Here is a 57,671-nt window from a genome sequence, read left to right on the forward strand (position 1 = left end):
GGATCGCCCCCTGCAAGGGTAGGACGTTGCCACGCAAACCAAGTCGTTGATCGTTAAGATCAACGGCTTTTTTGATGCCGTTAAACAGTGTTGAGACAGTTAAACGACCTAGGCTTTGAATGACTTCTCATAATTAAGACATTACCACTATCAGTGTAGCTAATTTGCTAAAAAGCATCGTATACTAGTAAACTTTTGCCGAAATAGGGCACTGCTTTCCTAAGAATATGCTAAAATGATAAAGATGGTTTTAATAATGATGTAGATTGAGAGGCTTTATAATGAAACGTTATCGACCGTATCGGCTGACGCTAGGTTGGCAGATTTTAATTGGTCTGGCATTGGGGATCGTGCTAGGGGTGGTCTTCTACCAGAACAAGACAGCAATTACGGCTATGCAAAATATTGGGACGATGTTTATTAGTCTGATTCAAATGATCGTGTTACCAATCGTGGTGTCGTGTTTAACGGTTGGGATTGCGAACATGGGGGATATTAAGAAGCTTGGTCGAATTGGTGGTAAAACCCTAATTTACTTCGAATTGATGACAACCGTTGCAATTATTCTAGGGTTGATCGTTGCCAATGTTTTCCGACCTGGGGATTTCATTAATATCCATTCACTACATTCCCAAGATATTAGTCAGTACGTGCAAACGGCTAACCAAGCCAAGCACAATAGTGGTATCTGGGCAACGTTGATGGGCATTATTCCAACCAACATCTTTAGTGCCCTGAGTACTGGTGACATGATGCCAGTTATCTTCTTCAGCGTCTTCTTTGGCTTAGGGACGGCCGCTATTGGTAAGCAGGGTAAGATCATTATTGATTTCTTGCAGGCCGTTTCAGAAGTTATGTTTAAGGTGACGAACTGGGTCATGCATACCGCACCAATTGGGGTTTGTGCCCTGATTGGGGTCACCATTGCCCAAATGGGACTTTCGGCGTTACTGCCACTAGGGTATTTTATCCTGTTGGTTTATGCGACGATGGTGGTGTTTGTCTTAGTTGTGATGGGGCTGGTTGCTAAGCTGTTTAAGCTCAATATCTTTACGCTGCTTAAAGTGATTAAGGATGAAGCTGTGTTGGCTTTCTCAACGGCCAGTTCAGAAGCTGCCTTACCTCGGATCATTGATAAGATGGATAAATTCGGGGTGAGTCAAGGGATCGTTTCCTTTGTTATCCCAACCGGGTACACGTTTAACTTGGACGGGTCAGCCATTTATCAATCACTGGCTGCGTTGTTCCTTGCTCAGGCTTATCACATTCACTTGAGCATTGGTCAACAGATCACGCTGGTTGTTGTTTTGATGATTACCTCTAAAGGGATGGCCGGGGTGCCTGGCGCCTCCTTCGTGGTGTTACTGGCTACGATTTCAACCATTGGGGTGCCAATGGCTGGGTTGACCTTTATTGCCGGCATTGACCGGTTAGTGGATATGGCTCGGACGGCGGTTAACGTTGTCGGGAACTCACTGGCCTCAGTGATTATCGGTAAATCCGAAAAGGAATTCGATGAAGAAAAAGCGATGGCCTTTGCGGCGACGTTTGATCGAAAAAAAGCGTAATTTAAAAGCGTTACGGCATGTGCCGTAACGCTTTTTTGGTGCCATCGTCATCGGGTCGGTAGTCAAGTGCGGTTGATTCCCATCAAGCGATGCTTGCTTTGTGACCGTTACAGATGTTGAGGGCGTTATAGTAAAATTGATCTGGACAACGTTTGAGACTGAAGTGCCTGACGTAGTGATACTGAAGTTAGGCAGTGCTTAATTTCCCCGTGAAGTTCCCCCCGCGGTGAAGCACTTTGGCTGGCACGTCACTGCCAAATAGCCAATCTGGTACCGAAACTAAACCTGCTAACTGACTTTCCCAATACATTCGGCTGGGGACGGTGACGACTACTAACGAGGTCGTTCAGGAACTCTGCTTATCAAACGGATCGCAACACCCGTCACAGAGAAGAAACAGTAGGTCGTCTGTCACCATTCAGCTCAAATCGTCGGAATTGGGGCCGGGAAAGTCAACAGTTAGCAGGTTGCTAGAATGGTGACCTCTGGTGTGAGGCACCGACTGCTCGCTTTCCCTGGCGCGCGTGATAGGACGACGATCCGGGATCATAATTTTCAGTTGTCATATGCCTCACCTCCAGTTTTAGTTGCCGTGCGTTAGGCGCGAAAAACGCTCAGCCAACAACTGGCTGAGCGTCCTTAAGGTCGTCTCAAATAACCCACTAGGGGTTGTTACAGCCAATCGTTGAGCTTTAGCACTATACGGCGTAGTTATCAGATAACAGCTACATTAGACCGAGCCTTTTTTTAACTCGGACAGCTGACTCATTGGCGTTTTTCGACGTTTCTGAGCAGTAGCGTTTTCCGTATAGGAGCCTCACCTAACGGCTTATTCTATTTCTAATTATTAGTATACGCAGAAATTCAGTCGCTGGCAAGTGATATGCAACACTGAATGATGACGCACAGCGTAAATTTACCATTCACTTGAAAAAGCACTATAATGAAAGAGACGGTTGTTATAACAGCTAAAATTGAACAGGGAGTGGTAAACGTGTTACAGCCAGGTGTCGTTTTATTTGATCAGTTAAGTGAATCGGCCAAACAACGTGCAGTGGATGATTTTTGCCAGTTTTATTTGAAAGAATACCGACATGGTAGCTTGGAAATTCTAACGGAATTTCCAATTCAATATGAAATTGAACAGATCAACCATGATATTCAACAAAACCGGAGTTTTCATCCCGCACGGTTACAAGCCTTTCTAGTCGAGAACGATAGTCAGTTATTTGGCAACATCTTGAATGCGATTAATGAGTCGTTCTTGGAGAACGGAGCAATGGCTAACCACCACGATTACGAAGACTGGTATCAAGAACAGTACGACGCCATTAAACCAGGCCTTTAATTACCCTGGATCTGACCGAAATAACCAACCAAAACGGGAAAGCTGTCGGCTATGGAATGAACTTGCGCGACGTTTTTCATACAAAAAAACGACCACGTTGGTGGCCGCTTTTTTATTGGGGTTGAAAAGTAGATTAGATCCAATTGTAGGGGAAATTGGATTAGAGTCGGTTTTGCCTAGTAAGCCGATACTCTATATGATTAAAGGATGTAGTAGTTTGTTACTACGGTTATAAGAATAGCCGTGGTACCTTAAACGAAGCTTAAGTTTAGAAATGCAGCCAAAATTTTTGATTTTATAAGCCGATTGAATTGCTTCTATAATAGTAGTCGGTTATTATTACAGGTATTGCGATGCTTGGTTTGAGTGAACCGGGCACGTTAAAACGGACGAGCTGGAGTTGACGATCAACGTTGATTCCGCTTGAGGAGGCAAAAACATGAAAGTATTTGTAATCGGGGCTAATGGGAACGTCGGCCGATTAATTGCAACTAAGTTAGCTGATCGGGGCGATGAAGTCGTTGCTGGGATTCGCAAGCCGGAACAAGCGGCCTTTTTTGAAGATCGTGATATTAAGACGGCTCACTTTGATTTACTTGGGCGACCAGAAGAAATGGGGGTTACCCTCGATGAGTTTGATGCCGTAGTCTTCACTGCTGGTTCTGGTGGTAAGACCGGTGATGATATGACGTTGCTGATCGACCTTGATGGGGCCGTTAAGAGTATGCAGGCAGCTGAAATTGCCGGTATCAAACGGTACGTCCTCGTTAGCGCGCTGTTTGCTGAAGATCGGAACCGTTGGAGCGACAGCATTCGGCCATACTACGCCGCTAAATTCTACGCGGATGAATGGTTACGCTACCGGACCAACCTGGACTATACGATCATTGAACCGGGCGCGTTGACGTTTGAAGATGGCACCGGTAAGATTGATACAACTGGCGTTGAAGGCGGCTCAGTGGCCCGCGATGACGTTGCTAGCACGGTTGTGGCGTCGTTGAACGAACCCGCAACCATTAAAAAGACGGTGCCGCTCATTACCGGTGATACACCGATTGAAACAGCGTTAAAAAACGCTTAAGCTCGGCGATTTAACCTAGCGTTAAGGTGCGAATCGTATTATAGTAGCAACTAGTCGATACAGGTTTGAAGGCTCAATGAGAATGAGCCTTTTTTAAATTCAAAGGAGGGGCGATGCCATGGCACAGTGGTTACCGTATTTAGCATATGTTTTAGCCGTTTTGATTGGGATGGGTGTACTGACCAGTCGACGGCGCGGGGCCGGTGAGCTGGTGACCATCGTCACGTTGGGAATCTACCTGACCGTTGTGGGCTACCTGACGTTAACACCAACCTCATTCGCCTATGGGATCATTCCAACAATGGAGCCGGTTTGGGTCGGGGTAGTGCCAACGAACCCGATTCCGTTCCGGGGCATCGAACTCGATTTCTACATGAACATCGTGATGATGGTGCCAATGGGTGTTTATCTGGCGCTCTTTAAAAAATGGTCGGGTTGGCGCATCCTGCTGATCGGTGTTTTGATGGGGACCGCCATCGAAAGCACCCAGTTCGTTCTCGACACCGTGTTGCACATGTCACGCTGGGTCGATATCAACGATGTGATGACCAATGCCGCTGGCGTTGTAGTCGGCTACTACGCCGTCGCACTACTTAAACGGACGCCGTTCCGACGGGTGGTTCAGTTCTTTATGGTGAAGCGGCCAGCCGTTCAAACCATTAAGCACGCTTAAGCATAACAAATGGAAAAGCACCTTCGAGAGGGCCTAAAATTGGCCGGTCGAAGGTGCTTTTTAGTTAGTCTTTGAACTGCACCGCAATGTCATCAAGGGTGTTCATATTCGCTAAAACGGACTGCAGCGAATCGATGAGACCGAGCAGGAGTACGGCGCCACTGCCTTCGCCAACCGCCATTTGTAAATCGAGAAGTGGCGTTAAGCCAAGCCAGTCGAGGGCAAGCTTTGAACCCGTTTCACGGGAGAAGTGCGAGGCGATTAAATGCTGCGTTGTTCCTGGCACTAATTTTTCGGCCAGAACGGCCCCAGCGTAAGACAAAAAGCCATCTAAAATCAACGGTACGCCGTGTTCAGCGGCACAGAGCATTGCACCGGCCTTGGCCCCAATCTCAAACCCACCAACTTTACTAAGAACGTCAATTGGATCAGTCGGATCAGGTTGCCAGTTAATAATGGCATCTTCCACCACCCGGGTTTTGTGAATCAACCGTTGATCAGAAATCACGGAACCCCGACCCACGACGGTTGCGGCTGGAATTTGAAGGAGGACGCTGATCATGGCTGCGGCGGGCGTTGTGTTGCCGATACCGAGTTCACCAACCAGCAACAGCTGATTGCCCTCACGGATGCTGTCGAGCGCAACATCGTAACCCGCTTGGAGGGCTTGAAGCGCCTCGTCGCGGGTCATGGCGGGTGACGTGACCATGTTTTGAGTGCCCCAGTTGACCTTTTTATCGATGACGCCAGTGCCGCTTAAGTCATGATCTACGCCGACATCAACGACTTTAACCTGACAGCGATTCGCCTTGGCCAAGCTTGCAACGGTCGTATGACCCGCCAACGTATTGAGCGATTGTACCCAGGTCACTTTTCGAGGCGTTGAGGAGACACCAGCTTTTTCAACCCCGTGATCGCCGGCAAATACCAGACAGCACCGCTTAGCCGTTTGCAGGTCAGCGGTGCCTTCGATACCGGCTAATTTAATTGCCAGCGTTTCTAATTGCCCTAAACCGCCAACTGGTTTAGCTAGCTGGTCAAGTTTAGTTTTCATCTGAGCTTGTGCTTGCGTGTCGATTGGAGCACCTTGTGGTCGTGGATTGAACATGGTGACGCCTCCTAGATGGTAGTGATGTTGGCGTTAATTTAACATCAGGCGCGTTGCGATTCAAGGGGCAGGCTGGTGGTTCGACAAGATGGCGGGGTTGGTTTGTAAGATGGTTGTGCAGAATTGGTTTTATCTTTTGAATTTATACTTTTTGTGCTGGTTTACGTTTGTGTCCAGCGACAGTGTGTGGAGCGAGACGGGTTGAGAGCAGTGTGTAAGGTGAGTCCGGTGAAGGCGCCCGGGCCTGGCGGGTTTACCGGACTCGCCTTACATGCAGCTCTCAGTCTCGCGCAGCACCATTCGGCGTGGTGGCCAGAAAGCGCGTGGTTGACAAGTTCTTATAACTTCAGGAACCTTGAAAATAACAATTTAAGTGGCGCCGAATTTTGTTGACTGAGAGCGCTGGTTTTCATACGGCTTTGGCGAGCGAAGCGATGACAAACAGCCAACACCCAAATCGCACCCAACACTTACGCTGGACGCAAGCGTAAATAAAAAAGACACCCCAACAAATGAGATGTCTTCAATCAAATCAAGTTTATTGTTCTTCATACCATGGGTAGTGATACATCCCGTCGCGGTCAGTCCGTTCGTAGGTGTGAGCACCGAAGTAATCCCGTTGTGCTTGCAGCAAGTTAGCTGGCAAGACTTCGGAACGGTATGAGTCGTAGTAGGTGATGGCAGCACTGAAACCAGGAACTGGGACACCCATCTTAACGGCCAAGGCAACAACGTCACGAGTAGCTTCTTGGTATTTGGCAGTAATGTCCTTGAAGTAGTCGTCAAACAACAAGTTCGTCAAATCTGGGTTCTTGTCGTAGGCGTCCGTGATGTTTTGTAAGAAACGAGCCCGGATGATGCAACCTGCACGCCAGATTTGGGCAAGTTCACCATATTGTAAGTTCCAGTTGTTAGCGTCGGAAGCGAACCGAAGTTGTTCAAATCCTTGGGCGTAACTCATGATCTTACTGAAGAAGAGGGCTTGGCGAATCTTTTCAACCATTTCCTTTTGGTCGCCGATTTCTTCTTGAGCCTTAGGCGCAGCCAAGACTTTAGAAGCAGCAACCCGTTCGTCCTTCATCATTGAGATGTAACGGGCGTAAACGGCTTCAGTGATCACTGATTGTGGGACTTGGACGGCTAAAGCGTCTTCGGAACTCCACTTACCAGTCCCTTTGTTGTTCCCACGGTCTAAGATCATGTCAACGATTGGCTTGGTCTTGTCGTCGCCTAAATCATCCTTACGTGACAGGATGTCAGCGGTGATTTCGATCAAGTAGCTATCAAGTTCACCCTTGTTCCATTCAGTGAAGATGTCAGCCATGTCATCAACGGAGATGTTTAACACGTTGCGCATGATGTTGTAACTTTCATCAATTAATTCTTCATCACCGTATTCGATACCGTTGTGGACCATCTTAACGTAGTGGCCAGCACCGTTAGGGCCGATGTAGGTCACACAAGGCTTGCCATCTTGAGGGGCCTTAGCTGAGATTTGTTCCAAGATTGGGGCAACTAAATCGTAGGCTTCTTTTTGGCCACCTGGCATCAAAGAAGGACCTTGGAGGGCACCCAATTCACCACCAGAAACGCCCATGCCGATAAAGTTGATGCCAGAAGCATCCAACTTAGCGTTACGAGCCATGGTGTCGTGGAAGTTTGTGTTCCCACCGTCAATCAAGACGTCACCCTTATCAAGGAGTGGCAATAATTCGTCAATAACGGCGTCAGTTGGCTTACCAGCTTTGACCATCAAGAGGATCCGACGAGGTTTTTCCAAAGAGTTTACGAATTCTTCAATTGTGTGACTTGGAACCAGCTTCTTTTCGCTGTGATCCTTCATCACTTGATCAGTCTTTGAAGCAGAACGGTTATAAATTCCGACAGTGAAGCCGCGGCTTTCAATGTTCAGGGCTAAGTTCTTGCCCATGACAGCCATTCCGACAACACCGATGTTTGCTTTTTTATCAGCCATTACAAACCTTCCTTTAATGAGAAATTAATTCGAATACGGTTATAGTTTAACAGTTCACAATGTATTTGTGAAGCGAAACCACTTCTTCAGACTTGAAATTTAGTTCTAAAAACAGCCAGTATCACTGTTATGTCAAAGTTTTCAGAATTGAGATTTTTTTGAAAATTAACTGAATCTGAGGTCTAAATTGGACCTTGTGAAGGTTGGAAAGTTGATTCACAAAGTCGAATTGGCTGATAAGCGTTTTGTGGTGTAGAACGTAAAATGAGGCTGATAAAAAAGCTTATATTAATAAGTATCATTCAAAGCTGATTAAAAATTTTATTTAATTCGAGACTGTTATCTAATCTAAATGTTAACAGACTTCCAAATTTCGCGGGTTCGTATGCCAAAATTCAAGTCTCAGAATATAGGTAATAACCCGCAGATTTCAAGAATCGGAATCTACGGGTTATTACCTATATTTTAGGAACTAAACAAGGTTTATCATGCTTAGTTTACCTACTTTTTATCTAGAGTAATTTCAAATTCAGGATACCTATTAAACTTTAGTGGATAGAAATAATAAACGGACAATACTGTTACTTGGTTATGATTCTAAACAGCCATTAGTTTAACGCATCTGAGACCAATTTGTAACATTATCTTCCCAAACATAAGCTGAGTCCATAACAATATCACGTGCAGTTTTTGCTTGATGACCTGTTAGGAGTGCCACATCATCAGACTTAATATCAAGCAATCCGTCTCTGATAGATGCATCGTTTGAAACGATATCATTGCCAGAGAATGGTACTGGTGATTTAGAAAAATCGCCAGTAATAGCACGTGGTATGTGGAGTTTCTCTAAATATTGGTAATATTCTTCGTCAGGGACTGGGTCATAAACTAGGTGCATACCAGAGACTTCGTTGACAAGGTCACATAGTTCGCGAACAGAAATTGATTCTGATCCAAAAACGTTAAACGAGGTTTTATTACCGCCTTTTCCGAGTAAGACGGCCGTTGCTGCAGCGGCGGCATCATCTTTCGCAACAAGTGTTGCGCGGCCTTCCATTGCAGTGCTTGCCCACACATCATTACTCATTCTAGCTAACATAGGGTACATGGTCAGATAATTTTCCAAATATAAACTGTTTCGAACGGCCGTATATGGGTGTCCGGTAGATTTTAAATAATTTTCAGTTGCCGTGTGATCTGGCGTGACTTCCAAATGCGCATATGCGGGATCAGTTGCACCAACAAATGAACTATACGTAATGTGTGAAATTCCTTGTTCAATCGCGACATCAATCGCATTTTTATGTTGCTGGACACGTTTACCAACTTCTAGCCCAGAGACGATATAGACTCTATCGCCACCTTTAAATGCTTTTCTAAGTGAATCAACGTCATCATAATTTGCTTCGAAGACGCTAACACCTTCCTTCTCCCAACGTTGTAACTTTTCTGATGAAACGAATTTTTTATTCCAAACAGTAAAGGTTAACTTGTTACCACCAACCGCTTTAATCATATTTTCTGCAATACGGCCAGCCAGTTTACCATCGGCTCCACAAACGATATATCTCATTGGATCCACCTCTTTTATTTATTTAACAAGCTCATGTTATCACAGCCTAATGTTAGTAATAATTCTGGTTTTTAATGTATAATTAGAAACGCTTATTAAAGTGAATATTGAAATAGGGTGTTACTAGTGGAAAAATTTAACTATACAAAGAGAGTAGTTAACGCGTGTTATTTGTTCCGTTACTGAAAGTTAGGTTTGAAAAGGATGACTGTATTGTGAAAATGGAGTATCTAAAAGTGTTTATTGATTTAGCTGAAACGCTAAATTTTACACAAACAGCTAAAAACGTGAATTTGACGCAATCAGCAATTTCGCAAATTGTTAGGTCGCTTGAAGGTGAATTAGATGTGATCTTATTCAACAGAACTAATCGTAGAGTTGTTTTAACCGATAGCGGCATAATCTTTTACAATGATATTCAATCTGTCATTAGAAAGTATGATTTAGCGGTTGAACGTACTCAAAAAGCGAACGATCAGTCACAAAATGCATTGACAATTGGGTACACTGGTACCGACTTTGAATTGCGATATATTTCTGAGATGATAAAACGGTTTAATTTAAATCACATTAAGCCACGATTTAATTTACTAAGCTCAAACCACAACGTATTAAAAGAGAAACTCCAATCATTTGATTGCGATTTGATTTTTCAAACTGAAGATAGTATCGAAAAGTTACCCGATATTGCGTTTACACCGTTGATTTTTGGTCATTTTATTTGTGCACTACCGAATAATCATTATCTAGCTAGAAGAAAAGTTGTTACCATGCAAAACATGAAGAACGAAACTATTATTTTTTTAGATAATCAGTTTTGTCCGCCAAAGCAGGCGACATTGCAAAAGGAAATTAAACGCCTTTGTCCTGATGCAAAGTATTTGATAGCTGATTCTTTGCTAATTTGCCACACGATGCTTAAAAGTGGATTGGGAATTTCCGTGTTACCAGATATGATAATTAGTGCTGATAATGAAATTACTGTAAAGCCGTTTATGAACGATACAACGCTTTGCTATGGTTTAGCGTATTTAAAATCATCACAAAAAAAACTGATAAACCCTTTTTTAAAAACTGCCCAACATATTAGCGATTTGTATCAAGCTTAGGCTTATTTTTTGGCGAGTCGAAGTAAAAAAAACTAATGGACAAGCCGATTATTAATTTTCTAAATTAAAGTGTTGAAACTCAGATTTCGGCCATATAAGTTTATTTGGATAGTTAAATCTAAAGTACTCGGAACGAAAAAATAGCACCGTAACTCCCAGTTGGAAGTTGCGGTGCTATTATCAGTTTAATTCGTTAAATTAATGGTTTAAACGGTAAACCCATTGACGGTGGTCACGGGTGATCAATTCGTCAGCAGCTGCTGGACCCATTGAACCTGGGGTGTAGTTAGGGAATTGTGGTTGTTGTAAGTCCCAAACCTTGCGAATTTGATCCACGAAGCGCCATGCGTAGGAAACTTCTTGCCAACTTGAGAAGTTGGTACCGTCACCCTTCATTGCATCGTGCAAGAGACGTTCGTATGGTTCTGGCGTTGCTTTAGAATCTTCAGCGTCCACGAAGTAGTCCAAGTCGATTGGGGCAGTTTGGAAACCTTGACCGTTAGTCTTGGCGTTCAAACGAAGGGAGAAGCCGGCGTGTGGTTCGATGTACATTGTCAACACGTTAGCTTCCAATGGGGCGTTGTGGTTTTGTGGGAATGAGAAGAGGTCGATCAATGGCTTCTTGAAGACAACGTCCACACGGGTGAACTTGTCAGCAAGCATCTTCCCAGTCCGGATGTAGAATGGGGTACCTGACCAGCGGTAGTTGTCGAATAACAACTTCCCAGCAACGAAGGTATCGTTAGTTGAGTCGTGAGGGACATTGTCCTCGTCACGGTAAGCACGTTGGTCATCGCCGGCACCATATTGGCCACGAACGAAGTTAGTTGAAGCTTCGGCTACGTTGTAAACACGTAATGACCGTAAAGCCTTCACCTTTTCAGCCCGGATATCAACGTCGGTAAATGAAACGGGTTGTTCCATTGCCAAGAGGCTGACGATTTGCATAATGTGGTTTTGAACCATGTCACGCAAAGCACCGGAGTTATCGTAGTAGGAAGCCCGTTCTTCGACCCCAAGCTTTTCAGATAGGGTAACTTGGATGTTATCGATGTAACGGTTGTTCCAGAGTGATTCAACCAACGTGTTGCCGAAACGAACGGCTTCAATGTTTTGAATCATTTCTTTCCCTAAGTAGTGGTCGATCCGGAAGATTTGTTCTTCTTCAAATGACTTGCTGAGGGCGTCGTTTAATTTTTGAGCTGATTCGAAGTCACGACCAAATGGTTTTTCAATGACCAAACGGTTGAAGCCTTTGGTATCCGTTAAGCCTTCGCTCTTCAAGAAGCCGGCAACTGTTCCGAAGAAAGTTGGTGCTAATGAGAGGTAGAAAAGGCGGTTGCCGTCTAACTTGAACTTCTTATCAAGTTCGTTAGCGCGGTCACGTAAAACGGAGTAGTGTGCTTGATCAGTAACATCGTGGGCTTCGTAAGCGAAGTGGGAGATGAACGTTTCAGCTTCCTTGTCAGACTTGTCAGTCCCGATTGATTTACGGACTGCGTCTTGGAATTGTTGATCCGTTAATTTGTTACGAGAAGTTCCTAAAACAGCAAAGTGTTCGCGGAGCGTCCCTTTCTTGTATAAGTTAAATAATGACGGATATAACTTCCGGTATGCTAGGTCACCGGTACCGCCGAAGAAGAGAAATAGTGCAGTTCGTTCTGTAGCCAATACAGTCACTCCTTAAGGTTAAATAGATTCGTAGTCTTCAAGTGGTCTAGTAGACAACTAAAGTCATCTCGTCTAGACCACTTGCTTCGAAGTTATTATATAACAAAATCTAGGTAAAAAAGGGAATTACGAAAAGTTTTTATTACCTAGTTAACTAGTTGTACAAAATACACGTTATAACACTATATGAAATAAGCTTTCATAGAAAACAACAGTTTTGAAAGAAAATTTAAAGAAAATGATTTTCTAAATGAAAGGGTTGTCAAAGAATGCGTGATGCAATGAAAATCGGTCCAAACCATTACGGTAAAACCGCGAAAGACCGCGCACAATGATAGAATACCGTGCTTTAAGGTGTGATGCAAGGAATCGGCTTGGTGATCAGGCGTTAAGAGGGAGGCAGAATTTCAATTATTTGGCAATTTTAAGTTTATGATGAGGGTCTGTCGAAAAGGATTGCTTTTTATCTAAATGAGTGTAAACTATCTTTGATTTTGTGAAAGGATAGGATCTTACCATGACACTGGAACAATTAGCCAAACGGGCTGGCCTTGCGACAGAAACCGTCGCGGCATACACGCAGGCGGGACTTTTACCATGTAAGGATCCAACTCAACTATTTTCGGATCAGGACCTCTACTGGTTGGATATGGTGGACTGTTTCGTTGAGAACGGATCGTCAGCGGATGAGTTGAAGGATTTGATGGCGATTTGTGAGAAGTAGAGAGTGTGGAGCAAGGCGGTTAGAGAGCAGTGTGCAAGGCGACTACGGTGAAAGCGCCTGGGCTTGGGCGGTTTTACCGTAGTCGCCTTGCATGCAGCTCTCTGCCTTGTGGAACACGTTTCGGCTCGAGGACAGTAATGCACAGAGAGCGAAACGCATTTTAGTTCATACACTCAAATTACTTCAAACCAAGCTAAACCTACAAATATTAAGCAATATAAAAACAAGGGTACCGCAACTCCTCTGGTATGGGGAGATTGCGGTACCTTTGTTTTTTAGTATTGGATTGTTAGATTAACGCTAGATAGCGTAACTTGGCAGCAGATTTTCGGCGCTAGGTGGTCTGTGTTTTCTTGGGGTTCATCCCAGATAGTAGGGGATGAACCACGAACCTTCAGGCCACCGCGCCGAAACGTGTAAAACGAGGCAGAAGGTTATGTGTAAGATCGGGGACACAAACCTACCAAGACCGGGTAGCTTCGCGTCCCCGACCTTACACGCCACCTTCTAAACGCCTCGTTTCACACTCTACGCATACTTATGCGCAATCTTCGACCCCGCCGCAGCAGCCACGGCCGCGATAATATCGTCCAAGAACGTATTGATGCCCTTGCCCTTAACGGTGTCGAGACGTTTTAAAATACCGTGTTTTTCACGGTCTAAGTAACCAAAATTAGTAGTAGCAATCTTACCGTAGATCCCGGAGATACCCCCTTCGGCTAGGAGTTCGTCAACGCCGAAGACGCCACTGTCGTTTTCAACGATGCTTTGAAGTGGTTGAGGAAGTAACTCTTGAGAGGCCAATTGATCAAGGGCGATCCCGACCATGGCGTTGTTGAGCACCTCACGTTTGTGAAGCACGTCGATGACAGCATCAACGGCTTCGCTTTCCTGTAATTCAGGCACGTACTGGCGTTGCATGCCGTACGTGATTGAGGCGATGTCTTCTATGGTAATGTTTTTTTCGGTGAAATAATCAATGACGCTCTTATAAGCGGCAGTATCTGGATACTTAAAGTTTCGGTTGTTCAACTTCATCATCCTTTCAGTTTCAACCGGGACGTTGCCCGGATAGTAATCTCAATAATAATGGATAACGGGCTTATTGACCCCGATGGTATAAATTATGGGTGCCGGAGGGCGGGTTGTCAAATGGGACAGAGTGCGGAACGAAGCGGTTAGAGAGCGGCGTGTAAGGGAGACTTGGTGAAAGCGCCCAGGCTTGGCGGTTTTACCAAGTCTCCCTTACACATAGCTCTCTGCTTCGTGGCGCACGTTTAGTCTCGAGGACAGGAAACAACATCAAATACCCAATAATTGAAACTTAAGGGGCTACACCTCCCAGTTTTGCGGAACGCATCTAACCCCTGAGGACAAACCACCGCTTTTCACCCCCCCACAAAAACCAATTGACGCCCAAACGAAACCGTGGCATTATCAGAAGACATCTGACATAATTAAAAGGATTGCATTTCAACGAAGTGAGAGTGGGGTGGAAAACGTGAACGTGGTGTATCGGGTACTTGGCCTAGCGAGTTTAGGGTTACTTTTAAGTGGTTGTCAGCCCGCACAGCAGCATCAAGCACAGAGTCAAGACGACGATGCCAGTCAACCGATTGCAACGACTAACAGTGCGCGAAATCAAACCGAGAGCCAGTTAAAGGCCCAACGTCATGACTTGGACGGCGTGACGCTGCGGCGGTGGGTATTGCCGAATTTTCAGGCGACCATCCAGACAACGGATAAGTTAGTGCAACGGGCACGACGCCAACAAGCGCCAACTCGCCAACTTCAGCGACAGTCAGCGCAGTTAAGTGCGAAACGGGCCGTTATTTTAAACAAGTTTGAAGGTTATCGCGGCCACAACATCAGTGTTGGCACAGCGGCGGTTTACGACTGTGACGAAGTGGCGCAAGTTGGCCGGCAAGTCGTTCGAGCAGCGCAACAACACCGCTCACTGAAAGTGCCGTTACAGCACTATGCAACGGCGCGGCAGGACCTCTTAACGGATGTGAACCAGATTCAACGGCTGTTAAATTACGCTTAGATGCGGTATGTTGAGAATCAAGCGCCGCAAAGCACAACGCGCGTGCTAAAATAGGAACAAACTAACTGGACAACGAGGGGGTTGCCAACTAATGGGTGTTATACGGATTCACAATTTACGGTTCCACACCTTTAACGGCGTGTTACCGGAGGAACGTAGAAATGGGCAACAATTAGCCATTGACGTGGCGCTGACGTACCCAATTGAAACGAAGGTTCACCATGATGACCTGAACGAAACGATCAGTTATGCGGATGTGCGGACGACCATCGATGCATTTGTACATAGCCATTCCTATAAGCTGATCGAGTCATTGGCTAACGAACTACTGAGCACGTTGCTGGCGGAGTACCGGATGGCAACGCGGATCGAGTTGAAGATTCGCAAATACAGTGTGCCGATGCCCGGCATCTTTGACGATGTTGAAATTGAAGTGGCGGGTGACCAACGTGACTGAACGCGTCTATCTTAGTGTTGGCACGAACATGGGCGACCGACTGGTGCAGCTGCAACAAGCCGTGGTGCGATTAGGGCAAATCACCGGCATTACCGTTGATGCTGTGTCGTCAGTTTACGAAACCCAGCCCTGGGGAAAATTGGACCAGGCGAACTTCTACAATATCGCGGTGGCGTTAACGACAACGTTAGCGCCAGAAGCGTTATTAGCAGTATTGCACCAAGTTGAACAAGCTGGTCATCGAGAACGGCACGAACATTGGGGACCACGGACGATCGACCTCGACATTGCATTTTGGGGTGACCGTCAGATTCAAACAGCGGACCTTATCGTGCCGCATCCTCGCGCGGCCGAACGTAATTTTGTGCTGCTACCTATTCAAGAACTTACTGGTAACGATCCCATCGTGGGCGACCAAGTGGCGCAAGCCTTGCGGGCGAACCGGGATTCAAGCTGGATTAAAAAAGTAAAGGGAGTCACGATCGATCATGAATGAAGCGAATCAAGCAAAAATAGAGCAAGCGGTTAAGCTCATTTTAGAGGCGGTTGGGGAAGACCCTGAACGCCAAGGATTATTGGAGACGCCAGCCCGGGTCGCCCGGATGTATGGCGAAGTTTTCTCGTCGGTGACCGCACCGGCATTTGATAACTACAAACTCTTTCCGGTCGATGAAACGACTGAAATGGTGTTGATCAAGGACATTCCCTTCTACTCAATGTGTGAACACCACCTGTTACCGTTCTTTGGTACGGTACACGTGGCCTACATCCCCGACCACCAGCGGGTCATGGGGCTGAGTAAGATTCCCCGCTTAGTGGATTATTGCGCTAAGCGGCCCAATGTGCAGGAACGGTTGACGGTGAACATCGCTAAAGAACTTAACCGGATCTTGGACCCAAAGGGCGTTGCGATCTCAATCAGTGCCCGCCACATGTGCATGGAGATGCGCGGGGTTGAAAAGACCGGCAGTCAGACCGAAACCAGTTACTACACTGGCACGTTTAAAACGGATCACGAGTTGAAAGCAGAATTCCTACAACGCATTAACGGGTGATTAATTTGAATCAAGAACAGGTACATCAAGCTTATCAGCAGTTAATTGAACAGTTTAATCAAGCCCGGTTGGTCGGAGACACCAATCGGGTTCCGTTGTTAAAACGGCTAGTTGCGGCACTCGGCCACCCAGAACAGCACTACCACGTGATTCACATTGCGGGGACCAATGGCAAGGGCTCAACGGGGGCCATGCTGGGAGCCATTTTGGAACAGCAGGGGTACCGCGTTGGCCGCTTTAGCAGTCCAGCCATCATCAACGATCGTGAACAGCTTCAGGTGAACCACCAGTGGATCAGCAAAGCCGCCTTTTTGGACGGGTACGCCGAAATTCTGCCGGTGGCCCAGCGTTTAGGGTTAGCGGCAACGGATATCTCAATTTTTGAATGGCAGTTTTTGATTTGCCTGATTTGGTTTAAAAATGAAGGCGTGACCTACGCCATTTTGGAAGCAGGGTTGGGCGGTTTAACGGATGCCACCAATGCGATTAGTGCACCACAACTGACGGTGTTTACGAAAATTGCGTTGGATCATACCCAGATTCTGGGCGATACGATCACAAAAATTGCGACCCAGAAGTCGAAAATCATTAAACCTGGCACGGTGGCTGTGACGCTAGCAGATCAAGCGCCAGACGCGTTGACGGTCCTACAGCAGGAAGCTGACCAGCAAGGTGTTCGGTTGGTTGCACCGACTGCAACGATGACGATTGACCAGTTAACGCCAACTCACATGGTGATCACGGGACACAGTGACCTATTTGACTGGTCTCAGTTGCAGTTGAACGTCACCGGTCAATTTCAGGCGCAGAATTTAGCACTGGTCTTAACGGCGGTGGCGGTTTTGCGGCAACAACACGTTGTGCTGAGCGATGATGCAGTTCGAACCGGGTTGCAACAGATTCAACTCCCAGACCGATTGACTGAGGTAAAGCAGACGCCGTTAACGTTGGTCGATGTGGCGCATAATCCGGATGGGATGCGGGCACTGGTCAGCAGCTTGACGGCGATGGTGCCCGGCCAACACGTGATTTGGATCCTGGGCGTTTTAGCGGATAAAGCCGTTACGGAAATGCTGGAGACGTTGATCCCAACGGCGAAGCAGATCCTCACGGTGACGCCAGCTAATCCTCAACGGGCATTACCAGCAACTGAACTGACCAAGCAGATTCAACAATTGGCGCCAACACTCAATGTGCAAACAATGTCCGATATGCCAACGGCGCTTGCGTCAGCCCAGCAAAATTGGACGAAAGCCGATATAATTGTCGTGAGTGGGTCGTTTTACGTGGCCCGAGAACTGGCAGCGATTGGAGCTGATTAGCGTGAACCAATGGTTAATTGCGTCAAATAACGCGTTTAAAACGCAAGACTTGATTGACTGCTTACGAATAGCTGGCCTTCAAGCGGTACCGTATACGACAGTGGTGCCGAAGCTGATTTTTCCAGCGGAAACGACAACTGGGTACTGCGAAAATGCGTTGCTGAAGGCCCGCTTTCTGGCGGCATTTACCGACCAAGGGGTCATCGCGGATGATAGCGGGCTGGAAGTTGCGGCACTGGCGGATCAACTCGGCGTGACAACCAAGCGCGACCTGCAGGCCAACCAGCAGTTGAGTCCGAATCAGGCGATATTAGCAGCTTTAGCCGTTAAATCTGATCGGCAGGCCCTGATGATGAGTACGCTGGTGGCCATCGTGCCGAACCAAGCGCCGTTTATCGCAACGGGGCAGGTTGGCGGGACGATCACTGAAGCGAGTCGGGGGGATCAGAGTGGCGGTTTTGACCGCATTTTTCAACCCACTGGCCTGACCCAAACGTTAGCAGAATTGCCTGACTATCAACGATTACCGATGACGCACCGGGGGCGGGCAGCCGCTGACCTGGTGGCCCAATTGAAAGGAGCAGATGTTCTCTGATGAAGATTCAAGACACGACTCACCAACTAAGCCAAGCGGGTGACTTCGCTAGCACGGCGTTGTTTCAATTAGCCCAAGACCAAGAACGGGTCGTTTTAACGGCCAGCGAGTTGACTGAGGGACAACAAACCGCACTGAGTCAACGACTGCGACAACTTGATGGTACCGTTCAATCTACTGGGCAGCAACTGACCGCGTTAGTCACGTTACCAGGACTGCGTTTGTTAACAGAACACTGGTCAACTTGGTTTTCGAACGAAGCCCAGTTACAATCAACGTTAGACGCCATTTTGGCTAGCTATACGTTAGACTGGCAAGCTGGTACGCACACGTTCCACTTGCGCGACCAACCCATGGTTTACGGCATCATGAACATCACACCGGACTCATTTTACGATGGCGGGCGCTACCAAACGATGGACGCGGTGTTGGCCCACGTGGAAGACATGTTAACGGCGGGCGCAGACGTGATCGAGGTGAACGGCCAAACAACTCGGCCAGGCTACACCGAAATTACGCCGGCACTCGAAATCGAACGAACGGTACCCTACATCGACGCCATCATGAAGCGGTTCCCTGAAGCAGTGCTGGCCATCGATACCTACAAGGTGCCGGTGATGCAGGCCGCAATCGATGCTGGGGTGTCGATCATCAACGATGTGAACAGCTTTACGGATGACCCAGCGAAGTTAGCGCTGATGGCGAAGAGTAACGTGGGCTTGCTCACGATGCTCAACGGCCGCCAATTCGACTTCAAGGTCATGACGCCGGAGATGCATCAGTTCTTTGAAGATAACCTTAACGCCTTAACGGCAGCCGGCATCGACCGCAATCGAATCGCTATTGACCAGGGACTGGGTTACGCTGATACCAAAGTAAAAAACGATGACCAAGATTACGTCATCATGAACAATGTCGGTAAATTCAACGACCTCAACCGCCCAATGATGGTCGCCGTTTCAAGAAAAGGCTACATGGGCACCTTGTTGGACATCCCAAAGGACCAACGACTTCCAATGACCCTAGTCAGCGAAACCGCCATGATTTTAAATGGTGGTCGGATTATCCGGGTGCATGATGTGAAGGAGACTCGGCAGATGGTGACTTTGTTGAAGCGGATTGGGGAGGGGTATTGGATGGTATAGAGTGCGGAGCAAAACGGTTTGAGAGCGGCGTGTAAGGGCAAAAAGGTGAAAGCCCCGGGCTTGGGGTTTTACCTTTTTGCCCTTACACATAGCTCTCAGTTTTGCGCAGCACGTTTCGGCGCGGTTGTCAGAACGAACTAACGTAAGTAGGCTTCACTAAGCAATTGACCTGCGGCACCTAAAGACCCAGTGGCGCCGAAAACAATGTAGTAGTAATGCACGTCGCCAAAACCACCAACCAGCATCTAAGAAACCAAACCACTACTTTTTATTCCGCACTAACCCACCACCAAGAATAATTAAAATCAAATTAGCATTGACGAACAAAAATTAATATGTTTTAATTAAACCAATATTTACAGGAAGGGACTTATGACACATGACAACCACACTAACCCAAGTTAATGCGTTTTATTACGGCTATTACTTTAGTTAGCGTCCGCAGTTTCGATGCGGACGCCCAACCATCGCGTTCGCGTCTAAAGCTAAGCCGTAAGTTGTCGTGCCCAGCTAGACGTGTCAATCTAGCTGAGTTGTCATTATTCCATCACGGATAAAACAAGCAACCAGCTGGATACCTTGTCTAGCTGGTTTTTTTATTTATCATAAGGAGTGAGTGAATGTGACAAAATCAACGGAATCAACTTCAGAACAGCCTAAAATGCTGACGGTGGCCCGTCAGCGGATCAATACACTGGACCAACAGATCGTCGGCCTCTTAGCGCAACGGTTTGACGCGGTCACAATGGTCAACGAGGCCAAGCGGACGGCGAACTTACCCGTCATGGATCACGGTCGCGAAGATCAAGTCCTTGATCGGGTTGCTCAACTGGATCCGAATCCGGCGACCCGTAAATACATGCGCGATATTTACCAACACATCATGCGTAATTCTAGAGACTATCAGGATGACTTAACCGCAGCGCGTGACACCACTCACTAACTTTCCAATAACACTTAACTAAAAAATTGACGTTCCAAGAAAGGACACATCACATGAATTACTTAACAGCAGGCGAATCACACGGTCCCCAATTGACCGGGATCATCGAAGGCCTACCAGCCGGATTAAAATTAGACATCGACGCGATCAACGCCCAACTGGCAGCACGCCAAGGTGGCTACGGCCGGGGCAGTCGGCAAAAGATCGAACACGATGAGGTCACCATTGTCGGTGGCGTTCGTCACAAGATCACGATGGGCTCACCAATCGCCTTAGTCGTCAACAACCGCGATCACGCTCACTGGGGCAAGATCATGGACCCAACCGCTGAAGAGGATGCTGAAAACACGTTGCGTCAAGTTAACCGTCCCCGTCCAGGCCACGCCGATTTGGTTGGTGGGATGAAATACGGCCACCGCGACCTCCGAAACGTCCTTGAACGGTCATCAGCCCGCGAAACGGCCATTCGGGTCGCGATTGGTGCGGTTTGCAAGCAATTCCTCGAACAGTTAGGCATCCAACTGGTTGGCTACGTGCAACAAATTGGTGCCGTTAGCGCGGATGACCAAGCCCCATTGGACGTTGCAAAGATCCAAGAAACGATCACCAGCAACGACCTGCGTATCGTAGACGCCACCAAGGTGAATGAAATTCACGATTTGATCGATAAGACCAAGAAGGATGGCGATACCTTGGGTGGCATCATCCGAGTCGTTGCCACCAACGTGCCCGCCGGACTTGGCAGCTACATTAGCTGGGACACCAAGTTAGACGCCAAGTTAGCTGGTGCCGTGATGGGCATGAACGCCATGAAGGGTGTCGAAATCGGCGACGGCTTCAAGGCCGCCACTAGTTTTGGGAGCCAAGTCATGGACGAAATCGACTGGCATGATGGCGAAGGTTTCACCCGTGGTTCTGATCACTTAGGCGGCTTTGAAGGCGGGATGACTAACGGGATGCCAATCATCGTTAAGGCAGCCATGAAGCCAATTCCAACCCTCTACAAGCCACTACAAAGTGTTGATGTGAACACCAAAGAAGTGAAGAAGGCCAGTGTGGAACGTTCCGATACGACAGCCATCGTGCCTGCATCGATCGTCATCGAAAGCATCGTTGCCATCGAATTGGCCAAAGCCATCACCGATACCTTTGATGCCAGCAACATGGACCGTTTAAAGGCGCAATTAGCCGCTTACAAAGACGAATTAACCAACTACTAAAACGACTTAACGAATGACTAAACTTGGAGGCACTTAACATGAAGACCCTTAAAGGAAAACCAGCAGCTGGCCTGCACGGCGAGCTCGTTGTACCAGGCGATAAAAGTATTTCGCACCGTGGCATCATGTTTGGTGCGATCAGTGAGGGACAGACGACGTTGACCCACTTCTTAACGTCAGCGGACTGTTTGTCGACCCTCAATGCATTTAAACAACTCGGGGTGCCCATTGAACGCGAAGGCACCACGGTTAAGATTCAAGGGGTTGGCTTGCACGGGTTGAAGGCCAGTGACCAACCGCTTGATATGGGTAATTCTGGGACCACGACCCGCTTGATTATGGGTTTGCTGGCGGGACAGCAATTTGACAGCAAACTGATTGGCGATGCCTCGTTATCGAAGCGGCCGATGAAACGGGTCAGCGTACCCTTGGCGCAAATGGGTGCTGAAATCGACACGACTGACGGTCACTTACCAGTGACGGTGAAGGGTACTAAGTTACACGCGGTGAACTACCAATTGAAGGTTGCCAGTGCGCAAGTGAAGAGTGCGCTGATCTTAGCGGCGTTGCAAGCTGAAACGCCAAGTACCTTAATTGAACAGTTACCAACCCGGGACCACACGGAACGGATGTTGACGGCGTTTGGCGCCGACGTTCAAACCGCTGACGATGGCGTGACCATCACCGTTCAACCACAGCCCCACATGACCGGCCAAACGATGACGGTTCCTGGTGATATGTCATCAGCTGCCTTCTTCATGGTCGCTGCCAGCTTGGTGCCCAGTTCTAAGATCACGTTGAAGGACGTTGGTTTAAACAAGACCCGGACCGGCTTGCTGGAAATCCTGCAACAAATGGGCGGCAAAGTCACCATTAACACCACGCCAACCGATGGTGAGCCAATTGGCGATTTAACCATCGAAGCAGCCGATTTAAAGCCGATTGAGATCGGGAAGGAACAAATTCCCGCCGTAATCGACGAATTGCCACTGGTGGCCTTATTAGCCGCTAAGGCGAACGGTGTCAGCAAAGTGACCGGTGCTGAAGAGTTGCGGGTCAAGGAAACGGACCGGATCAGCGCCATTGTTCAAGAATTTAAGAAATTAGGCATTGCCATCGAAGAGTTGCCAGACGGGTTTGTGATCGACGGGCGCCAACCATGGCACGTCACGGATACAGAACTAGATGCCCACGATGATCACCGAATCGGGATGGTCTTAGGGGTCGCAGCCTTGCTCGTTGACACGCCGTTGACGTTGAAGGGTGCCGAAAGCGTCGGCATCTCGTACCCTGAATTCTTCGATGATTTAGACCAACTACTGTAAGGGAGTGACGTGGCGTTGACAACGGTATTAATTAGCGGGTTAGGGTTGATCGGTAGTTCGATTGCCCGAGTGATGAAACAAAGCGAAGCGGCGCCAACCATTTTAGGGGCCGATCCAAATGACGATACGAGCCAGTTTATGGTCGACCAACACTTGGTCGATGAACGCGTGACGTTGACGGAAGCGGCTGGCCGGGCCGATATGATCGTACTGGCTGGACCGGTTTCCGTGATCGTCCAACAACTGAAAGAACTGGCAACGTTACCGCTGAAAGCGGACGTCTTAGTGACGGATGTCGGTAGCACCAAAACGCAGGTTATGCAGGCTGCTGAAGGGTTACGTGCGCGCCACGTGGCCTTTATGGGCGGCCACCCGATGGCGGGCTCCCACCAAACTGGGGGGCGCTCCGGGCGTGCTGACTTATTTGATGGTGCCACCTACTTCTTGGTGACGGGGTGGCAGACAGCTGCTCAAACGGCGGCATTTAAACGCCTCCTCGCCCCTGCTTCGCTGAAATGGGTCACTATGAGCGCAACGGATCACGACGCGCTGGTGAGTGAAATTAGCCACGTGCCTCACGTTTTAGCCGCTAACCTTGTTAATACCGCAGCCCAACAGCTGCAACACGACCCCGTTGGCCTGAACGCTGCGGCCGGGGGCTTTAAGAGCACGACCCGGATCGCGGGTTCGGATCCAACCATGTGGACTGCCATTATGCTGAGCAATTCCGAAGCCATCACCACTCAGCTAACGGCGTACATAGACGCGCTTCAAACGATTCAAACGGCGATTCAAAATCACGATGAGCCACAGATTTACCAATTTTTCGAGCACGCCCAGGCGGTTCGACAACGGCTAGACAGCCATGAGGGAGGAAACAACAGATGAAAGCCATTTTAGTAGGGTTCATGGGTAGCGGTAAAACCACGGTGGGGCAGTTATTAGCCCAACGCTTAGGCACGACGCAACGCGACTTAGACGCCGTGATCGTTGACCGCGCCGGTAAGAGTATCCAACAAATTTTCGACGACGAGGGCGAAGCTAGTTTCCGTCAAATGGAACACGACACTTTAGCGGACGTGTTGGAAAATACTTCAGGAATTCTCTCCACTGGTGGCGGAACACCGATTCAACCCGCTAACTTTGACCTGCTGAAGGCAAGTCCGGTGCCAGTGATCTTGCTTAACGTGAAACCAGAGACGATTATGGACCGGTTAGCGGATGATACTGACCGGCCACTGGTTAAGGAACTTGGCTTAGACGGCCTCGTTGACTTGAAGGGCGAACGTGATGCGCGCTACCACGGCGTTAGCGATGTTGAGATCCAAACGGATGAACTTACACCGGAAGAGGTTGTGGATGCGATTTTGGCTAGCAACGTGCTTTAATGAATAAGCTGTTAGGCTGCATGTCGGAATTTCCGGGTGCAGTCTTTTTGTTTGAGCTGACGATTCCGGTGGCGGCTAGGTTCATGCTGTGGGGACCGGCCTGAGCCGAAGGGCGGTCTCAGCCCTCGAATTGAAGTCTCGCTAAACCCGTACGAGTCTTTAATTCGTCCCCGATGATGGGCGGTTGTTGGAAAAAGCACCAACAACCGCCCATCATCGCGACACAGCATGAACCTAGCCGCCACCTCCATCTCACATTGGTGCAGTTCGGCCACCTTCGCGGATCATCTCAAGGGCTTAACTAAACGGCTTACTGCAGTATCGCAACGATTGACATTAATTCGATAAATCAAGCCAAACCTCATAAACAACAGAACAGCCAATTTGTTGATATAATACTATAGAAGTAATGACACCAAACGAAAGGAAGTCGCACCCGCCATGGAGATTATTTCAGTGCCGCTACAACTCGAACGACCACGGACTCAGCGCTACCGGGATGGGACCAGCTTTAACTACCTTGTGATGAAGAGCCCGTTTCGGATGGATCAGTATGGGGTTCATTTGGAGTTGGCGGATCATAAGGGGAAGGTCTACCAGAAGATCGAAGTGTACTTCCAGCCGGGACAACAGTTGTCAGATCCGTTTGAGGCGAATGGCCGTGAGTACCGGCTAATGCTGGTGACAAAGGGCACGTAATCGAACACCGACCCAGTAAGTTAGCGCCAAGTGCGGTCTGCCGTGCATGGGCGCTTTTTAATTGCTCAATTATGAGCATCGGAACAAGCTATTAAAAAGTCCTAAATATTTTTAGAAATCACTTGGCATTCGCCGGTCAACGGGTTATACTCAACGCTGGTAATGAAGCTTGATGCGTCATGCATTGAGACAGAAAATAAAGGGAGCGAGAATTTATGAAGAAATTGGCCGTATTAACTGCCAGCTTAGTTGCAGTATTTGGCTTCTTAGGGTTAGCAACGTCTACCCAAGCCTCAGCTGCATCCAAGACCACAACGGTAGCTACTGATAGCCCAAGTTTGAAGGTCAACTCGGTTTACAGTACCTCTACTAAGATCACTGGGAAGGCAACGAAGGGTGTGTCGATCATCGTTCGTAACGCCAAGAAGAAGACGATTGCAACGTCAACCGCTTCTAAGAAGACCGGTGCTTACACCGTTAAATTGTCTTCTAAGTTGAAGGCCGGTACCAAGATCTACGTTTACGCTCGTAACACAACGACTAAGCGCTACTTCTACCGGATCATCACCGTTCAAAGTCCTAAGACGACTACAACGAAGACGACCACGACTAGTTCAAAGACCACGACAACTAAGTCAACCACGTCATCCAAGACGACCAGCAAGGCTGCTAGCTTCAAAGTTAGCACCCCAACTGGGACTTGGCAGACTAAGACTTACAAGGGTTGGGCAATGAAGTTTGACTTCAGCCAAAAGACCGGTTTGAACGAATACGTCACTTACGGCAAGAAGACGGCTCACCCAGTTAAGAACGCAACTTACAGCGTTGATGCTAAGACACCAACTTTCTGGAAGGTTAACGTTAAAGCCAAGAACGGCGACAAGTCTACTTTCTACATGCGCTTTACCGCCAAGAACAAGTTTGTGCTGGTTAACAGCAAGAACCAACGAGTTAAGTTATCAGTTGGTAAGGCCCCAGCATCTTACTACATCTTTACGTTACAAAAGTAATTTAAATGAACTGAGTCATTCAGTTTAAGGTGAATAGCACCGCGGATTCCTAGTATTGAAATCCGCGGTGCTATTTTTTAGTGTTAAATGCTAAAAATAAAAATCAATCAGCCAACACTACCGCGTAGTTAACACCAAGATAACGACGGGGCGGGTCACCGCACTGGCGTCAGTAACAATCGGCTGTCCCCGATGAAGCAAACTGCGCCAGCTTACCATGGGTTCGATTAGCGCCTAATTTCCAGTTTCCAACCACATATCCTAACAATCCCGTAGACCTTAAGAAGCCTAAATTTTGCGCCCATGGTACCCGAATCGTTATCTTAAGCAGGTTTATTACCTCCTCCCAAAAAGCGCCATCAGCTGCCTAAATCGGCAAGCTGATGGCGCTTTTGTTATGTCTATAAATTCAATCGGCCAAAATCAACTCAGTAATCTTATCCATATGTAACTCCGCAATGTCCAGCACAGGAAACTCGAAATCCTGCTGGCTCAAAATTAACGGTAATTCCGTACAACCGAGCACAAGGCCATCAATATGTTGCTGATTAACAAGCGTCTTGATAATTTGCATCAACCCTCGTTTTGTTTCGGGAAGAACGATTCCGTTTTCGAGTTCGGTAATGAGGTGGTCATGGACGTAGGTTTGCTGGTCTGGTGACGGGACAACGATCTCGATACCATCGTCAATAAATGGTTGGGCGAAAAAGGTGCCCTGCATCGTGAACTTGGTACCAAGGAGGCCTAACCGGTGAACACCAAGCCTTTTTGCGTGCTGAAGGGCGGTGTCGACGATGCTGATAAGAGGAAGGGTTGTTTTAGCATGAATTTGCTTAAAAACGACGTGGGGCGTTAACCCGCACATGAAACCGAAGTCCGCGCCGCCGCGTTGAAGTTGGTTGGCGGCGTTGGCGAGGTAGGTTGCGGTTTCGTCAAATTGCTTGTTATCGATGAGGTCAAACATGTGGTACATGTTTACCGAATTGATCATGAGTTCGGGGAGGGTCGTGTGGCTATTTTGCCGATCTTGATAGCGGGTAATAATGCCCTGATAGTAATTCATAGTGGCTTCGGGACCGAGACCGCCGATCATGCCTGCGTGTTGCATGGAATCATCGCCTTTATGTAGTAGTGTGAAGCTAGTTATAGTCATAAACTAAAGTGGCTGATAATGCAACCTAAAATGGCACTGAATCGGGTTGAAAATCAAAAAGCCGCCACTGAATTTCAAAATGAAAATTCAGCGGCGGCTCTAATTGTAACAAAAAAGGATCCCGCTCACTGTCGGAATCCTTCTTTAAAGTTTAGTTTAGTTGAAGCGGGCACCCAATACAGAGTAGATGTAGTTGTTAAGGGTTGCCTTGATTGCTTCAAGGTGACCAGACTTAGTAGCAGCGATAACGTCTGCGTCTGGCGTGTCGATGATGTAGTTTTCAAGGTCAGCAAAGGTTACCTTGCCGGCTTCGAAATCAGCACCGATACCTGAATCAAATGATGAGTAACGATCCTTCAAAACGTCTTCGAAGTAGCCGTCTTCAAGAATCTTGGCAGCAACACGTAAACCTGCAGCGTAAACGTCCATGCCGGCCATGTGACCGTAGAAGAGGTCTTCTGCTTCAAAGCTTTGGCGACGAACCTTAGCATCAAAGTTCAAACCACCGGTAGGAAGGCCACCGTTCTTCAAGAATTCGTACATAACGAGCGTTGCTTCGTAGATGTCGTTAGGGAATTCATCGATGTCCCAGCCAATCAACTTGTCGCCCATGTTGGCGTCAAGTGAACCAAGCAAGCCGGCTTCACGAGTGAAGCGAACTTCGTGTTCGTAAGTGTGACCAGCTAAGAATGCGTGGTTACCTTCAAGGTTCAACTTGAAGTCGTTTTCCAAACCGTAAGTCTTCAAGAAGGCAATGGTAGTTTGGGCGTCAGTATCGTATTGGTGTGACGTTGGTTCCTTAGGCTTTGGTTCGAGTAAGAATTGACCCGTGTAACCAATTTCCTTAGCGTAATCAACGGCTAATTGGAAGAAGGCTGCGATGTGGTCCAATTCACGCTTCGTATCAGTGTTCAAGAGTGATTCGTAACCTTCACGGCCACCCCAGAAGACGTATGATTCTGAGCCTAAACGCTTAGCAATTTCAAGTGAGTGCTTGATTTGGGCACCAGCGTAAGCAAAGACGTCAGCAAATGGAGTAGTTGCGCCACCAGCAACGAAACGCTTGTTAGTGAACAATGAAGACGTGTTCCAAAGCAACTTCTTGCCAGTTTCTTGCATCTTTTGTTCGATCTTGTCGACAACTTTATCAAGGTTGGCGTTCGTTTCACGAAGGGTGTTGCCTTCAGGAGCTAAATCGCGGTCGTGGAATGCAAAGTATTCAACGCCTAATTTGTCCATGAATTCAAACATGTAGTCAACTTTGGCAAGAGCAAGTTCCATAGAACCTTCTTCGCCTTCCTTGTCCCAAGGGCGTTGAGCGGTACCTTCACCAAATGGGTCAACTAAGCGTTGGTCCATCGTGTGCCAGTAAGCAACTGAGAACTTGAGCCAGTCCTTCATCTTCTTAGTAGTGCCGTTTGCAGTAATTTCTTCTTCTGGGTTGTAGAAGTTGTAACCTTTAGCAGCCTTGAAGTCTAAGCCCTTTTTGCCGCCTAAGTAGGCAACTTTTGGGAAATCGAATAATTCAGTCATGTCCATCCTCCGAAAATTTGGCGTTGTTTTAAGTAGTTTTAATTTATAGTTGGTTGCTTGAATCAACTAACGATAATGTAAGTATACCGGATAACTTTTTTATTTGCAAGCGTTTTCTAGATTTTTTTGTGGAATTTTGCGATGAACTGCACAAATGGCCACCAGAGCAGCGTTGAGCGAATCGGAGACGTTAAAAAAACTAGAATCAGCCCGATGGCCAATTCTAGTTTATTAATAGTAGTTTTTTAGACGGTCTTCTCCTGCGCACCCTTACCCAGCAACTTGCCCATCACGGGAAGCTGCCCAAGGTCGCCGGAAACGTCACCCGGCATCACTACGAGGTTAGCGGGGGAGTTCGCAAGTTCGCTGAAGGCGTTGATCGATTGGTTTTGGAAATACTTGCTGTCGGCATTCGCCAACCCAGCCTGCACCGTATCGATCCGGTAGCGTTCAGCATCGGCTCGAGTCTTGGTGGCGTCGGCTTCCGCTTTGGCGGTGGCCATTAAGGCGTCGTTCTTGGCTTTGGTGGTCAGCTCAATCGACTTGGCTTCACCTTCGGCCTTGGCGATCGTCGCCACCCGTTCCCGGTCAGCAGTTAACTGCTTGTCCATGGCCTCTTGAATGGCGCGTGAAGGGGTCAGTTCATCGATGTTGATTCGGTCAACGTTGATGCCATAGGTGTTCGTCAGGTCGCCGATTGCTAGTGCGAGTTCCTGATTGATTTTGGCAGTTGATCCCAAGGCTTCGTTCAAGTCCATCCGCCCGATGATATCGCGCAGGTGCCCCCGAACCAGTTGGGCCATTGATTCCACGGAGTCGGTGTTTTCATACTGGTATTTGACCGCATCCGTCACGTGGTAGTTCAGCGTTAAGCTGGCCGACACGTCGGCGTTATCCTTGGTGATGATCGAGTAGTTCGGCAGTGCGAGTGGCTCCATGGCCAGACTGACCTTGCGAATCTTTTGGAACAACGGGATGTAAAAATGCAGTCCGGACGCAACACTGCGGCGGTACTTCCCCAAGGTTTCCACCAGCCCTTGGTTGTTTTGTGGCACGATCTTTAATCCTAATGGCATAACTGTTTCCTCCTCAATAAAGTGAACCCCTAAATGTGACGTAAAGTTAAAATGTTACCGTTGGCTTCAATAACGGCGTACTGCGCGGTCGCATCGACCTGACCGTTGTCGTCGAGTAAGTAGCGGTAGTAGATCCCTGAGACGGCGACTAAACCGTTCTCCGGGTTCAGCTCCCGACCAACGATAACTTTGCCGATGATCTGCCGGCCCTCAAAGGTGGGGGTCGGCTTGGCCTGTTCCAGTAGCTTAACGATGTAGGCGTTGACGCTGCGATTATCGGTTGCGGCATCGGCCTCTAGGCGGTCGTAGAGTTGCTGGTTCAGGCGAAGTAAAAAACGTTTTTCCTTGTGGTCGTTCGCCATTACCAAAGCCCCTTTCTGATATCAACTTAATATCACACCGCTATTATGCAATAATTAGCGCAAGACGTCAAGTTAAGGACGGCCTAAACCGGTATTGGAACGCTTCACTAAGCGCCGAATCGCTGGTACAATGGGGCTAACATTAATTATTGGAGGAATCGATATGGCGACTATGAAAGCAATCGGCGTTGACGCAAAGCAGGCGTTAGTTGATCTCACGTTGGCCCAACCCGTTGCGACGGGCAACCAGCTTGTCGTGGCGGTTAAGGCGGTCTCGGTCAATCCCGTTGACCTGAAGCTTCGTGAAGGGGTCACGGTTGAGACGGCACCGAAAATCCTAGGCTATGACGCAGTCGGCACCGTTACGGCGGTTGGCCCAGACGTTACGAAGTTTAAAGTAGGGGACCGCGTTTACTACGCAGGTTCAACTCAGGTTGCCGGTGCGAACGCCGAATACCAGTTGGTAGATGAACGCCTCGCTAGTTTAGCACCGCGGACGTTGACGGATGCGCAAGCGGCAGCGATGCCACTGACCACGTTGACGGCTTACGAGCTGTTATTTGAAAAACTCCAATTCGTTGGCAAGGCCAATCAAAACCAAAAACGCACCTTACTGATCATCAACGGTGGCGGTGGTGTCGGCACCATCATGGCGCAACTCGCACACTGGGCGGGGATTACCGTGCTAGCTACCAGCAGTCCGAAAAATGCTGACTGGTTGCGGAAAAACCAAGTTGACGTACCATTAGATTACCACAAGGACCTGTATGCACAGGTGCGTGAAGCGGGTTATGACAGCGTGGATGCCATTGCGATCCTCTGGGCGCCAGAAGTCTACTTTGACGTTGCGGCTAAGCTAGTGAAGCCGTTTGGCCACGTTGGCTCGATCGTGGGTAGTCCGGCTGATCTACCGTTGTATTTGATCAAAAACAAGGCCGCTAGTTTTGACTGGGAGTACATGTTTGCGAAGTCCGACACGGACTACAACGTGGCGTCTCAGGGCCGGATCTTGCAGTTGGCAGCGCGGTTGTTTGATCAGGGCGTTTTAACGACCACGCTGACCGAAACGATAACGACTGGCATTAACGCGGCTAGTCTCAATGAAGCGCACGATCGGGTTGGCGCGGGCCACATGACGGGCAAACTCGTCGTGACGGGGCCGTTCAATGCGTAGGGGGTGCGCATGTTAGCGAAGAAAACGCAGATCACCTTACCAGCAGTGTTTTGGTCAACGCTACTCTTAAATGCGGGGGCGGCCTTCATGTGGCCCCTCACCACGGTCTACATGAACCAGATGTTAGGCAAATCCCTGACGTTAGCCGGGAGCGTACTGTTGGTCACCTCACTTATGATGATGGTGGGCAACTTTGTCGGCGGTTGGTTATTTGACCGCTGGTCGCCGTACGGAACTGGATTGGTTGGTGCGGGGATGTCACTCCTAGCGATGTTAGTGCTGATTCGCTGGCACGCCTGGCCGACCTTTGCCATCATGTTGTTTGTGGTGGGGTTCGGTGACGGCATTAGCTTAACGGTGGGCAACTCCTTTGCGGCCACCATTACCCATAAGACGACGCGGCAGGTGTTCAACGTGCTCTACATCGGCTTGAACGTTGGGGTCGTGATTGGGACGCTGTTAGTGGGGTACTTACTGGACTTTGGCATCACCACGGTGTTTGCGGTAACGACCGTGTGCTACATCGCGCTGTTTGCGATTATGGCGATCGCCTTTCGGGTTGAGATCTCGACTAATCAGGCAGAAAAGGAAACGGCGACGAAGGTGCCCGGTGCGAACTTACGGGTGATTTGGTTACTCTGCTTGTTGGTGTTCACGCTGTACGCCAGTTACGCCCTTTGGGAAAGCGTGCTGTCCGTGCACATGACCAACCTACACATTCCGTTCCGAAACTATAGCTTGCTCTGGACGTTAAACGGCATCTTGATCGTGGTGGGCCAGCCCATCATGAACCGGTTATTTGCGAGCCGGAAGCTGGCAACGCAAATCGGGTTAGGGAGTGCAATTTTTGCGCTGTCGTTCTTCCTGCTGATCTTTGCGAGTCAGTACGCGGTATTTGTCGTCATCATGGTCATTTTGACGTTTGGTGAAATGATCGGCTTTCCTGGCATGCCCGCGTGGGTCGATGCGTTGGCTGAAGGCGGGCAGAAGGGCAAATACCAAGGCATGTATAACGTGGCGATTTCCCTCGGCCGTGCGGTTGGTCCGCTGTTTGGCGGTTTGATGATCGATGACTTTAGTTACCAAGCGCTGTTCCTCACGGTGACGGTGGCGATGCTGCTGGCGCTGGGACTGGTGTTGTTGGGGAATACGCGGTTGCGGCGACAGTCGGTGAAATGACCGTTGCGGTGGCTGGATACTAGCAGTAGAATGAGCGGTATTAAAAGTAGGGAGTGGAACTCGTTTCCGCTCGAGGACAATTTTAACTATTCGCAAAAATAAAAGGAGGCCTGCAGATGGCACATCCAAACGCAACTGAACGGATTCAGTTTGGTGAGTGGCAGGCATCAGATCTACCCCAAGCGCAATTACTTTGGGGTGACCCGGATGTTACTCGGTTAATTAGCAAAGATGGGTTTTCACCACAGATGATCGAGGACCGGTTAGCGCTAGAGGTTCGGTCACTAGCTCAAAATCAGGTGCAGTACTGGCCGTTATTTGCGGCTGATGGTGACTTGATTGGCTGTTGTGACTTACACGCGCGACCACACGGTGAGTATGAGCTCGGTTACCATCTTCGGCCGGCTTATTGGCATCAGGGGTTGGCGACTGAAGCGGCCAAGGCGGTGGTTCAGTACGCCACAACGCAACTGCACGCACCGGCGTTGATTGCGGGGCATAATCCGGCTAATTTGGCATCGAAGCACGTGATTTTGAAGCTTGGGTTTCAGTACACGCACGATGAACTGTATCCGCCGACTGGGAAGTATAGTCCGATGTATCGGTTGGTGTTGCAGGGTGATACTAAGGCTAAGGGCGCTTAAAATAAAACAGCTCAAGCGGTTCCGTGGATGGCGGATGCTTGAGCTGTTTTTTGGTTGTTATTGAGTTGATTGGTGCTGGGGTGAGGTTATTGTGCGGTATGGTGCGGTGCTGTCCTCGAGCTGAAACGTGTTCCACAGGGCAGAGAGCTGCGCGTAAGGCACTTCCACCACAATTCCCAAAAACCGGGAATTCTGGCGAAAGTCCTTACGCTCCGCTCTCTAAGCGCCCTGTTCTGCACTCTGTCCTCGAGTCGAAACGTGCTCCACAAAACTGAAAGCTGCACCTAAGCCACTCCCGACACAAAGCCGAAAACCACGACTTTCTGTCGGGAGTGGCTTAGGCTCCGCTTTCAACCCGTTTTGTTCCACACTCTCCTACATAGCAAGATACTGCATCCGTTCCACCATCTTCTTATAAACCCGCGCCTCATCACTCGGCACGCCTCGCAGTTCGTAGTCCGCAATGAAGGGGGCGTCGAATTTAGAGCAGTAACGCCGGGCAGTAAGACAGTATTGTTCGTTAAAGTTTCGGTTGCCACTCCCCACAACGCCGATCAGTTGCTTGGCGTTATTGTGGTAGCCGATGTAGTCGCCCATTGCCGTTGTGAGCAGTTCTTTTACGCCGGTATCGATGCCGTTACCGCCGTCCAAATAGGTTGGGATAAAGCAGAAGAAGGGCGTGGTTTCATCCTGAAAGTCAGTTTGTTCGCTCACTTCAGTTGCGACGATTTCTGGGAGCCCTTTGTTACGGATGTGCTGTGCCATGGCGTAACGCGTGAGGTGCTCGACGAAGTTCCGGGTATTGCCGGAAATTGAAATAAATAAAATGCGCATCGGATCCATTGAAATTCCCCCCCGAATGGGTCACATATATGGTATAAACAGCTTTAGCGTTATGAATCCGCTAAATTTATGGCCGAAGAAGGCCGGTCCTGACACTATTCGGCTTGAGTGCTGCACACTGTAAAGTTCTTGTTACAGTCAATCGCGCCTATTTAGTGTTACAATTTTTATTGTACGCTAGATTTAGCGGATTTGTTAGCGAAACCAGATGCTTCATTAAAATCGGGGGGACACCAATGACGGAAAAACAGGATTTAAGGGTACGTCGGACAAACGCACAGATTGAGAAGGCCTTTTTTTCGTTGTTAAAAGAAAAGGGCTTCAAAGCGATGACCGTCCAAGATATTAGTAAACAGGCCCGGATCGGCCGATCGACATTTTATAGTCACTATTATGACAAATACGATTTATTAGAAAAGTTAGTGGCCAACTATACGGCAGTTTTCCGTCGCATTGTAGATCAACGGTTTAGTATACATACACCGGAAATTGGCTCTAACACGGTGAAAGTCTTGATTCTAGCACTAACGGACTACCGTGACATTTTACTGCAATTATTTGATATCCACACGGAAACGGCGGACCTAGAACGCAACTTCAAGCAAATCCTGCGCGGCACCGCCCACGAGTATTTCCAGCAAGTCGAATTACCGGATAAAACGCAACTGCCATTGGGCTACTTGAGTGACCTGTATGCCAGCAATGTGATGTTGTTCCTGTTATGGCAACTGCGCAATGGGAAGAATGATGCGGTGATTCAGTTTGGGGATCGGTTGCAGGAGTTTGTGTTGAATCCGTAGAGTGAGAAATGAAGCGGTTAAAGAGTGGAGTACAAGGGACCCCCGGCAACACTACCCGAACTTTGGGTAGTGTTGCCGGGGGTCCCTTGTATGCAACTCTTTGCTTCATTTCTCACGTTTCGGCGTGGCCGCCGAAAACGGGTTGATGTTCCTAAATCAGAATGTAACCAAAACCCCAAGAAAATAAATCTCCAACCGAGCCGAAACAAACGTAACAGCAAAGCACGTCGCCAAATAGCAGTCGGTAATAGGGACGTGCTGTCCGTTTTGGTAGTTTCGTTTGAGGCGTTTTATGCGTAAATCCGTTGCTTAGTAGCCTGCTTGAGACGGCAATACATGCAACTATTAACTACCACTCACAAAACACTCCCCACAAACTGCCCCAACAACTTCACCGCATACCCCAACATCACCACGCCACAAACCCGGTTGATCCAAGTCAGCACCTTAGCGTTGAGTTGCGATTTTAGAAGGAGCACAATGGTAGTCAAACCGGTGAACCAGATGATCGACGACAGGCCAACGCCGCCGACGAAGAAGTCACCGTGAATGCCAGGCAGTGATGCGCGGAAGGCGCCTAACAGTAACGTGCCGTCCAAAATGGCCTGCGGATTTAACCACGCAATCGCAAATGCCGCGACGATGGCTTTGCGATACCGGAAAATGGCGGGTTCGGCTGATGTCTCGGTATTTACCGGTGTTTCCTTGGCTAAAATAAGTTGGACGCCCAGGACGGCTACGAAGCCACCGCCAATCAGCCAAAGTAATAGTTTCAAAATTGGCACAGTGTCCAAGAGCTTACCAACGCCGAAGAAGCAGGCGAGGGACAGGGAAATATCAAAAAAGATTACCACGGCGGCAATCAGATAAGCGCGCCGCTTGGGTTGTTCCAAAGCGGTGTTGATCACGTAGAGGTTTTGCATGCCGATGGGCGCCACGTAGGCGATGCCAAACAGCAAGCCTTTGAATAAATCAAACAAATTATGAGTCTCCTTATGGGTGAAAGTTGGGGTGAATCAGATGCAAAATGAAATTGAAATTAATTGGCAACCGGATGCCAGCCAACCGAGGCCGGTTTACCAGCAGATTATCAACTACTGCGTTGATCGAATCCAGTCCGGCGATTGGTTGATTGGCCAGCAACTACCAGCGCAACGGCAACTTGCCAAGCAGTTCGGCGTTAACCGAAGCACCATCAGCAAAGCCATCGCAGAACTGTTGGCGGATGGGGTGCTCACCACGGCATTTGGCGGTGGAACCCGGATCGCCAGCAATAGTTGGTCGACCATGATGACCCAGTCGCCGGTCAATTGGCAGGACTACATGATGTCTGGCGAGTTTGAGGCGAATCAACCGGCGATTCAGCAGATCAACGACTTTGAAGACCATGCCAAAATTCGGTTGAGTACCGGTGAGATTGGGCCAGATTTATTTCCGAAACAGTTAGTGCAACGTGCCATGGTGGTAGCAGCTGAGCGCATCACGAATCTCAATTACCTGCCACCAATGGGCTTGGATCGGTTGCGAGAAGCACTCGTTACGCGGTTAGCGAAGTGGGGGATCACGACCACGGCCGACAATATTTTAATTACGTCAGGGTCGTTGCAGTCGCTCCAACTCATCGCAGTCTCGTTGTTGGAACAGGGTGCGACGGTGTACACAACGCCGGCAAGTTATTTGCGCTCGTTGCGGGTCCTACAGTCGGTTCACGCCCAGTTCAAGAGCTTGCCGGTGGATACGGAAGGCCTGCAGTACTGGCACATTCCGGCTACCGGTGGGCAACGGTTGCTGTATACGATTCCGACCTTCGATAACCCCAGCAGCTTAGTCATGAGCGCACAACGCCGGCAGGATCTGCTTCAGTTTGCGAAATCCCACCAGCTACCAATCATTGAAGACACCGCCTACCAAGAACTTTGGCTGGATGAACGGCCACCACAACCGCTAAAGGCCTTAGACGACACGGGTAATGTGCTGTACCTCGGATCGATCTCTAAAACCCTAGCACCAGGCATGCGTATCGGCTGGATCGTTGGCCCATCCTCAATTATCAAACGGCTTTCCGACGTTAAAATGCAGACCGATTACGGCGCCAGCTCCCTGTCACAACTCGTGCTAGTAGAATTGCTGAACGATCCCAATTACGACCAGTACCTGACCGACTTACGGGTGGCCTTACGCCAACGTCGCACAAATGCAATCACAACCTTACAACGCGAACTCGGTGATATCGCCAAGTGGCAAACACCTCAGGGTGGCTTTTACATCTGGGTGACGTTGCCGGAAACGGTCAACGTGCAACAGGTGTTCACCGAAGCCGCCAAACAGGGGATTTTAGTTAATCCGGGGGCGGTGTACGGTGCCAGCGCCACGCACAGTTTGCGATTATCGTATGCGTACGCGACCGAGGCGGCATTTTCGCAGGGCCTCCACCAAGTTGCGGCACTGATCAAGCAACAGTTGCCTGCATAGGTTACTTTAACAGGTCAGTTTCGGTGGGAAACCAACCAAGCTCTAAGTTTTGACCCAACCAAATCTCACCAAAATTTCCTAAAAGTGAGCTTTTTCGCCCTAAATCGGGGTTTGTGTCGGTAATGGGCAGAATAATGGCTTAAAAAAAGCTGGCGTAAGCTGTATAATGAGCAGTAGACTTTTACTACTGACATTTTACGAAATGAGGAATGAATTCTTGGATAGTGGTCAGATAATTATCAATTTAATTGTTATTTTAATCACTTTCTGTTTTGCTGCGTTTTTTGTGGCCTGCGAATTTGCGTTAGTGCAGGCCCGCCCAAGTGCCATTGAAGAGGCCTTGGAAAATGGGACTGGTTCTCGGTCACGGCTCAAGCGGTCACTGAAGATGGTGACGAACCTGAACGAGTACCTGTCGACCACGCAAGTTGGGGTCTCGGTTGCCGGGATCATCCTTGGGTGGTTAGGGGAATCCACGTTGTCGGCGATTTTGATCGATCTGCTGAACGTGACCCACACGAATCCCGGCGGTGCTACGGCGCACGCCATTGGGGCCGTTGTTGGGGTGCTGTTGTTGACCTACCTAGAAGTGGTCTTCACCGAAATTGTCCCTAAGAACATCTCGATCGATATGCCGATGCAGGTGTTGAAGTTTGTGACAACACCACTGCACTATTTCCACATTGCGTTCTACCCATTCGTTTGGTTGCTGAACGTTTCGGCGAACGGCGTGGTACGCCTCATGGGCTTGCCAGTCGCTAACGAAGCTGACGAAGTGTTCTCTCAAGCTGAAATTTTGACCCTGTCACGAAACGCCGTGGCTGGTGGTGAGCTGGAGAAGAATGACTACGTCTACATGCAACGGGCCTTTGAGTTGAACGATAAGGTGGCCAAGGACATCATGATCGACCGGACGGCGCTAGTGGTGATCGACATCACGGCGAACGTCAAGGAAGCCATCACGATGTATTTACAAGAAAAATTCAGCCGGTTGCCCGTCGTAGCCGACGGTGACAAGGATAAGATCCTGGGTTACGTCTACAACTACGACTTGATCCGCCAGCAACAAGTTGACCCAACCATTCGGATCGACAAACTGCTACGGAACATCTCAACGACACCGGAATCAACGCCAATTACAGAAGTGCTCCAACAAATGATTCGCAAACGGACCCCAATCGTCGTCGTCGTGGACGAATACGGTGGGACTTCCGGGATCATCACCGATAAGGACATCTACGAAGAACTCTTCGGAACTGTCCGAGATGAAATCGATGATGCGTCTAACGAATACATCTTCAAGCAACCAAATGGCACTTACCAAGTGAGCGGGAAGATGACGACCTACGACTTTGAGCGTTACTTTGACACCGACATCAAGGAATTTGATACGGGCGACATCGTGACGGTGGCGGGCTCCATTTTGGATAACCACCCGAACTTGAAGCAGGGCAGCATTATTAAGATCAAGAACTTTGACTTTAAGGTGCTGGACTACGAAAACTCGTTTATCAACTGGTTTGAAGTCACTGAAAATGAACCGATTCCGGAACCTGAGGAAGAGGACGATTAATTAAAAAGCCTCGAAAAATGCCGATTGGCGTTTTTCGAGGCTTTTTTGTCGTATTTCGAAGTACGGTGGTTTGCGTGAACTTCCGATTCCGGTAGGCAGCTAGGTTCCTGCTGTGGGGACCGGCCTGAGCCAAAGGACGGTCTCAGTCCACAGCATCCACCTAGCCGCCTACCTCCATCTGACATTGGCGCAGATCGGTACTATCGCAGAGCATCTCAAGTGCTTGACTGAGCAACTGGCTGTAATATTGTAACGACCGACATTGAGTCGTTCAACGTTTACTGAGATGTTCACAATTGTCATCGTTCGACAGTTTGACCCTCCATGATAGATTTTCGGGAGTGCGGTCCCGATGCCGAAAACCCGCAAACAAGAGGTCGGTCTGAAAATTGGGCCTCAGCCATGAAATTTTACTTGGCTGGCGTTCCAGCGCCCAAATTTTCAGACCGACCGGCTGTGCCCACAATAGCACCCATGATTAACGTGCCAAAGTAGCCAAACTTCGTAAGCGACAGTAAAAAAGCCCTGAAGGTATTCTCCAGAGCTTTCTTATTGTTTCGTTCGTAGTTAGTCGATTAGTGTACCGATGCTGAAGTCGTGGCGTCAGTTCCGAGTTCTGTTACAGCAGAAGTTGCCGCAATCGGACCAAAGGTAAAGATGTCGGCTAGCGAGTTACCGCCAAGTCGGTTACCGGCATGCAAGCCGCCCGCGACTTCGCCCGCTGCGTAGAGGTGGGCGATTGGCTGACCCGCTTCGTCCAGCACGTGGGCGTGGCTGTCGATCGTCAAGCCGCCCATGGTGTGGTGAATGGCTGGTTTCCGTGGGGTAGCGTAGAATGGCGCGTGTTCAACTTTCAAGTCGAAGACGTTCTTGCCAAAGTCGGGATCTTCGCCAGCGTCAACGTAGCCGTTGTATTTGGCCACCGTTGCTTCCAACGTGGCTGGGTCGACGTTGATCTGCTTGGCGAGGTCGGCTAAGGTGTCGGCCTTGAATAAGCGACCATCCTTGACCTGCTGTTCAAGCTGTTCCTCGCTAGTGTTGTAGGCGGTCTTCTTGATTTCATTATCAGCGATCAGGTAGAAGAGGCCACCGTTATCAAATGCCGCTTGCGCTAAGACGTCACGTTCCGCAAATTCGTTCACGAACCGCTTACCTTGCTGGTTGACCATCAAGAAGTTAGCGGGTGGGCACTGGATACCAGAGAACAGCTCACCGGTTTCGGGATCGGAAACGGGCATCATTTGAATGAAGCCCATGCCGGTCAAGCCAGCGTGGACGCTTTCGCCCAGTTCAATGCCGTCACCGGTGATGGTTGGCGCGTTGGTCGTGGCGATGTCGTCATCAATGTTGCGCCAGTAGGTGTTGAACTTTTGAACCAGTTTCGTGTTGGCACCAAAACCACCAGTGGTTAAGATCACGGCGTCTGCGTGAACGGTGAAGGTGTGGTCGTCAGGTTTTTCAACGATGACACCACCAATGTGACCCTTGGCGTAAAGTAACCGGGAAACGGGGCTGTCAGTTAAAATCACGCCGCCGTTGTGAGTGACGTAATCCCGGAGCGCTGAAATGTAGGCGAAACCGGCCTCTTCCACTGGTTTGTGACCCCGGCGCCAGAGTGCGCCAACGGGCATGGTGACTTCGGATTCGTCGAACTTAACGCCGATTTTAGCCAGCCATTTTTGAGAGGCTAACACGTGGTCGGTCAACGTTTTCACGAGGTCGTAGTTACCGTAGATCCGGTTGCCGTTCAAATCCGTCCGGGTCCCACCCAAGTAGGTTTGGATGCGGTGTAATTCAACGGAATCAAAGAGGTAGGCGGGCTTGTCTTGGGTGTCAGCTAAGTAGTCTTTAATTTGGCCTTGAAGGGTCTTAAAATCGGCTTGGTATTCAGGGTCAATGTCATCGACACTCATGTTGAGGAGGTCTTCGAGGGTTTGGCCTTCACCAGGAAGGGCGTCAAAGGTGTTTTGCCACTCTGGGTCCGCGGCGTTCATTGGGCCACCAGAGCGGATGGTGTTACCACCCAGTGCGGGGGCTTTTTCTAGCAGAACCACTTTGTGACCTTGGTCGAGGACCGTGGCTGCCGCAGCTAAACCGGCGCCACCGCCACCGATGACGACCACGTCGGTATCAAGGTCGGTGTTGTCGGCGACCTTAGGGACGTATTTGTCACGATTTTGCCAAGCTTCGGCGTCACCACCGGCCAAGTTAACGGCCTCGGCAACACCACTGAGAATCCCGCGGCTGGTTTCGGAAGCGCCGGTCACGGCATCCACGTTAAGGGTCTGACCGTCAACGATGGCGGCTGGGATGCGGTCGTACACGACGTCGCTGATTCCGCGCGTTTCGCTTTTAGCATCAATGTCGATCGATTCAATTTTATCGGCTGAGAAGGTAACGTCCATTGGGAACGCCCCGTTGTGTCCGGTTGCGGTCACCGAGTATTTACCAGGTTTAAATTCTGATTCAGTCATAGTTTATAATCACCCTTTATTGTTGGATTAGTGGTCGCTTGGACCTGTATAATCCATTATAGTCCAAAATTTCAGTTTAGTGGTGGAAGATGTAAGCGCCAACATCATTTGCGCCGGTTTTGGAAATCAGTGTTAAAATAGAAGATGAAACAAAATTCAAAGGAGATCCTAGTAATGGCAACAAAAAGTGCAGATAAGGGCGCAACAACCAAGCCGGCTTTTGACTTCTCAGATGAGATGATCCAAAAGGCTGCCGACCTGATTGCCAAGCAGGGTTATATTACACGCAAGGACATTCCAGAAATGAAAGATCTGGACTGGGCTTACGGTTTAGGTGAAGCAGTTGACCAACATTTCGTAGACGAAACGGCGGGCCGCTACATTTACCACGAAAACTTTGATTACGCAGGCGGCGACATCGCTGCGATCATCTTCGACATGGACCAAGTGAAGACGCGTGAAGATGCGTTGGAGCTGTTGGGCAAGGTTTTGGGTGATAAGATTATTGATGGTAATTTGGATGAGATTGAGAAGGATATTACGAATTAGAGAGCGCAAATAAAAGCGTTCAAAGGGCGGCGTGAAAGGTCGTCCCATTAGAAAAAGCCCGGTTTGGGGGCTTTTTTTAATGGGACGACCTTTCACATAGCCCTTTGCTTTTATTTGCGCGTTTTGGCGTGGTGGCCTAAAACAACTTATGGCCGACAAGCTTCACAACACCAACGATTATCCGGAACGAATCAGTTCTCAAAGAGTCAAAACAAACGTAGTAGCAATGAGCGTCGATTATTAAAGGAAGCCCGGTTTGGGGGCTTTTTTTATTGGAGTGACCTTACACATAGCTCGCTGTTTTTCTTTGCGCGTTTTGGCGTGGTAGCCATAAAATAATCTATGGCCGACAAGCTTCACAGCATTAACGATTATCCGGAACGAATCAGTTCTCCAAGAGCCAAAACAAACGTAGCAGCAATGAGCGCCGCCACCCCCACTCACATACAGTAATAGCGGCCACATACAGAGATAAAACCCACGCCTGAAAATACCAAAAAGCACACCCACCAAAAAAACATCAATTCAACCTCAAAAGACCCCACACCCACAAATTCGGTGTAAAAGGTCACAACTGACCGGCCCCAGAATCCGAAACAAACACAGTAACAATAAACATGCCGTTATTACTCATTCTATAGTAAGAGTACTCACGCATACATAACCCACATGCTACCAAATCCACGGCTGAAAATACCAAAAAGCACACCCCAACCAACAAAAAACACCAACTCAACCAAAAAAGACAACACACTCACAATTTTTGATAAATTTTAATAAATAAACTTTAAAATAACGGTAATGAAATACGGGAAATCATTGGTTAATTAATGAGTGAACTTATCTAAAATTAATTGAAAAGTCAATGAAAACAAACAAGTACGCGACTGAATACCAGTGTTACAACGCGCTTTATCAAACCTTAATGAAATTTAATTTTTGATTATCAATGGGGCGGTTGACTACTAAAATAGATAAGAAAACAAAATAATCTTAATTCAGTAGATTCGTAAAATTAGCGAAAAATTTTATAAATAAATGCACTGTTAATTCGAACGATTTTAACTAGCTGTCTAATTAGTTAAGGGGCTAATTTTAGCGGTCTGACGCCTATCTTGTGAAATAATAGTTAATTTTTGAGTGAAGATAAGACTAAAAGTACCGTCTGTATTTTATGTGAAAAAAGTATAATAAATCCCAATAAAAGGCCATAAAACCGCGATTGTGAGCAAGTCATCAAATTGAGCAAATCGCCAACTCAAACGTTTACAGCCGATGTCAATGGTGTTATGATACTATGTGAATTCGATAACATACAAACTATATTTTTAGGAGTGTCAATATCATGAAGGAAAACTTTGATTTCTTAATGCCTAGCGTTAACTTCTTTGGTAAGAACGTTATCAAGAAGATCGGTGATCGTGCCAAGATGCTGAACATGAACAAGCCATTGATCGTTACTGATAGTTTCCTGCGCGGCATGGAAAACGGCCCCGTAGCTCAAACCCTTGCTTCATTGGATGCCGCTGGTGTTCAATACGCAATCTACGATGGTGTTGAACCTAACCCTAAGATCCGTAACATTAAAGAAGCTAAGCAAGTTTACTTAGACAACAACTGTGACAGTATCATCACTGTTGGTGGTGGTTCTTCTCACGATGCTGGTAAAGGGACTGGGATCCTTTTGACTAACGGCGATGACATCACTAAGTTAGCCGGAATCGAAACTTTGGAAAACCCATTGCCACCATTGATGGCCGTTAACACCACTGCCGGGACTGCTTCAGAATTGACCCGTCACTGTGTGATCACTAACGAAGAAACGAAGTTGAAGTTCGTCGTTGTTTCATGGCGTAACGTTCCGCTTGTTTCCTTCAACGACCCAATGCTTGAATTGGACGTTCCTAAGGGCTTAACTGCCGCAACTGGGATGGACACTTTCGTTCAAGCTATCGAACCATACGTTTCAACTAACCGGAACGAAATTACTGACGGCCAATGTGTCGAAGCAATCAAGTTAGTTGAAGAAAGCCTTCGTGAAGCCGTTGCTAACGGTCACAACATCGAAGCCCGTACTAAGATGGTCGAAGCCGAAATGCTCGGTGGGATGGCCTTCAACAACGCTGACCTTGGTTACGTTCACGCTATGGCTCACCAATTGGGTGGTCAATACGACGCTCCTCACGGTGTATGTTGCGCAATGTTATTGCCAATCGTTGAAAAGTACAACATCCAAGCTTGCCCAGAACGGTTCGCTGAATTAGCTAAGATCATGGGTGAAAACACCGATGGCTTATCAACTCGCGATGCTGCTGACTTGGCAATCAAGGCAATGCGTCAATTATGTGACGACGTTAACATTCCACGTTCAATCAAGTCAATCGGCGCAAAGCCAGAAGACTTCGAATTGATGGCTGAAAACGCCTTGAAGGACGGGAACGCCTTCTCTAACCCTCGTAAGGGGACTAAGGAAGAAATCGTTGCTTTGTTCCAAGAAGCATATGATGCTGAATAAATAACAGAGTGGGGCATAACGCGTTTAGGTCCCAGAATGTAAGGTGAAAATGCCGTGGACTCCTGGTTTTGGAGTCCGCGGCATTTTTATCTTACATGGCCGGGGCCTGCGTTATGATCCACGTTTAGGCTAGATGGCAGTCTGGCGGTAACGTTGACTGATTCACGATATTCAGTTAAGAAAATCATTCGATGCTTACCAATATAAACGAATAACGATAGACCTGTAGATTTTCCAAATCGGAAATCTACAGGTCTATTATTATTTTTATTGCCCAAAGCAAATTTCAGTTTAAATGTCCCAAAAAACATGCCCCAAACACCCCAACCAACAAAAAATGCATCTAACTTGAAAAAATCAACCAATCCTTGCTATCCTAACACTGGCGGGGGATTACGCGCGCAAATCCCTCAAAAACTTTTAGCACTCTACAAAAGAGAGTGCTAATTACTTGCAAGTTTGACCAATACTGACTAATATATATTTTGTAAGGTTGGTTGATAGATATGAAACATTATTCCAGCAACCTTAGATAAGATCTGAAAGGGGTTTTTAAATATGGCACACTATTTAGCAAATCGAGACTTTAACGAATTGGATCCAATGAGCTTCTTTAATGATTTTGGCAACATTGGCAAGCGCTTCTTCTCTGATGACACGATGAAGACGGACATCAAAGAAACTGACGCAGATTACCAAGTATCGGCTGAATTGCCAGGATTTAAGAAGGACGGCATCCACTTGGACTACCGTGACAACACCCTCCGGATCAACGCGGTTCACAACTTGGATCGTGAAGATAAGGATGCTGACGGTCGAGTTCTTCGCCAAGAACGCAGCTCAAGCAACATCACCCGCAGCTTCTACTTGCCAGGGGTTGACCAAGATAGCATCAAGGCAACTTACGATGGCGGTATCTTGAAGTTGACGTTACCTAAGATGACTGAAGACAAACAAGATAGTCACCACATTAGCATTGACTAATCGTGATTTTCTAAATTGATTGCAAACTGAAAAATCGTTACTCGCCGATTGGTGGGTAACGATTTTTTTGTTTACGCTTGTGTCCAGCGTAAGGGTTGGGTGGATTTTGTGCGAAGGCTGTTTGTCGTCGCTTCGCTCGCCAAAGCCGCATTGAAAAATGCTCGTTCAGGCTACAAAATTCGGCGCCACTTAAACTGTCATTTCCAGGGTTCCTGAAGTTACAGAAACTTTTCAACCACGCGCTTTCTGGCCACCACGCCGAATGGTGCTGCGCGAGACTGAGAGCTGCATGCAAGGCGACATCGGTAAACCCGCCAGGCCCGGGCGCCTTCACCGATGTCGCCTTGCACACCGCTCTCAACCCGTCTCGCTCCGCACACTTACGCTGAACGCAAACGCCAACAAAAAACCGTTCAAGCCAACAACGCTTGAACGGTCAACATCCTATTTACCTAAAACACTACTCTCACTTTGTGGCCCATGAAACATCTTATACTGCTTACCAAGTTCGTAAACCAGTTCAGGATCGTTCCCGGTCCGCTCATTGCGGTTCAGCAGATCAATCATGCCGCATTCGTCTTCGCTAAGGTCGAAGTCGAGTTGGTGGTTTTCAACGATTCGGCTTGCCGTCTTGGACTTGGGAATCACGGCCAGGCCGTTTTGCAGGTGCCACTTCAAGATCAGTTGCGCCACGGAAACGTCGTGGTGGTCGGCCATCTTTTTGAGCATTTCGTTATCCAACGTAATCCCGCGACCAAGAGGACTCCAAGCCTGCGTGAGGATGTCGTTTTCCTTATCAAACTTAACCAATGGCCGTTGGTTGAGGAATGGGTGACATTCAACTTGGTTAACCACTGGCATTTCGGTTGCCTTGGTTTTCAGTAGCTCCAGTTGAGAGACGCTGTAGTTCGACACCCCGATGGATTTCACTTTACCGTCAGCCTTTAGTTTTTCCATTGCCCGCCAAGTATCGAAGAAGAACTTGCGAACCGGCCAGTGAACGAGTAGCAAGTCCAAGTAGTTCGTCTTGAGCCGTTGCAGGGTGTCATCGACACTTTCGATGGTGTGGTCATAACCCTGACTAATTTCAGCGACCTTGGACGTGATAAAAATCTGGTTCCGCGGAATTTGCAGGTTAACCAGACTTTGACCTAATAAATCTTCGTTCCGGTAGAGTTGCGCCGTATCAAACAGGCGATAACCAGCGTCAAATGCGGTCTTGATGCTGGTGTCCATCAGCTCTTGGGTGTTGATCAGGTAAGTGCCGAAACCAACGAGGGGCATCTCGTTACCATCGGCTAATTTAACAGTTTTTGGCGTTTCAGTTGTCATTTAAACAGACCTCCAATTTACATTCTCTTTCATTATATCAAAAGCGCTTACAATTCCTTGGAATTTGTTTAATTTCTATGTTAAATCCCGGTTTAGTACCAGTGTTTTCTGTACAATAGAGTCAAAGGACTCAATGTGGGAGGCGGTATGGTGGCACAGACGAATACGCAGGTCGGCCTCACGGCGGCAGAAGTTCAAGCCCGAATCCAGGCCGGCCAACAAAACGAACCGGCGCCTGCGCTAACGCGTTCGGTGAAGCAAATTTTTCGGGATAATTTACTCACGTGGTTTAACCTGATCAACCTCATTTTGGGTGGGTTAGTGTTCATTACGGGGAGTTATAAAAACCTGCTGTTTCTGGGCGTCGCAATTGTGAGCACCGGAATCGGCATTTTTCAAGAAATTCGGTCAAAACGCCAAGTTGATAAAATGAGCCTCTTATCTGAAGCGACTTACCGGGTGAAACGGGATGGTCAGGTGACAACGATGCATCAGGATGGAATCGTCCAAGACGACTTGTTGCTGGTGAGTCGGGGCGATCAGCTACCGGTTGATGCGGTGATTTTAGAAACTGCGGGGATCGAAGTTGATGAATCTCAGATAACTGGTGAGGCGACCGCCATCGCTAAGGCCAACGGTGATGCGCTGGTTTCAGGGAGTTTTCTGGTGAGCGGCCAGGCGGTGGTTCAGGTGACCGCGGTTGGTCATAAAAGCTTTATCAGTCAGCTTTCCAGTGAGGCCTCGACCGCAACGGCAACGAACAGTAGTCAGCTGTTAAAGACGATCAATCGGATTATTAAGGTACTGACGATCGTGATCCTACCACTAGGGGCCATTCTGATGATCTCGCGGTTAATGGGGCACAGCAATCTGAACCAAGCGATTCTGGGGACCGTTGCTGCGATGGTTGGAATGATTCCGGAAGGGCTGGTGTTACTGACCTCGGTTTCGCTGGCGGTGTCGGCGATGAATTTGGCACGAAAACGGGTGCTTGTGCGGGAGTTGCCTTCAATTGAAGGGCTTGCGCGGGTGGATGTGCTGTGCTTGGACAAAACCGGGACGATTACCAGCGGCCAGCTTAAACTGACGCAGATCGTGCCGTTAAATGGCACGTCAATTGAACAGCTTCGACCGCTATTAGGTGGTTTGGTGCGGGTCATTGGTGACGATAACGAAACGGCCCAAGCGTTGAAAAATGCGTTGCCGGATCCGGGGTGGACGGCCACCCGGGTGATGCCGTTCTCCAGTGCCCGCAAGTGGAGCGGCGCAGTGTTGCCACAGGGTAACTTTGTGATGGGCGCACCAGAATTCATGCTGAAGCGGGTGCCAGCTGATGTCGCCAAACAAATGACGACCTATGCGCAGTCGGGTTACCGGGTGTTAGGCATTGCGCAAACCACGCAACTTGAAGCGGATGATCTCGGCGAAGTGACATTGATGGGACTCGTTTTAATTGAGGACGAACTGCGGCCGAATGCGCAGACGACCTTTCAGTATTTTAAAAACCAAGACGTGGCGTTGAAGGTGATCTCGGGTGATAACCCCGTCACCGTTGCCAATATCGCGCAACGGGCGGGCATTGATGGGAGCGACCGGTTAGTCGATATGAGCCAGTTGGCGGCACCAATTGATTACGATGAACTGGTTGCCACGTACACGGTGTTTGGGCGCGTGACGCCAACGCAGAAGAAGCAGTTAGTGATTGCTTGGCAACGAGCGGGGCATACGGTTGCGATGACTGGTGATGGCGTAAATGATATTCTTGCGCTTCGACAAGCCGACTGTGGCATCGCCATGGCAGGTGGTAGTGAGGCGGCGAAGAGTATCGCTGACTTCGTGTTGGTCAACGCTAACTTTGATGCGATGCTGAGTGTGCTCAATGAAGGGCGCCGAGTGATCAACAACATTGAGCGGGTGGCTTCACTGTATTTGATCAAAACCATGTACTCGGTGGTGTTGAGTTTGATTTTTATCTTCATGGCCAGTGGCTATCCGTTCCAGCCAATCCAATTAACACCGATCTCAACGTTAACGGTGGGGATTCCATCGTTCTTTCTAGCGTTGGAGCCAAACTATCAGCGCATCACTGGCCAGTTTATGAAACAGGTCATGGTGATCGCATTGCCAGCGGCGATTTGCGTTGTGACTTATATCATGCTCATCTTCGGCGTGGGCGGCGGTGAATTGGGCCTGAGTTATGCGCAAACGTCGACTTTAAGCGTGCTGCTTACCGGAGCGGTCTGCTTCGTCGCGTTATTGATGGTCGCGCGGCCGTTGAACCGACTCAAAATTGGGTTAGTGGTGGCGATGGCGGTGTGCTTCGCCGTTGCCGTCCTTTTCATGGGCAAGTTGTTCTCACTAGTTTCATTATTTGACTGGCAACTGGCGCTGTACTACCTACCGCTGTTGGTGACGGTCTATCCGTTCTTCTACCTGGTCCAGGAGCTGTTAGGCAAGCGAGTATTTGCGAAAATCAAGTGGCGTTAGTGGAAAAATACAGAAAAAAGTCACATCTAGTGTTCATGACTAGTTATTAGCGTTATACTGTAATTAAAATAGTTACTAAAACCTAAAAGGAGCGTGGCATGATGGCTGAGTTTGATCAATACAACCGTTGGGAAACCCAAATGAAACAGGTTCGGTTACCGCACTGGCAGGAGTTACCGAAGTTTGATTTATATATGGACCAAGTGGTGGCGTTCGTGAACGATGCAATCGGCTCACTGGGCATTGACCCGATGACGCCAGCCATGATCAATAACTACGTTAAGCACCAGGTGATTATTGCGCCCGTGAAGAAGAAGTACCAGACGATGCAGTTGGCAGATCTGATTTTGATTGGGCTGCTGAAACCGTTGTTCTCAACGGATACGATTCGTCACGGCATCAACCAGGTAACGGCGGGAGACTTCCCCAAGCAGGCGTACGATAACTTCATTGATGTCCTTAATGAAGCGTTGTTACATCTTGGGGAACCGAAGTCGATCACCCCAGCAAAGACGTTGAATGAAAAGTTGATGCAGGTGGCGGTGGATACGATCATTAACCGAATCCAGTCGGAACAGTTATTGAAGATGATCGAAAAACCCGTTCGGAAGCTAAAATAGGGTTCAGTGGTCTAGCAAAAATACAGCTTATGAAAAAAGTTTTGAAATTAACGATAATTTCAAAACTTTTTTATTTTGGCCATCATTCCCGGTGTGACGCGGTTTATTCCAATAATCCGCGTGATTTAAACGATTTTTATGAAAACGGTATCATTTATAGTGATTTGATTCACAAAGTATAGAATTAAGCGTTTTCATTACTGATTTAATCAAGAAAACAGTTGTATACATTGTTGGATTAACGTTTTTAACCAGTCCAATTTTAATGAAAAATCGATGTAAATTGGTTATTTACATTTCAAAAATGTGTGATATGATTATTCATGTGAAAGAGATAACAAAGAACTTTTCATGACGGAGGCCTGAAAATGTTAAAAGAAACCAACTCAAAACCAACGACTAAAACTACTAAAAAGCCCGCAACTATCGCGGAAACGATTGATCAACTTGTTGAAAACGCGCATGACGCACTCTGTGCCATGGACGACTTCACCCAAGAAAAAGTCGACAACATTGTGCACCAAATGGCAATGGCCGGTTTGGATCACCACATGGAACTTGCCAAGTTAGCCTATGAAGAAACTGGCCGTGGGGTCATCGAAGACAAAGCCATCAAGAACATGTTTGCCACTGAAGAAATCTGGAACAGCATTAAGAACGACAAAACGGTCGGTATCATCAACGACGATCACGAACGTCAATTGATCACCGTTGCTGAACCACTGGGGATCATCGCCGGGGTTACCCCCGTAACGAACCCAACGTCAACCACGTTGTTCAAGTCATTGATCGCAGTGAAGACGCGAAACCCAATCATCTTCGCCTTCCATCCACAAGCCCAAAAGTCATCTGCAGCAGCTGCTAAAGTTGTTCGCGACGCTGCCATCGCAGCCGGTGCACCTGAAGGGGTGATCCAATGGATCGAAACGCCTAGCTTGGAAGCCACCCAAACCTTGATGAACCACGAACGGGTTGCCTCAGTTCTCGCAACTGGTGGTCCTGGCATGGTGAAGGCCGCTTACTCAACCGGGAAACCAGCCTTGGGCGTTGGTCCTGGTAACGGTCCAGCTTACATTGAAAAGACCGCTAACATCAAGCGGGCAGTGAACGATATCGTCTTATCAAAGACCTTTGATAACGGGATGGTTTGTGCTTCTGAAAACAGTGCTGTTATTGACGCCGATATCTACGATGACGTAAAGAAGGAAATGAAAGCTCGGAAAGTCTTCTTCATTAAGAAGGCGGACCACAAAGCTTTGGCCGATGCCATGTTTGATCAAAAACGTGGCGGCGTTAAGGGCCCAATTCCTGGGATGTCAGCCGTTGCCATCGCTAAGTTAGCTGGCATTGAAGTCCCAGAAGACACCAAGGTTTTAGCTGCCGAAATCAAAGAAGTCGGCCCTAAAGACTGGTTGTCAGCTGAAAAGCTTTGTCCAGTAATTTCAATCTACAAGGCAGCCGACCACACTGAAGGATTTGCACTCTGTGACCAACTCTTACACTTCGGTGGCCTTGGGCACACGGCGTCAATTCACACCTTGGATGACGATTTGGCAACTCAATTTGGAATTCAAATGAAGGCCAGTCGGGTCCTCGTTAACACGCCATCTGCTATCGGCGGGATTGGGAACATGTACAACGAAATGGTGCCATCATTGACACTTGGGACTGGGTCATGGGGCAAGAACTCCGTTTCCCACAACGTCTCATCATTCGACCTATTAAACATCAAAACAATCGCAAAGCGGCGGAATAATATGCAATGGATCAAACTTCCTCGAGTATACTTTGAAAAGACGTCAGTTCGTTACTTAGGCTCAATGCCTGGCATCAAGAAGGTCTTCATCGTTGCCGATGCAGTCATGATTGAATTGGGCTACGTTGATAAGGTCTTAGGCGAATTGAAGCGTCGCCCAGACGGCATCGAATACCAATTGTTCTCAATTACTGAAACCGACCCAACCACTGATACGGTTGAGAAGGGGACGCAACAAATGAACAATTTCCAACCTGACACGATCATCGCGTTAGGTGGCGGCTCACCAATGGACGCTGCCAAGGGTATGTGGCTCTTCTACGAGCACCCAGACGCAAGTTTCTTCGGTGCTAAGCAGAAGTTCTTGGATATCCGGAAGCGGACTTACAAGTTGGAAAAGCCAAACAAAGCGCAATTTGTTGCCATTCCAACAACCTCTGGGACTGGTTCAGAAGTAACGCCATTCGCCGTTATCACTGACGCCAAGACCCACGTTAAATACCCACTGGCTGACTACGCCTTGACACCAGACGTTGCCATCGTGGATTCACAATTCATCGAAACCTTACCAAAGCGGACGATCTCATACGCTGGGTTGGATGTCTTGACCCACGCCATTGAATCATACGTGTCAAACATGGCCTCAGACTACACCCGGCCATGGTCACTACAAGCCATCAAGTTGGTATTTGACAACCTGACCGCTTCTTACAATGGCGATTTGCAAGCTCGTGCTGAAATGCACAATGCGGCTACCATCGCCGGGATGGCCTTCGCCAACGCCTTCTTGGGTGTTAACCACTCGATCGCCCACAAACTGGGTGGCGAATTCGGCTTACCTCACGGCCTCGCAATTGCCATCACCTTACCACACGTGATTCGTTACAACTTCAAGGAACCACGGAAGCTGACCATGTGGCCTAAGTACGAATACTTCCGCGCCGACGAAGACTACGCTCAAATCGCGCGTTACATTGGCCTGCAAGGCAAGACCAACGAAGAACTCAAGGAAGCTTTGGTTCAAAAAGTGATCGAACTTGCGCACTCCGTTGATGTCACGCTTAGTTTGAAGGCCAACGGCGTTGATAAGAAACACCTCGAAGACACCGTTGATAAGCTTGCCGAACTGGCTTACGAAGATCAATGCACGACTGCTAACCCTAAGGAACCTTTGATCGGGGAATTGCGTCAGATTATGCTTGATGAGTATGACGGCAAGGGTGTTGAAGATTAGTTAACTTGAATTGCTGAAGCTCTGGAGATTATTCTCTGGGGCTTTTTTTGTTGTCGCTTGTGTCCAGCGTAAACATTCTTCTGTTTGATTTGTGAAGTGCGGTGATTTGCGTGCACTGGCGATTCCGGTAAGCGGCTAGGTTCCTGCTGTGGGGCCGGCCTGAGCCAAAGGGCGGTCTCAGTCCTCGAATTCAAGCCTCGCCAAAACCCGTGCGAGTCTTGAATTCGTCCCCGATAATTGGTGGTTGTTGGAAAAAACACCAACAATCACCAATTATCGCGACACAGCATCCACCTAGCCGCTTACCGAAATCTTACATTGGCGCAATTCGGTACTATTGTAGACCATCTCAAGCGCTTAACTGGACGTCATGCTACACAAGTATGACAGCGGTTGATGTTAACTCGGTAAACAGCACAATCGGTCAGCAGTCGTCATTTCCGTGATAAACAAGTCTAGCCTGAACATTGACTCAACCCGCTTGAATGTACTGCTGACCCGATGTCGTTACGGTGCCATTCAACACTTGCTGAGATGTTTGCGATTGTCAGCGTACGATAGTTTGGCCCTCCATGATAAATTTTCGGGAGTGCGGTACCGATGCCGAAAACCCGCAAATAAGAGGTCGGTCAGAAAATTGGGCTCAGCCGTGAAATTTCACTTAGCTGGTGAACTTCCAGCTTAGTGAAAGGCCGAATTCTGAGACGTGTTTTTCCGGCTCAGAATCGTGCCCACGGCGTTCCAGCCCAAATTTTCTGACCGACCGGTTGTGCACACAATATCACTCATGATTAACGCGCCAAAGAAGCCAAATTTCACAAATTTCGCACACTTACGGTGGACACAAACGACAGCAAATACGCATAATTTCTCCAAAGAATCAGCAACTACTCAAAATTTAATTTTTAAATTATTTGAAGAAAGAACCGCTGGCAAGGTAGATGAATATCACGCGTTCGTTTATAAAAATAATTTCGACTCTGGTGAATAGTTGAGCAACCCAAAACGCAATGCTGAAGCGGGATGACTCAGCATTTTAGAAAGCGCTTACTTGAATGGACTTTGGAATTTACCACCTACGCTTTAGGTAAACGTTAACCTAAATTTACCATATCTCTCCTGATATTGTTTATAACAGTGTTCTCATCAACGAATAAAGATTATTGACAAACATTTGGTAAACGTTTACCATAATTTTCGAAAGCGATATCACTTTTAACAAACGTAGCGAACCAACATAAATTTAAGCGGACTGGCGCACCAGCTCAGTCGCTATGGGAGATGGCAATCATGACGTTAATTTTAAATACTTGGGTTTTTGAAGCTGATGTGAAGCAGGGGGTTAAGCAGGCTGATTTAGTCGATCGGGTTGCGCGACTTGGTGCTGATGGAATTGAAGTGCGTCGGGAATACTTTACGGATCTAGCCACTGAATTACCGGCCGTTGCGGAACGGGCGAAGGCGCACGGATTAATCGTAAACTACAGCGTGCCGGATGAAGTGTTCGTTGAAGGCGGTCAGGTGAACCCGAAGTTAGGCCAGTACTTTGCGGAAGGGCAAACGATGGGCATCAGTAAGATCAAGTTCAACACGGGTGACTTTGCCCACTTCACTGGCGACCTTGCCACGGCGTTTAGCGACTTACCGCTGGATGCGATTGAAATGAACGTGGAAAACGATCAAACGGCCGTTTCTGGAACGGTATCGGCAATCAAGACGTTCTTGGATGCTGCACATGAAGCTGGCTTAACGAGCTTAGGGTACGTTTACGACCTTGGTAACTGGGCCTTTACGCACGGTGATGCGATTGCGAGCGCTAAAGCGTTGGCGCCTTACACCCACTACATTCACTTGAAGAACACAGCTGAAACGGCTGGCCAACTTGAAACTACTGATGATCTGGCAACCGGCATTTACGACTGGCAAACGATCATCGCAAACTTACCAACCAACGTCCAGTACGCCTTGGAATACCCAATGGCATCGGACGACCAAATTACCGCTCAAATTGCGTTATTTCGAAAAGGAGTAGGTGCATAACTCATGTTATCAACGATTAGCGCCATTCTACTGTTAATTTCATTCGCTGGCTTTATCTGGTACGTCGTTAAGGGCGGCAACCTGATGATTGGGTTCTTCGTGATGGCGATCCTCTGGTCGATCTTGGGCATGGTGCCCGCCGACCAGGTGATTCAAAAGGTATTCGCTGAACCAGCCTTGAACTACGGACCAACCATTATCTACATCGTGTTTGGGTCCTGGTTCGGCCGGGTATTGGTGGAAAGCGGCATTGCCCCCGCTATTTCGGAGGAAACCAACAAGGTCGGTAAGAAGAAACCGCTGATTGCCGGCATTCTGGTCATTCTTGTAACCGCCTTGATTTTCGTTAGTGCTTACGGCGTGGGTTCCGTGATTGCGATTGGCGTTATCCTGTTGCCAATCTTGCTCTCGGTTGGGGTACCGCGGGATTTAGCCTTATCCGTGTTCTCACTGTCAATCGGGGCGCCGATGTACTTGAACGTCGTGCTCTATAACCAAATCAAGGCGTTCTTCCCTCACGCCCAGTATGGTGGCAAATACCTGATCTTCGGCGCGGCCGCCATGGTCGTTCAACTGATTGCGGTTGTGATCCTGTTGCTCCTCAACCGGAAGCGGATCGACCCCAGCAAGGCTGATGAAAACTTGAAGATTATCGGGGCTGAAACGGGGCAGGACAGTGAAACCAAGCGGATGCCTAAAATTGCCTTTATTATTCCAGTCGTGCCCGTGCTGATGAACATGTTATTCAAATGGGACGCCATTCCAGCGCTGACGCTGGCCACGTTACTGGCAATCTTCCTCACGGGTAACATGAAAAATTTCAAAGACTTTACGAACTTCTTGAACAGTACGATTCAAAAATCAATTAGTGACATTGCCGGGTTGATCATGTTCTTGATGGCCTTGATCATGTTTAGCGGCGCGGCTTCGATGGATGCCGTTCGGTTCCGGCCACTGTTTGCGGCGATTCTGCCACACAGCCACTTAGTGTTGGCACTGGCGTTTGGGATCTTAGCACCACTAGCGCTTTTCCGGGGACCGTTCCACGTGTGGGGCGCCGGGGCAGCTACGGCGGCGGTGCTATCAGGAACGGGGTTGTTCAACGATGCCTTCTTGCTACCATTGCTGTACGTGCCAACCTTACTGGCTGTTTCAACGGATATCACCCAGTCCTGGAACGTTTGGGGCTTGGACTACATGAAAGTCGAATCAAAGGATTTCTTAAAACTCGGCGTTCCACTGATGTGGATCGTCTCGATCATTAACGAAGCACTGGTTTTCTACTTCTTTGGCTAACCATTACAAAACGAAATGAGGTAACGAACATGAGTGAAGTCATTACAATTGGTGAACCCGTCCCAACCTTTGCGTCAACTGAACCGGATGCGTCCTTAGTCGACGCCTTGGAATTTCATAAAATTCTGGGTGGCGCTGAACTAAACGTTGCGATTGGCGTCCAACGTCTGGGGCATTCCGTCGAATACATTTCTCAAGTGGGTGATGAACCTTTAGGCGAATACGTTATCAAGACGATCAAGGCGCACAAGGTGGGGACAACCTATATCAGCGAAGACCCGGACCACTGGACGGGCCATCAACTGAAACAGCTGGTAACTAAGGGTGATCCGGCGACGTTTAACTACCGGAAGAATTCAGCAGCGAGTCATTTGACCAAGGACGTCATTGAAAAAGTCTCGTTGGACGGTGTTAAAATTGCCCATATGTCAGGCATCTTCCCCGCCATTTCAGACACCGCTGAAGAAACTTTCCGGACGTTGCTGAAACGCTTGGTTGATCAAAATATCCTAATCACCTTTGATCCGAACTTGCGGCCATCACTGTGGTCCAGTCAAGAGAAGATGATTGCAACCATCAACGAACTAGCTGGTTCAGCCGATATCGTGATGCCGGGCGTTAGTGAAGGTGAGATCTTGATGGGCTCAACTGATCCAGAGGCGATTGCCGACTTTTACTTGAAGGGCGCTCGGACGCAGGTGGTGATCGTGAAGGTTGGCCCAGCCGGGGCTTACGTGAAGACGAAGGCCGGTGAAAGCTTTACGGTTGCTGGGTTCAAAGTGGATCACGTTGTTGATACGGTTGGTGCTGGTGATGGTTTTGCGTTAGGCGTTATCACGGCGCTGTTGGAAGATAAACCGTTGAAGTCGGCCATTCGCCGGGGCAATGCGGTTGGCGCATTGCAGGTGCAAACGGCTGGTGATAACGATGGTTACCCAACACCAGCTGAACTGGCGGCATTTTACGAACGAGAAGGAGTATCAGAAGATTGAAATTACAAGTTGCGATTGACCGCGTCCCGTTGGCGTATGCGGTAGAGATGGCTCAGAAGCTGGATCCGTTGGTTGATATTATTGAGTTCGGGACGTCGATTCCGAAAGACTATGGGCTGTTGGGAATTAAGGAAAGTGGCTTGAAACTACAGCACGCGCAGTTACTGGTCGATTTAAAAACGATTGATGAAGGCGTCTACGAGTTTGAAAAGGGCTTTGAAGCTGGCGCCGATATCTTGACGGTGATGGGTGCCTCTTCCCTAGATACGCTGACTAAGGTGGCGCAGGTGACGGCGGATGCTGGTCGGGATATGCTGATCGACTTAATGGAAACGACGCCTGAGAAGAAGGCGGAGATTGCAGGCTTTGACCAAGCGATTTACGGCATCCACCACGCTAAGGATATTGAAGGGGATTTTGATGCGGTTGAAACGACCGCACAGTTCTACCAACAATTCCCTAACGTCAAGCGCATCGCGGTAGCAGGTGGTATCAACCTAGATACGGCTGAGCGGTTAGCCAAACAGGGCATCGCCGAGAGTGTGAT

At 48.4% G+C, this 57,671-nt stretch carries 50 protein-coding genes and 1 riboswitch (1 of these 51 running past the window's edge); of the genes, 36 read left to right on the forward strand and 14 right to left on the reverse strand.

Features of this window, described 5'->3' with window-relative positions; translation table 11 throughout:
* Positions 1 to 281 precede the first annotated feature (281 nt).
* The 4 genes from ACYVR3_RS03410 (at position 282) to ACYVR3_RS03425 (ending at position 4,670) form a co-directional block, all read left to right on the forward strand.
* Positions 282 to 1,568, forward strand: coding sequence for a cation:dicarboxylate symporter family transporter (locus tag ACYVR3_RS03410; protein WP_461243131.1), 1,287 nt, complete (start codon positions 282 to 284; stop codon positions 1,566 to 1,568).
* Between the two features lie 670 nt (positions 1,569 to 2,238).
* Positions 2,239 to 2,404, reverse strand: a riboswitch (M-box (ykoK) riboswitch).
* 158 nt (positions 2,405 to 2,562) lie between these two features.
* Positions 2,563 to 2,916, forward strand: coding sequence for a hypothetical protein (locus ACYVR3_RS03415; protein WP_054737211.1), 354 nt, complete (start codon positions 2,563 to 2,565; stop codon positions 2,914 to 2,916).
* Between the two features lie 439 nt (positions 2,917 to 3,355).
* Positions 3,356 to 3,997, forward strand: coding sequence for an SDR family oxidoreductase (locus ACYVR3_RS03420; protein WP_461243132.1), 642 nt, complete (start codon positions 3,356 to 3,358; stop codon positions 3,995 to 3,997).
* 118 nt (positions 3,998 to 4,115) lie between these two features.
* Positions 4,116 to 4,670, forward strand: a complete 555-nt coding sequence (locus tag ACYVR3_RS03425; protein WP_461243133.1) for a VanZ family protein — start codon at positions 4,116 to 4,118, stop codon at positions 4,668 to 4,670.
* A gap of 64 nt (positions 4,671 to 4,734) precedes the next feature.
* Here the strand turns inward: ACYVR3_RS03425 and cobT are convergent, their stop codons facing one another.
* From cobT to ACYVR3_RS03440, 3 genes are all read right to left on the reverse strand, one after another.
* Positions 4,735 to 5,778 carry a nicotinate-nucleotide--dimethylbenzimidazole phosphoribosyltransferase gene (gene cobT / locus ACYVR3_RS03430; RefSeq protein ID WP_461243134.1) on the reverse strand — a complete coding sequence of 348 codons (1,044 nt, stop codon included), beginning with the start codon at positions 5,776 to 5,778 and terminating at the stop codon, positions 4,735 to 4,737.
* A gap of 538 nt (positions 5,779 to 6,316) precedes the next feature.
* Positions 6,317 to 7,753 (reverse strand): NADP-dependent phosphogluconate dehydrogenase, encoded by a 1,437-nt coding sequence (gndA, locus tag ACYVR3_RS03435; RefSeq protein WP_054737208.1) that lies wholly within the window; start codon positions 7,751 to 7,753, stop codon positions 6,317 to 6,319.
* A gap of 613 nt (positions 7,754 to 8,366) precedes the next feature.
* The gene (locus ACYVR3_RS03440) at positions 8,367 to 9,326 is read right to left on the reverse strand and encodes an NmrA family NAD(P)-binding protein (RefSeq protein ID WP_461243135.1); all 960 of its coding nucleotides are present in this window, start codon (positions 9,324 to 9,326) and stop codon (positions 8,367 to 8,369) included.
* 221 nt (positions 9,327 to 9,547) lie between these two features.
* On the opposite strand from ACYVR3_RS03440, the gene ACYVR3_RS03445 reads away from it, so the two are divergent.
* On the forward strand, positions 9,548 to 10,435 hold the full coding sequence (locus ACYVR3_RS03445; protein WP_461243186.1) for a LysR family transcriptional regulator: 888 nt from the start codon (positions 9,548 to 9,550) through the stop codon (positions 10,433 to 10,435).
* A 198-nt stretch (positions 10,436 to 10,633) separates the two neighbouring features.
* On the opposite strand, the gene zwf is transcribed toward ACYVR3_RS03445, so the two are convergent.
* Positions 10,634 to 12,106 (reverse strand): glucose-6-phosphate dehydrogenase, encoded by a 1,473-nt coding sequence (zwf, locus tag ACYVR3_RS03450; protein WP_054737205.1) that lies wholly within the window; start codon positions 12,104 to 12,106, stop codon positions 10,634 to 10,636.
* A 517-nt stretch (positions 12,107 to 12,623) separates the two neighbouring features.
* Between zwf and ACYVR3_RS03455 the strand changes: the two genes are divergently transcribed.
* Complete coding sequence (locus tag ACYVR3_RS03455; protein ID WP_461243136.1) at positions 12,624 to 12,830, forward strand: MerR family transcriptional regulator; 207 nt, start codon at positions 12,624 to 12,626, stop codon at positions 12,828 to 12,830.
* 528 nt (positions 12,831 to 13,358) lie between these two features.
* Here the strand turns inward: ACYVR3_RS03455 and ACYVR3_RS03460 are convergent.
* The gene (locus ACYVR3_RS03460) at positions 13,359 to 13,862 is read right to left on the reverse strand and encodes a phosphatidylglycerophosphatase A family protein (RefSeq protein WP_461243137.1); all 504 of its coding nucleotides are present in this window, start codon (positions 13,860 to 13,862) and stop codon (positions 13,359 to 13,361) included.
* A 469-nt stretch (positions 13,863 to 14,331) separates the two neighbouring features.
* Between ACYVR3_RS03460 and ACYVR3_RS03465 the strand changes: the two genes are divergently transcribed.
* The 14 genes from ACYVR3_RS03465 to ACYVR3_RS03530 all read left to right on the forward strand — a co-directional run bounded on the left by ACYVR3_RS03465 (position 14,332) and on the right by ACYVR3_RS03530 (position 26,036).
* Positions 14,332 to 14,877, forward strand: coding sequence for a hypothetical protein (locus ACYVR3_RS03465; RefSeq protein WP_461243138.1), 546 nt, complete (start codon positions 14,332 to 14,334; stop codon positions 14,875 to 14,877).
* Positions 14,878 to 14,968: 91 nt separating this feature from the next.
* Positions 14,969 to 15,334, forward strand: coding sequence for a dihydroneopterin aldolase (gene folB, locus ACYVR3_RS03470; protein WP_054737512.1), 366 nt, complete (start codon positions 14,969 to 14,971; stop codon positions 15,332 to 15,334).
* Positions 15,327 to 15,830 carry a 2-amino-4-hydroxy-6-hydroxymethyldihydropteridine diphosphokinase gene (gene folK / locus ACYVR3_RS03475; protein WP_461243139.1) on the forward strand — a complete coding sequence of 168 codons (504 nt, stop codon included), beginning with the start codon at positions 15,327 to 15,329 and terminating at the stop codon, positions 15,828 to 15,830. The genes folB and folK overlap by 8 nt, the downstream gene beginning before the upstream one ends.
* Positions 15,820 to 16,389, forward strand: coding sequence for a GTP cyclohydrolase I FolE (folE, locus tag ACYVR3_RS03480; RefSeq protein ID WP_082405182.1), 570 nt, complete (start codon positions 15,820 to 15,822; stop codon positions 16,387 to 16,389). Before folK ends, folE begins: the two co-directional genes overlap by 11 nt.
* A gap of 5 nt (positions 16,390 to 16,394) precedes the next feature.
* Positions 16,395 to 17,711: a bifunctional folylpolyglutamate synthase/dihydrofolate synthase gene (locus ACYVR3_RS03485; protein ID WP_461243140.1), complete on the forward strand. Its 1,317-nt coding sequence runs from the start codon at positions 16,395 to 16,397 to the stop codon at positions 17,709 to 17,711.
* A 1-nt stretch (position 17,712) separates the two neighbouring features.
* Positions 17,713 to 18,306, forward strand: coding sequence for a non-canonical purine NTP pyrophosphatase (locus ACYVR3_RS03490; RefSeq protein ID WP_461243141.1), 594 nt, complete (start codon positions 17,713 to 17,715; stop codon positions 18,304 to 18,306).
* Positions 18,306 to 19,451: a dihydropteroate synthase gene (gene folP / locus ACYVR3_RS03495; protein ID WP_461243142.1), complete on the forward strand. Its 1,146-nt coding sequence runs from the start codon at positions 18,306 to 18,308 to the stop codon at positions 19,449 to 19,451. The genes ACYVR3_RS03490 and folP overlap by 1 nt, the downstream gene beginning before the upstream one ends.
* A gap of 622 nt (positions 19,452 to 20,073) precedes the next feature.
* The gene (locus ACYVR3_RS03500) at positions 20,074 to 20,394 is read left to right on the forward strand and encodes a chorismate mutase (protein ID WP_461243143.1); all 321 of its coding nucleotides are present in this window, start codon (positions 20,074 to 20,076) and stop codon (positions 20,392 to 20,394) included.
* Positions 20,395 to 20,447: 53 nt separating this feature from the next.
* Positions 20,448 to 21,614 (forward strand): chorismate synthase, encoded by a 1,167-nt coding sequence (aroC, locus tag ACYVR3_RS03505; RefSeq protein ID WP_461243144.1) that lies wholly within the window; start codon positions 20,448 to 20,450, stop codon positions 21,612 to 21,614.
* A gap of 38 nt (positions 21,615 to 21,652) precedes the next feature.
* Entirely contained in the window at positions 21,653 to 22,939 is a 1,287-nt protein-coding gene (aroA, locus tag ACYVR3_RS03510) for a 3-phosphoshikimate 1-carboxyvinyltransferase (protein ID WP_461243145.1), read from the forward strand.
* Positions 22,940 to 22,954: 15 nt separating this feature from the next.
* Positions 22,955 to 23,827 carry a prephenate dehydrogenase gene (locus ACYVR3_RS03515; RefSeq protein WP_461243146.1) on the forward strand — a complete coding sequence of 291 codons (873 nt, stop codon included), beginning with the start codon at positions 22,955 to 22,957 and terminating at the stop codon, positions 23,825 to 23,827.
* The gene (locus tag ACYVR3_RS03520; protein WP_054737406.1) at positions 23,824 to 24,327 is read left to right on the forward strand and encodes a shikimate kinase; all 504 of its coding nucleotides are present in this window, start codon (positions 23,824 to 23,826) and stop codon (positions 24,325 to 24,327) included. The genes ACYVR3_RS03515 and ACYVR3_RS03520 overlap by 4 nt, the downstream gene beginning before the upstream one ends.
* Positions 24,328 to 24,768: 441 nt before the next feature.
* Positions 24,769 to 25,026, forward strand: coding sequence for a hypothetical protein (locus tag ACYVR3_RS03525; protein ID WP_461243147.1), 258 nt, complete (start codon positions 24,769 to 24,771; stop codon positions 25,024 to 25,026).
* A gap of 215 nt (positions 25,027 to 25,241) precedes the next feature.
* Entirely contained in the window at positions 25,242 to 26,036 is a 795-nt protein-coding gene (locus ACYVR3_RS03530; RefSeq protein WP_461243148.1) for an Ig-like domain-containing protein, read from the forward strand.
* A gap of 409 nt (positions 26,037 to 26,445) precedes the next feature.
* Here the strand turns inward: ACYVR3_RS03530 and ACYVR3_RS03535 are convergent, their stop codons facing one another.
* The 4 genes from ACYVR3_RS03535 to ACYVR3_RS03550 all read right to left on the reverse strand — a co-directional run bounded on the left by ACYVR3_RS03535 (position 26,446) and on the right by ACYVR3_RS03550 (position 30,160).
* Positions 26,446 to 27,144 carry an aspartate/glutamate racemase family protein gene (locus tag ACYVR3_RS03535; protein ID WP_461243149.1) on the reverse strand — a complete coding sequence of 233 codons (699 nt, stop codon included), beginning with the start codon at positions 27,142 to 27,144 and terminating at the stop codon, positions 26,446 to 26,448.
* Between the two features lie 201 nt (positions 27,145 to 27,345).
* Complete coding sequence (gene xylA, locus ACYVR3_RS03540; RefSeq protein ID WP_057151922.1) at positions 27,346 to 28,722, reverse strand: xylose isomerase; 1,377 nt, start codon at positions 28,720 to 28,722, stop codon at positions 27,346 to 27,348.
* Between the two features lie 245 nt (positions 28,723 to 28,967).
* On the reverse strand, positions 28,968 to 29,798 hold the full coding sequence (locus ACYVR3_RS03545) for an SPFH domain-containing protein (protein WP_461243150.1): 831 nt from the start codon (positions 29,796 to 29,798) through the stop codon (positions 28,968 to 28,970).
* Positions 29,799 to 29,827: 29 nt separating this feature from the next.
* Complete coding sequence (locus tag ACYVR3_RS03550; protein WP_461243151.1) at positions 29,828 to 30,160, reverse strand: toxin-antitoxin system HicB family antitoxin; 333 nt, start codon at positions 30,158 to 30,160, stop codon at positions 29,828 to 29,830.
* A 172-nt stretch (positions 30,161 to 30,332) separates the two neighbouring features.
* Between ACYVR3_RS03550 and ACYVR3_RS03555 the strand changes: the two genes are divergently transcribed.
* The 3 genes from ACYVR3_RS03555 (at position 30,333) to ACYVR3_RS03565 (ending at position 33,157) form a co-directional block, all read left to right on the forward strand.
* A complete protein-coding gene (locus tag ACYVR3_RS03555) occupies positions 30,333 to 31,334 on the forward strand; it encodes a zinc-binding alcohol dehydrogenase family protein (RefSeq protein WP_461243187.1) in 1,002 nt (333 codons plus the stop codon).
* A 9-nt stretch (positions 31,335 to 31,343) separates the two neighbouring features.
* Positions 31,344 to 32,513, forward strand: coding sequence for an MDR family MFS transporter (locus tag ACYVR3_RS03560; RefSeq protein WP_461243152.1), 1,170 nt, complete (start codon positions 31,344 to 31,346; stop codon positions 32,511 to 32,513).
* 116 nt (positions 32,514 to 32,629) lie between these two features.
* Positions 32,630 to 33,157, forward strand: a complete 528-nt coding sequence (locus tag ACYVR3_RS03565; protein WP_461243153.1) for a GNAT family N-acetyltransferase — start codon at positions 32,630 to 32,632, stop codon at positions 33,155 to 33,157.
* A gap of 375 nt (positions 33,158 to 33,532) precedes the next feature.
* Here ACYVR3_RS03565 and nrdI read toward each other — a convergent pair whose 3' ends face one another.
* Positions 33,533 to 34,000, reverse strand: a complete 468-nt coding sequence (nrdI, locus tag ACYVR3_RS03570; RefSeq protein WP_461243154.1) for a class Ib ribonucleoside-diphosphate reductase assembly flavoprotein NrdI — start codon at positions 33,998 to 34,000, stop codon at positions 33,533 to 33,535.
* 236 nt (positions 34,001 to 34,236) lie between these two features.
* Here nrdI and ACYVR3_RS03575 point away from each other — a divergent pair, with 236 nt between their 5' ends.
* Positions 34,237 to 34,800 (forward strand): TetR/AcrR family transcriptional regulator, encoded by a 564-nt coding sequence (locus ACYVR3_RS03575; RefSeq protein WP_054737490.1) that lies wholly within the window; start codon positions 34,237 to 34,239, stop codon positions 34,798 to 34,800.
* A gap of 356 nt (positions 34,801 to 35,156) precedes the next feature.
* Here ACYVR3_RS03575 and ACYVR3_RS03580 read toward each other — a convergent pair whose 3' ends face one another.
* Positions 35,157 to 35,780 carry a LysE/ArgO family amino acid transporter gene (locus ACYVR3_RS03580; protein ID WP_461243155.1) on the reverse strand — a complete coding sequence of 208 codons (624 nt, stop codon included), beginning with the start codon at positions 35,778 to 35,780 and terminating at the stop codon, positions 35,157 to 35,159.
* 40 nt (positions 35,781 to 35,820) lie between these two features.
* Here ACYVR3_RS03580 and ACYVR3_RS03585 point away from each other — a divergent pair, with 40 nt between their 5' ends.
* Positions 35,821 to 37,272: an aminotransferase-like domain-containing protein gene (locus ACYVR3_RS03585; protein ID WP_461243156.1), complete on the forward strand. Its 1,452-nt coding sequence runs from the start codon at positions 35,821 to 35,823 to the stop codon at positions 37,270 to 37,272.
* Positions 37,273 to 37,489: 217 nt separating this feature from the next.
* Positions 37,490 to 38,845, forward strand: coding sequence for a hemolysin family protein (locus tag ACYVR3_RS03590; protein ID WP_461243157.1), 1,356 nt, complete (start codon positions 37,490 to 37,492; stop codon positions 38,843 to 38,845).
* 575 nt (positions 38,846 to 39,420) lie between these two features.
* Here ACYVR3_RS03590 and ACYVR3_RS03595 read toward each other — a convergent pair.
* Positions 39,421 to 41,319 carry a flavocytochrome c gene (locus ACYVR3_RS03595; RefSeq protein ID WP_461243158.1) on the reverse strand — a complete coding sequence of 633 codons (1,899 nt, stop codon included), beginning with the start codon at positions 41,317 to 41,319 and terminating at the stop codon, positions 39,421 to 39,423.
* A 174-nt stretch (positions 41,320 to 41,493) separates the two neighbouring features.
* Between ACYVR3_RS03595 and ACYVR3_RS03600 the strand changes: the two genes are divergently transcribed.
* Positions 41,494 to 41,868: a hypothetical protein gene (locus ACYVR3_RS03600; RefSeq protein ID WP_461243159.1), complete on the forward strand. Its 375-nt coding sequence runs from the start codon at positions 41,494 to 41,496 to the stop codon at positions 41,866 to 41,868.
* A 1,345-nt stretch (positions 41,869 to 43,213) separates the two neighbouring features.
* Positions 43,214 to 44,383 (forward strand): iron-containing alcohol dehydrogenase, encoded by a 1,170-nt coding sequence (locus ACYVR3_RS03605; protein WP_461243160.1) that lies wholly within the window; start codon positions 43,214 to 43,216, stop codon positions 44,381 to 44,383.
* A gap of 86 nt (positions 44,384 to 44,469) precedes the next feature.
* Here ACYVR3_RS03605 and ACYVR3_RS03610 read toward each other — a convergent pair whose 3' ends face one another.
* Positions 44,470 to 44,748: a hypothetical protein gene (locus tag ACYVR3_RS03610; RefSeq protein WP_461243161.1), complete on the reverse strand. Its 279-nt coding sequence runs from the start codon at positions 44,746 to 44,748 to the stop codon at positions 44,470 to 44,472.
* Positions 44,749 to 44,941: 193 nt separating this feature from the next.
* On the opposite strand from ACYVR3_RS03610, the gene ACYVR3_RS03615 reads away from it, so the two are divergent.
* Positions 44,942 to 45,367, forward strand: coding sequence for an Hsp20/alpha crystallin family protein (locus ACYVR3_RS03615; RefSeq protein WP_054737188.1), 426 nt, complete (start codon positions 44,942 to 44,944; stop codon positions 45,365 to 45,367).
* Positions 45,368 to 45,811: 444 nt separating this feature from the next.
* Here the strand turns inward: ACYVR3_RS03615 and ACYVR3_RS03620 are convergent, their stop codons facing one another.
* Positions 45,812 to 46,699 carry an aldo/keto reductase gene (locus ACYVR3_RS03620; RefSeq protein ID WP_054737189.1) on the reverse strand — a complete coding sequence of 296 codons (888 nt, stop codon included), beginning with the start codon at positions 46,697 to 46,699 and terminating at the stop codon, positions 45,812 to 45,814.
* Positions 46,700 to 46,849: 150 nt separating this feature from the next.
* Here ACYVR3_RS03620 and ACYVR3_RS03625 point away from each other — a divergent pair, with 150 nt between their 5' ends.
* The 7 genes from ACYVR3_RS03625 to ACYVR3_RS03655 form a co-directional block, all read left to right on the forward strand.
* Positions 46,850 to 49,186, forward strand: coding sequence for a cation-translocating P-type ATPase (locus tag ACYVR3_RS03625; RefSeq protein ID WP_461243162.1), 2,337 nt, complete (start codon positions 46,850 to 46,852; stop codon positions 49,184 to 49,186).
* Between the two features lie 101 nt (positions 49,187 to 49,287).
* On the forward strand, positions 49,288 to 49,806 hold the full coding sequence (locus tag ACYVR3_RS03630; protein ID WP_461243163.1) for a DUF1836 domain-containing protein: 519 nt from the start codon (positions 49,288 to 49,290) through the stop codon (positions 49,804 to 49,806).
* 368 nt (positions 49,807 to 50,174) lie between these two features.
* Positions 50,175 to 52,796 carry a bifunctional acetaldehyde-CoA/alcohol dehydrogenase gene (gene adhE / locus ACYVR3_RS03635; protein ID WP_461243164.1) on the forward strand — a complete coding sequence of 874 codons (2,622 nt, stop codon included), beginning with the start codon at positions 50,175 to 50,177 and terminating at the stop codon, positions 52,794 to 52,796.
* 1,290 nt (positions 52,797 to 54,086) lie between these two features.
* Positions 54,087 to 54,836 carry a sugar phosphate isomerase/epimerase family protein gene (locus ACYVR3_RS03640; RefSeq protein WP_461243165.1) on the forward strand — a complete coding sequence of 250 codons (750 nt, stop codon included), beginning with the start codon at positions 54,087 to 54,089 and terminating at the stop codon, positions 54,834 to 54,836.
* A gap of 3 nt (positions 54,837 to 54,839) precedes the next feature.
* The gene (locus ACYVR3_RS03645; protein WP_461243166.1) at positions 54,840 to 56,132 is read left to right on the forward strand and encodes a gluconate:proton symporter; all 1,293 of its coding nucleotides are present in this window, start codon (positions 54,840 to 54,842) and stop codon (positions 56,130 to 56,132) included.
* A 29-nt stretch (positions 56,133 to 56,161) separates the two neighbouring features.
* Entirely contained in the window at positions 56,162 to 57,124 is a 963-nt protein-coding gene (locus ACYVR3_RS03650) for a sugar kinase (protein WP_461243167.1), read from the forward strand.
* A protein-coding gene (locus ACYVR3_RS03655; RefSeq protein WP_461243168.1) for an orotidine 5'-phosphate decarboxylase / HUMPS family protein crosses the window boundary here: on the forward strand, positions 57,121 to 57,671 show its 5' portion. It continues 73 nt past the right edge of the window; 551 of the gene's 624 nt are visible here — the first part of the coding sequence; it begins with the start codon at positions 57,121 to 57,123; the stop codon falls past the right edge of the window. The genes ACYVR3_RS03650 and ACYVR3_RS03655 overlap by 4 nt, the downstream gene beginning before the upstream one ends.

The sequence above is a fragment of the Secundilactobacillus muriivasis genome (genome assembly GCF_054785195.1).

Coding starts and splice junctions, on each gene's coding strand:
- ACYVR3_RS03410 (WP_461243131.1), top strand. CDS start 282: ATGAAACGTTATCGACCGTATCGGCTGACGCTAGGTTGGCAGATTTTA.
- ACYVR3_RS03420 (WP_461243132.1), top strand. CDS start 3,356: ATGAAAGTATTTGTAATCGGGGCTAATGGGAACGTCGGCCGATTAATT.
- ACYVR3_RS03425 (WP_461243133.1), top strand. CDS start 4,116: ATGGCACAGTGGTTACCGTATTTAGCATATGTTTTAGCCGTTTTGATT.
- cobT (WP_461243134.1), bottom strand. CDS start 5,778: ATGTTCAATCCACGACCACAAGGTGCTCCAATCGACACGCAAGCACAA.
- gndA (WP_054737208.1), bottom strand. CDS start 7,753: ATGGCTGATAAAAAAGCAAACATCGGTGTTGTCGGAATGGCTGTCATG.
- ACYVR3_RS03440 (WP_461243135.1), bottom strand. CDS start 9,326: ATGAGATATATCGTTTGTGGAGCCGATGGTAAACTGGCTGGCCGTATT.
- ACYVR3_RS03445 (WP_461243186.1), top strand. CDS start 9,548: ATGGAGTATCTAAAAGTGTTTATTGATTTAGCTGAAACGCTAAATTTT.
- ACYVR3_RS03455 (WP_461243136.1), top strand. CDS start 12,624: ATGACACTGGAACAATTAGCCAAACGGGCTGGCCTTGCGACAGAAACC.
- folB (WP_054737512.1), top strand. CDS start 14,969: ATGGGTGTTATACGGATTCACAATTTACGGTTCCACACCTTTAACGGC.
- folP (WP_461243142.1), top strand. CDS start 18,306: ATGAAGATTCAAGACACGACTCACCAACTAAGCCAAGCGGGTGACTTC.
- aroC (WP_461243144.1), top strand. CDS start 20,448: ATGAATTACTTAACAGCAGGCGAATCACACGGTCCCCAATTGACCGGG.
- aroA (WP_461243145.1), top strand. CDS start 21,653: ATGAAGACCCTTAAAGGAAAACCAGCAGCTGGCCTGCACGGCGAGCTC.
- ACYVR3_RS03520 (WP_054737406.1), top strand. CDS start 23,824: ATGAAAGCCATTTTAGTAGGGTTCATGGGTAGCGGTAAAACCACGGTG.
- ACYVR3_RS03525 (WP_461243147.1), top strand. CDS start 24,769: ATGGAGATTATTTCAGTGCCGCTACAACTCGAACGACCACGGACTCAG.
- ACYVR3_RS03530 (WP_461243148.1), top strand. CDS start 25,242: ATGAAGAAATTGGCCGTATTAACTGCCAGCTTAGTTGCAGTATTTGGC.
- ACYVR3_RS03535 (WP_461243149.1), bottom strand. CDS start 27,144: ATGCAACACGCAGGCATGATCGGCGGTCTCGGTCCCGAAGCCACTATG.
- xylA (WP_057151922.1), bottom strand. CDS start 28,722: ATGACTGAATTATTCGATTTCCCAAAAGTTGCCTACTTAGGCGGCAAA.
- ACYVR3_RS03545 (WP_461243150.1), bottom strand. CDS start 29,798: ATGCCATTAGGATTAAAGATCGTGCCACAAAACAACCAAGGGCTGGTG.
- ACYVR3_RS03550 (WP_461243151.1), bottom strand. CDS start 30,160: ATGGCGAACGACCACAAGGAAAAACGTTTTTTACTTCGCCTGAACCAG.
- ACYVR3_RS03555 (WP_461243187.1), top strand. CDS start 30,333: ATGAAAGCAATCGGCGTTGACGCAAAGCAGGCGTTAGTTGATCTCACG.
- ACYVR3_RS03560 (WP_461243152.1), top strand. CDS start 31,344: ATGTTAGCGAAGAAAACGCAGATCACCTTACCAGCAGTGTTTTGGTCA.
- ACYVR3_RS03565 (WP_461243153.1), top strand. CDS start 32,630: ATGGCACATCCAAACGCAACTGAACGGATTCAGTTTGGTGAGTGGCAG.
- nrdI (WP_461243154.1), bottom strand. CDS start 34,000: ATGGATCCGATGCGCATTTTATTTATTTCAATTTCCGGCAATACCCGG.
- ACYVR3_RS03575 (WP_054737490.1), top strand. CDS start 34,237: ATGACGGAAAAACAGGATTTAAGGGTACGTCGGACAAACGCACAGATT.
- ACYVR3_RS03585 (WP_461243156.1), top strand. CDS start 35,821: ATGCAAAATGAAATTGAAATTAATTGGCAACCGGATGCCAGCCAACCG.
- ACYVR3_RS03595 (WP_461243158.1), bottom strand. CDS start 41,319: ATGACTGAATCAGAATTTAAACCTGGTAAATACTCGGTGACCGCAACC.
- ACYVR3_RS03600 (WP_461243159.1), top strand. CDS start 41,494: ATGGCAACAAAAAGTGCAGATAAGGGCGCAACAACCAAGCCGGCTTTT.
- ACYVR3_RS03605 (WP_461243160.1), top strand. CDS start 43,214: ATGAAGGAAAACTTTGATTTCTTAATGCCTAGCGTTAACTTCTTTGGT.
- ACYVR3_RS03615 (WP_054737188.1), top strand. CDS start 44,942: ATGGCACACTATTTAGCAAATCGAGACTTTAACGAATTGGATCCAATG.
- ACYVR3_RS03620 (WP_054737189.1), bottom strand. CDS start 46,699: ATGACAACTGAAACGCCAAAAACTGTTAAATTAGCCGATGGTAACGAG.
- ACYVR3_RS03630 (WP_461243163.1), top strand. CDS start 49,288: ATGGCTGAGTTTGATCAATACAACCGTTGGGAAACCCAAATGAAACAG.
- adhE (WP_461243164.1), top strand. CDS start 50,175: ATGTTAAAAGAAACCAACTCAAAACCAACGACTAAAACTACTAAAAAG.
- ACYVR3_RS03640 (WP_461243165.1), top strand. CDS start 54,087: ATGACGTTAATTTTAAATACTTGGGTTTTTGAAGCTGATGTGAAGCAG.
- ACYVR3_RS03645 (WP_461243166.1), top strand. CDS start 54,840: ATGTTATCAACGATTAGCGCCATTCTACTGTTAATTTCATTCGCTGGC.
- ACYVR3_RS03650 (WP_461243167.1), top strand. CDS start 56,162: ATGAGTGAAGTCATTACAATTGGTGAACCCGTCCCAACCTTTGCGTCA.